Consider the following 56,466-nt stretch of genomic DNA (forward strand, 5'->3'; position numbering starts at 1 on the left):
TGTCCCCGCGCCCGATGAAGACGGCTCGCGCGTCGTCTCGTCGCGAAACGGATTCGGAATGTCACCGGTCACGCCGCGTGACTGAAACGACGTGCCCGACGATACCCCCACGTCGTCGGCAGCCATCGACGTGGGAAGCGGAGGCAATAACGGTAACGGCGGCGTCGACGCGTGCGCCGCCGCGGCCGCGCTCAGCGCCACACTCAGGCACACGCTCAAGCACACGCTCAAGCACACGCTCATGCACACGCTCATGCACACGCGAGGCAAGACGTGACGACGCGGCGCGGCTGGGCTCGACAGGACGCTTCGGGTCGCGCGTATATCGACTTCTGCAGCACGAACCGCGGCAATGGCGTGGCGCGCCGGGAACAGCGAATTTTGCCGCGCACGCTTGCGCATCGCGCCGCGCGCTTCGTCGTTCTTTGCATGCGCCGTGTTCAACGAAAGCCTGTCGCTCATCGATTCGCTCACGAAGCCTCCGCGAATGCCAGCGTGCGAGTCGCGCCGCCTCGGCCCGCGAGCGTCATGCCGAGCGCGTCCAGCCGCGTTACGTGCTCGGCGCCGATCTGCTGCCCGGCCACCGCCGTAGTCGCACCCTCGGGCGTGTCCAGCAGCGCCAACGCACGCGCCGAGTCCCGCAGCATGCCCATCAGGCGCAGTTGCAACGCGTCCGACACGGCGTCCGACGCCAGCATCTGCGGCAGCGCAAACGGATCGAAAAACACCACGTCTTCGTCATCGTCCAGATCGAGGTTATCGTTCGCAGACAATACCGCGGACGTCGTCGCGGTTGCCGGTCGCAACGCGCTGTACACGTTCAAGGTCGCGCTGACCGAAAGCGCGCCGCCATCACGTCTGACGGTGATGTCCACTGGCGCGACGAGCACTGCCAGGTCCGACAAGCCATGCATAAACGCCATCAGATGAATGAAGTCCGTGTGCGCCGTGATTTGCAGCGGCCGCATCCTCTCGATGCCCGTACCGCTCGACGCACCCGGCTCGACAGCGAGCAAGGTGAAGCCGTTTTCCGCCGCCAGTTGGGACACGACACGCACGTCGTCCGCTGAAGCCCACGAAGCAGGGGCGTGCGCGGGCGAAGCAGTAGCCTCTACGCGCAACGCAGGCAGTTGCGCCAACGCGCGTTTTGCGTCGGCGAATCGCCGGGCAGTCGCGCTCAATGCCGCGCGACTCGCCTCGACGCCACTCAGATCCGCTCTCGTCGAGGCATACGCGCCAAGTGCGAATATCAGCGCGGCGATCAGCAGCGCCACCACGCAGCGACGACGCCGACTCCACGCATCAAGTGGAACACGCAGCCGACGCGCCCATTGCGACATGGATTGACGCATGTCGAATACGCCGCCTGACGCGGCAAAAGTCGTACTCATCAGTGATCTCCTGATAGTCTGTTTTTGACGGCGCGCGACTCGGCAGCAGCCGGCGGTTTCTGCGCGGGGTCGCGCCAGCGCAGGTGGGCACCAAATTCAATTGAGCCTGCTGGCGCTGGGCTTGTCCTCGCAGCCGCGCTTGTGGTCGTGCTTGCCACCGTGCTTGCAGCCGCGCTTTTAGCCGCGCCCGAAAAAGTATTTGGAGCACCGGCGCCGCGTGCCGTCACCGGATGCAGTTCATTCATTTCGACATCCTTCACGCCGCGAACCGCACTCAGGCGTTTGAGCCATTCAGCGGAAGCCGCATGTCCGGGCGAAGTCGCCAGCAGCTCGGTCGCATCATTGCGCTGTCGCAACCGTTGCAGCACCACGCCCTCGCCCGGTTCGAAACTCAATGCTTCGAGCAGATCACGCAGATGAGTCAGCGGTTCCGAAAGCCCCTTGGCGAGAGCTTCGGCTCTGCGCTCCTCGTCGGCTGCTTTCAGCAACGCTGCGTGCTCCGCAACCGGCGCGCGCAACTGCGACAGCGAGCGCTCGATGACGGCGCGCTGCGCATCGAGCCGAGCGCTACTCCACGTCTGCCATCCGGCGAAAACGAGCACGGCGGAACACCCTGCGAGCACCGCGCCGAGCCATTCGAGCAAGCGCTGCCGACGCGCACGTCGCGCGTTACGCTGCCGGTAAGGCAGCAGGTTGAAGCCGCCAAGCCAGGTCCGTGCAGAACGCGTACTGTGCGAGGCGGCCCGAGGATTCGCCAGGCCGGCAGACTGCAAACGAATAAACCCCGCGCCGCTCATTCGAGCACCCCGCGCAACGCAAGCCCGAACGCAACGGCGCCGGACGGTTCATGCAGCAACGGATCATGCAACTCACGCGCCAGACTGCCGAGCGCGGCGCATTCGAAGGGCAGTACCGTGCAGCCCAGCACGTCGGCGATGTCCGCCATCGTGAAGCCGACGCCGTCGAGCAAATCGATCTCACCGCTCACCAGCGCGCAGTCGAGCGCGGGACCCTGCACGAGATCGCGCAGCGCGTCGGCAAGATCGGCGTGCTCGGGCGCGGGATAGTGCATCTCGCCGACTACGGCGTCATCGACCATTCGCCATGCGTACACGCCGTCCGTGCCAATCCACAAAGCCGCATACGCCTCCTGCGGATCGAGTTCGTGACTCGCCGCGTAGCGCATCGCGCGCAGCGCAGCATGCGGCTCGCCGTCGACGGTACTCAGCGAAATGCCCGCAGCCGCCGCCGATTCGATCCGCGCTTCCAGATGCTGGCGCGCAGTCGCCGCAATCGTCACCGAGCGAACGGGGGCGGGCTTGTCGTCAACGAACCAGTCGACCGCGAGTGCGTGCCGCTCGAGGCCCGCAATGCGCTCGACTTCGCTCATCACCGCGGGCTCGAGTGCGGCAGATGCATGACCGCCGTCGTCGACACAGCCGCCGTGCAGGGTGAGTTGCGTAAGGGGGACGGTAGTGGTCAGCGTCGCCGACGCGGGCAACGCCATCGAGCAGCGCAATGCATGCGTCGCACACGCGCGCGGCAGACCGGCGAACGCATCGCGCAACGCGCGCGCCACTGCATGACGATCCGCGATGTCGGTGCCGGCCATCGCGCCGGGCGCCAGCGCGACGGTGCTCGCATATTCGATACTTACTGCGGCGCGTGCGCGCGTTCGTCGACTCAACACGACGAGACGTACAGCCTGCGACCCCACGTCGATTCCCGCAGCGAAACGCTGCCCCCCTGCCTGCATGGCTTGCAGCCACGAACTTCTGAACGCCATAACGCCCTCCCTCTGACTCACGCGACGAATGATTCGAACGCGGATAACGAGGAAGAATTGTCCGTAGACGCACGCCTTAGGGACATTCGGCCAAACGGCCAACGTTGCCTGGCGCACGCCCGCCGCGACACTAAAACGACTACAGTGAAGTCATTCCTGCGTGGCGCGCAGAACCATTCAACCTGTCAGTAAGCATGCCGAAAGCTGAGAAGCGAGGCGGCTATAATCGCGGGACTGTTTTTTGGTGCCCCTATGCAATCAACGTCTCCTCCGTCCCCGCCGCCCGCGCCGCAAAAGCGCAAACGCCCGCTATGGCAGAAGCTCATCGTCGGCTTTCTGGGCTTGATCGTCGCGGGCATTCTGTGTGTGGCGCTCGTGCTTGGCTATGCACTGGTCGTCGCCACACCGAATCTGCCCTCGCTCGATGCGCTGACTGATTACCGGCCGAAAGTGCCGTTACGCATCTACACCGCTGACCACGTGCTGATCGGCGAATTTGGTGAAGAGCGCCGCGACATCGTCCATATTCAGGACGTACCCGACAGCCTGAAAAAGGCGATTCTGGCCATTGAAGATGCGCGCTTCTACGATCACGGCGGCGTCGATCTCACCGGTATCGCGCGCGCGGGCATGGTCGCGCTGACCAACGGTCACGCCACGCAAGGCGCAAGCACGATCACCATGCAGGTAGCGCGCAACTTCTTCCTTTCAAGCGAAAAGACCTACACGCGCAAGATTTATGAGATGTTGCTCGCGTACAAGATCGAATCGAAACTGACGAAGGATCAGATTCTCGAGGTGTACATGAATCAGATCTATCTGGGTCAGCGTGCCTATGGTTTCGCGAGCGCGGCACGGGTGTACTTCGGCAAAGATCTGAAAGATCTCACGCTTGCCGAGTCGGCAATGCTGGCAGGTCTGCCGAAAGCGCCGTCCGCCTATAACCCGGTGGTGAATCCGAAGCGCGCCAAAGTGCGGCAGGAGTACATTCTTCAGCGCATGTACGAGCTTCACTACATCACGCAGGAACAGTACGACGAGGCCGCGAGGCAGCCGCTCGTGGTCAAGGGCGCCGGCAAGGAATTCAGCGTGCACGCCGAGTACGTCGCGGAAATGGTGCGGCAGATGATGTATGCGCAGTACCGCGAAGAAGCCTACACGCGCGGCCTGAACGTGTTGACCACGATCGACTCGGCTGATCAGGACGTCGCTTATCGCGCGCTGCGCAAAGGTCTGATGGACTACGAACGGCGTCATGGTTATCGTGGCCCGGAAGCATTCATCAATCTGCCGGGCGATGCAGAAGACCGCGAGCAGGCCATCGACGACGCACTGCTCGAGCATCCGGACAACGGCGAATTCATCGCGGCCGTCGTGACCGCGGCGAGTCCCAGGCAGGTCCAGGCTACGTTCATCGACGGCAATGTGGCGACGATTCAGGGCGACGGTTTGCGCTACGCCCAGGCGGCGCTCGGCACGCACGCACAGCCGAACCAGCGCGTGCGGCCGGGCGCGATCATCCGTCTCGTGAAGAACGAGGACGGCAACTGGTCGATCACGCAATTGCCGCAAGTGGAAGGCGCGTTCGTCTCGGTCGTGCCGCAGGACGGCGCCATCCGCGCGCTGGTAGGCGGCTTCGACTTCAACAAGAACAAGTTCAATCACGTCACCCAGGCATGGCGCCAGCCAGGTTCGAGCTTCAAGCCGTTCATCTATTCGGCTTCGCTCGAAAAGGGGCTGGGACCGGCCACGGTAATCAATGACGCACCGCTCTTTTTCACCGCAGCGGAAACCGGCGGCCAGGCGTGGGAGCCGAAAAACTATGGCGGCGGTTTTGACGGCCCGATGACCATGCGTACCGCGCTGCAACGGTCGAAGAATCTTGTGTCGATCCGCATCCTCAACCAGATCGGCACGAAGTACGCGCAGCAGTACATCACGCGCTTCGGCTTCGATGCGGACCGTCATCCGGCTTATCTGCCCATGGCGCTTGGGGCCGGTCTCGTTACGCCGTTGCAGATGGCGGGCGCCTACTCGGTGTTTGCGAACGGCGGCTATCGGATCAATCCGTATCTGATCGCCGAAGTCACCGATCAGCGCGGCCTCGTCGTCGCGCATGCACAACCGCTCGTCGCCGCGCAGAGCGCACCGCATGCGATCGAGCCGCGCAACGCGTATGTGATGAACAGCCTGTTGCAAAGCGTCGCGCAACGCGGCACGGGTTCGAAGACCAACATACTCAAGCGCACTGACCTCGGCGGCAAGACGGGCACGACCAACGACTCGCGCGACGCATGGTTCGCCGGCTATCAGCACACGCTCACGGCGATTGCGTGGATCGGCTACGACAATCCGCGCAGTCTCGGTGACAAGGAAACAGGCGGCGGTCTCGCGCTGCCGGTATGGGTCGACTACATGGGACAGGCGCTCAAAGGCGTGCCCGACTACAAGATGCCGCGGCCTGACGGCATTGTCGAACTTGGCTCGGAACTGTATTTCGACGACTACACGCCCGGCAACGGTTTCGTTGCGACGGTGGGTGTGAGCCAGGCAACACTGGATGCCGAGGCAAGCGCCGCCGCTGCGGCTGCGCCCGAACAGGTCGGCGAACAGGAGAAACAGGACATCATGAATCTGTTCCGCGGACACTGAGTCGTCTCTGCTGCGCCTAAAAAAATCGCCGCGCTCGATGCGCGGCGATTTTCATTTGGGCGACTCACTCGCTTTTATTCAACGGTGTTTGTCACCGCAATGAAGCTCAAGCTTTGAAGTGAACCGGCTCGCCTGCCTGTTGTGTCGCGTAATCGGAAAGCGCCGCGAAAAATTCGGTCCCGCTGCGCGTGTCGCGCCATTCGCCATCGACAAAACGGAAATGGAAACCGCCCGCTTTAGCGGCGATCCAGATCTCGCTCATGGGCGGCTGGAGGTTGACGATGATCTTCGAGCGGTTCTCGAATTCGAGCGTCAAAACATTGCCGCTGCGCTCGAGTTCGATGTCGGCATCGGTGTCGTCGAGCGCGCGTTCGATGGCGGCTAGAGCGGCTTCCGCACGGGTCAGGTAATCAGTATCGGACATGCTAAACTCCATCGATTATTTATACAGGGACAGTCATGCGAGTCGTCACTCGGATGCGCGCGGCAGCGCCCGGCCGCGCGATTGTAGCGGTTTTAGCCATTCTCGCAGGTTGCGCGCTCGCTGGCTGCGGGCAACGCGGTGCGCTCTATCTGCCCACTGTGCCGCCGCTACCCGCCAAGCCGGTCGACCGCACACAGCCGCCTTCGCCTGACGACGCGAAACCCGTTCCGGATAATGCAGCCGAGACCGGCACGGTGCCCGATACGTCCGGCACACCGCTCTCGCTCGCGCCTGAAAATGATCTGGCCACGCCGCCTGGCTCGGCTGCTTCGGCGGCTTCTGGCACGTCGGCGCCGCTGCCTGCTTCCGCCGTTACTCCCGTTCAATAAGACTCTCGCATGACTCGATCCGCTTTTGAATACGTCGACGGCGTGTTGCACGCCGAACGCGTGTCCGCCGCCTCTCTCGCCGACCAGTTCGGCACGCCGCTGTACGTCTACTCGCGCGCCGCACTGACTGAAGCATGGAACGCATATGCGGGCGCATGCGTCGGCCGTCGCGCGAGCATCCACGTGGCCGTGAAGGCGAACAGCAATCTCGCCGTGCTGAACGTGTTCGCTCGTCTCGGCGCCGGTTTCGACATCGTGTCGGGCGGCGAACTGGCCCGCGTGCTGGCCGCCGGCGGCAAAGCGGAAAACACGGTGTTTTCCGGCGTGGGCAAGAGCGCCGGCGAAATGCGCGAGGCGCTGGCAGCTGGCGTGAAGTGCTTCAATGTCGAGTCGATTCCCGAGCTTGATCGCCTGAACGCGGTCGCCGCCGAGATGGGAAAACAGGCGCCAGTGTCGCTGCGCGTGAATCCGGACGTCGACGCGAAGACGCATCCGTATATCTCGACCGGGCTCAAGTCGAACAAATTCGGGGTCGCTTTCGAAGACGCGCGCGCAACCTATCGCGCGGCTGCTGCCATGACGAACCTGGATGTGGTCGGCATCGACTGCCACATCGGCTCACAGATCACCGAAGTCGCGCCTTATCTCGACGCCGTGGACAAGCTGCTCGAACTCGTCGACCAGATCGAGCAGGACGGCGTCACGATTCGTCACATCGACGTGGGCGGCGGTCTCGGCATTACCTATGACAACGAAACGCCGCCGGAAATCGGCGCGTTCGTGCGCACTGTGCTCGACCGTATCGAAGCGCGCGGTCACGGTCATCGCGAAGTGTATTTCGAGCCGGGCCGTTCGCTGGTCGGCAATGCGGGCATGCTGCTCACGCGCGTCGAATTCCTGAAGCCGGGCGCGGAAAAGAACTTTGCGATCGTCGACGCGGCAATGAACGATCTCGCGCGTCCCGCCATGTACGAGGCGTATCACGCGATTGAACCGGTCGTTCAGCGCGAAACGACCGCGCATATCTACGACGTAGTGGGTCCGGTTTGCGAAAGCGGCGACTGGCTCGGCCGCGAGCGTCTGCTCTCCATTGAACCAGGCGATCTCCTCGCCATCCGTTCGGCGGGTGCTTATGGTTTCGCGATGAGTTCCAACTACAACACTCGTCCGCGCGCCGCCGAGGTAATGGTGGATGGTACACAGGTACATGTGGTTCGCGCGCGCGAAGAGGTTCAGCAACTGTTTGCCGGCGAATCGATCCTGCCTGAGTAACTATCACCGACAGCGCTTTGCTGCGCAAAAAATCAAAAGGCGATGCCGGATAAGGCACCGCCTTTTGCTTTTTCAGGGCCTACGCTTCTCGCGCGTACCACGCCTCATACGCCACATGTCTGGCGCCATCAGCCCCATGCCCCTTAACGCGTTCGCGATCGCGCCGCCCTGATATGCCGATCGCGCAGCCATGCCAGCAAGCGCCATCCCAACAACGCAACCATGATTGCGCCGTAAATCTTCGGCAAAATCAGATCATGCTTGCCGGCCTTCATCCACCAGAAATGCAGAATGGCGAGCGCACCCGCTGCGTAAATCGCGCGATGCAGGGTCTGCCAGCGTCGCCCGAGCTTGCGCACCATCGCGCGTGGCGACGTTGCAGCGAGCGCGACCAGCAGCACGAACGCAGCAAAACCGACCGTGATGAACGGCCGCTTGCCGATGTCTTTCAGGATCGCTGCGACGTCGAACCACTTGTCGAACCAGATGTAAGTGGCGAAATGCAGCGTCGCGTAAAAGAATGCGTACAGCCCGAGCATGCGGCGAAAACGCACGAACGCCGCGACGCCGGTGAGACGGCGCAGCGGCGTCACCGCTAGCGTGATGCACAGAAAGACGAGCGTCCAGAGCCCGGTTGAGCGCGTGATGAATTCGATCGGATTCGCACCGAGCCGGTCGGTCATGCCGAACAGTACGATGCGAGCGAGCGGATACCACGCCGCGATAAACACCGCGATCTTCGCCGGTACGACCCAGCGCGCGCCGGAAGCCGGCCGCTTGGCCGCTGCGGACGCGGGCCCGGACGGCGAACGCGCCGCCATTTTTTCGCGCGTGGCGCCAGAAGAAGGTTGCGTGTCGATAGCCATAGTCGCGCCGTTCGCTCAGAAATTCTTCTTCAGATCCATACCCTGATACAGCGATGCGACCTGGTCGCCGTAACCGTTGAACATCAGCGTCTTGCGCTTGGGCGTAAAGAAACCGTCCTCTCCGATGCGCCGTTCGGTTGCCTGACTCCAGCGCGGGTGATCGACGTTCGGATTCACGTTTGAGTAAAAGCCGTACTCGTTCGACGCATACGTATTCCAGCTGGTCGGCGGCTGCCTGTCGATAAAGCGGATTTTCACGAGCGACTTCGCGCTCTTGAAGCCGTATTTCCACGGCACCACGATGCGCACCGGTGCACCGTTCTGGTTGGGCAAAACCTGACCGTACAAACCCACCGTCAACAGTGTGAGCGGATTCATCGCTTCATCCATGCGCAGCCCTTCGGAGTAGGGCCAGTCGAGCACGGGCGTCGAGAGTCCAGGCATCTGCGACGGGTCCGCCAGCGTAATGAACTGCACGTATTTCGCATTGCCGTTCGGCTGCACGCGCTTGATCAGCTCGGCAAACGGCACGCCGATCCACGGGATCACCATCGACCAGCCTTCGACGCAGCGCATCCGGTACACGCGCTCCTCGAGCGGCGCGAGTTTCAGCAGTTCGTCGATGTCATACACCTTCGGATTTTTGATCTCGCCTTCGACGCTCACCTTCCACGGATGCGGCCGCAACGTGCCGGCGTTGTGCGCGGGATCGGCCTTGTCGGTGCCGAACTCGTAGAAGTTGTTATACGTGGTGATGTCTTTGAACGGCGTGATCTTGTCGAGCGCGACGAATTTCGCGTTGGTTTTCGCGCTCAGCTTCTGCGCCTTCGGGTCCGGCGACGTGTAGGCTGCCAGTGCTTCGCCGTTCACGCCGACCAGGCTGCCCAACGCCACCGCGCCCGCCGCCTGCAAGACTCGCCGCCGGTTCTCGAAGACATGGCGAGGCGTGATTTCGCTGCGCGCAATGTCATCGCCTGTCAGTTGAATGTTTTCGCTACGCTTGATCCACATGGTGCTGCTCCTTGGTGGCCCGGTACTGTGTCCCTTGGGGACCGGATTGTGCGATCACCTATCCGGGTGTTTCGTTCAGCCATTCATAGGTACTGTCACGGCGAACACTCTGGATGCATCGAATATTCCGTCAGCCGTAAAAAAACCGCCGGTGCGCGACGCACACGGCGGTTCTTGGTCCGGCACAGGCGGCAGACTTACAGTTTGCCGTAGCTGTGCAAGCCCGACAGGAACATGTTGACGCCGAGGAACGCAAAGGTCGTCACGAGCAGACCGGTAAGCGCCCACCATGCGGCAACCGCGCCGCGCAGTCCTTTCATCAGGCGCATATGCAGCCATGCCGCGTAATTCAACCAGACGATCAGCGCCCACGTTTCCTTCGGGTCCCAGCTCCAGTAACCGCCCCATGCCTCGGCTGCCCACAGCGCGCCGAGAATCGTCGCAATGGTGAAGAACGCAAAGCCGACGGCGATCGACTTGTACATGACGTCGTCGAGCACTTCTAGTTGCGGCAGACGGTCGGCCAGCACGCCGCGCTCTTTCATCAGATAGGCAACGCCCACCATGGCCGACAACGCGAAGCTGCCGTAGCCGATGAAGTTCGCCGGTACGTGAATCTTCATCCACCAGCTTTGCAGTGCCGGCACGAGCGGCTGGATCTGCTGTGCGTCGCGTGCGACCGAATACCACATGAGAAAGCCGACTGCGGCGCTGATCACGAGCAGGACGAACGCGCCGAGCGCGCGCGTGTTGTAGTGCTGCTCGTAGTACAGATAGAACAAAGCGGTAATCAGGCTGAACAGCACGAACACTTCATACAGATTCGAGATGGGGATATGGCCGACGTCCGCGCCGATCAGGTACGACTCGTACCAGCGCACCATCAAGCCGACAAAACCCATCAACACGGCCGCCCACGTCATCTTGGAACCGATCGCGGCGCCGGTGGGCGACCGCGACAACAGGCCGATCCAGTAGAACACGGTCGCAAAGACGAAGAGCGCGCTCATCCACAGAATGGCGGACTGGCTCGACAGAAAATATTTGAGGAAAAACGCGTTGTCTGCGCGGCTCAGGTCGCCGTGATAGATCTGGATGGCCAGCAGCGAGAGCGCTGCAATGCCGACCATGAGCGGACGCACCGGTTTCCAGCGCCAGCCGAGCACCACGAAAACCGGCACGGCGCAGCAGAGCACCAGCTTGTCGTAGTAATTCATGAACGGGTGATAGCGCGTCAGCGCAAAGCCCGCGCCCGCCACCATGGCCACGGCGAACAGCCAGTCGACGACGCCGAGGCGTTTCAGGAACGGCCGTTCATCGTACTGCGCAACATTGAGCGTCTCGCCGACCAGACCCTTTTGGGGCCGCGACGGTGCGGGGGAGGAGGAAACCTGAGTCAAGTCCATGATCTTACCGGGTCGAATCTTGTGAGCTGGCAGACGGCGCGCCGGAATGACCGGGTGCGTTTGCGTCGGCTGCTTCGGTGAGCCTCGCGCCCAGTGCGGCGCCTACCGCGTCGCGTGTCTGGACGAACTCTTTTTCGAAGTCGAGCGTTTTACGTGCGCTCGACATTGCCATCACGACATTCGTGCCGTGATCAGTATCTTTGAGCCAGAACCAAAGGCGCCGTTCACGGACGTAGAACATCGAAAAGATGCCTAACACGAGGAGCAGGCTGCCAAGATACACGACTTTTTTGCCGGGCGCGCGCGTCAACTGAAATACCGAAGCTTGCACCTGCCTGAATGAGTCAAGCTGTAAATAGACCGGAGATCCATACAGAAAGCTGTCGGATATTGCGTTGATCGAACTCTGGATGAAACGGCTCGCGTCGGCGTTGGCGACGGCGTCCGGCTCGCCGAGTTGCTCGCGGGACAACTGCCACAAGTCCCACGTTGCGCCTTCCAGCATGCGCAGCAGCAGGCCGGCGGCCTTTTCCTGCTCGCCCTTCGGCACCGAACGGTCAATAAAACCGGCGATTGCCTGAAATCCGCCCACGGTCTGGCCGTTCGGCGTCTTGACGCTGTCGTCCGCACCGGCAAACAGGGTCAGCACGCGCAACGCGCTTTCTTCGAGATGTTGCTGAAGCTCCGGATTCGAGCCCGGCACCGAGCGCAGCGCGAAACGGTGGGCCGCGCTGGCCCGCATCGCGGGATTTTCGAGTGTGGCGCGCAGGTTCATCCACTCCTTGACCGTGCCACCGGTGTCGGCGGGAATGCGCAAGTAGCGGAACGGATCATCCGGATTCACACGCATGCCGGCGAGGAACATTTTTTCCCCGTTCACGTCGACCGGCAGCATGTAGTTGTTGTACTCGCGCGCCTGCCCGTCCTTGTCACGCACCTTGTACTGAACCGACGGACCGACGTTGTGCAGGTCAAGCGGCTTCGACGTTTTTGCGCCGGAGCCAAGACGCTCGTCGAACGCCTCTTTCAGCGAGCGATGCGCGGCCACGCCGCGCGCGTCGTTCTGGCCGCTGCCGTTCGAAATGTTTTCGACGTTGATCGCACGGAAGTCCGTAAATTCGACGGTCTGCCCGTCCGCCAGCGGCGTGGCCGTGCTCAACGGCGCGTTACCGCCGATCGTGCCGCCGAACGGCGCGCTCTTCGCGGTTGGGCCGGTCATCGGGAAAGCGGTCATCTGCATTTGCGAGCCGCCGTCCTGGAAGCTCGACTGGTAGATGGAAACGCCGTCGTACGTGAATGGCTTGTTCACTTCGACGCGAGCCGGGACCCGCGCGCCGGTCTTATGATCGACCACGACGATGTCGCTCGCGAACAGCTTCGGCATGCCGGTCGAGTAGTAGTCGACGATGAATTTGTTCAGTTCGATCGAGAACGGCAGGTCCTGGATCAGCGAGCCGTCTGGCTGGTTCAGAATCGCGGTGGACACATGCTGCCCCTCCGGCACCCATGCGTACCCGCGGAACGTGGGATTGGATTGCGACAGACGATGGTCCGGCGTGATGTCGTTGATTACCGTGTTCGCGCGGATCGGCGATTTGTCGAACAGCCACATTTGCAGCTTGATGGGGAGATTGCTGTCGAGCAGGCCGCCAAGGCAGATCACCACGATCGCAAGGTGCGCGGAAATGTAGCCGAATTTCGTAAGTGCGCCGCGCTTGGCGGCAATCAGCGTGGCGCCCTCGGATTCACGCGTGACGAACTTGTAGCCCAGCCTGCCGGACAGTCGGGCGAGCACCGCGGACGTCTGTGCGCGCGTGCCCTCTACCGCGAATTCGCCCTTGTGATGGAACGCGCGCAGACTGGCTTCGCGGACCTTGTCTTTCCAGCTCTTCGCGTCGGCGACCATCTTGGGCGCATTGCGGATCACGCATAGCGATACCGACACCATCAGAAAGCCGAGAATCAGCATGAACCACCACGAGCTGTACACCGTGTACAGACTCAGCGAGCGGAAGATGTCTGCCCAGAAGGGGCCGAACTGATTGACGTAATTCGGATAGGGATCGTCCTGCGTGAGGACAGTACCAATGATGCTGGCGATCGACAGGATCACGAGCAGCGCAATGGCGAAACGCATCGAGCTCATGACTTCGACGACGCTGCGCATGACGCGATTGCCCGACTTCGACTGCAAACCCGACGTGGTGACGCTCATTCATACTCCGACTGAACAGCAAAAAAGGGTGAAGGGCTGCCGTGCACACGACGCCCTCACCCTTTTCTTGTTGTGTACCGGCCTCGTCGGGCCGGTTACCTGCGTGCGGACCTTTAATGCAGGCCCGCGATGTAATCCGCTACCGCCTTGATCTCGCTATCCGACAGCCGTGCGGCAATGGCGTGCATGGCCTCATTGTTGTTACGTGCGCCGGGGCCCTGGGTGAAGGCCGTCAACTGGGCGACCGTGTACTCCGCCCACTGGCCCGACAGACGCGGATACTGCGAAGGAATGCCCTGACCGGTCGGCCCGTGGCAGCTTGCGCAGGCCGGCACGCCTTTGTCCGCAATGCCGCCGCGATAGATCTTCTGACCGAGCGGCACTGTGTCCTTGTTATGCGCGTAGCCGGGCTTCGGCGTTTGCGTCGCGAAATAGGCGGCCACGTTGACCATGTCCTGATCGGACAACGCTGCGGCCATGCCCATCATGATCGCATTGTTGCGCGCGGGCTGCTTGGCGCCCGGCTGGATCTTGAAGTCCTTGAGTTCTTTGACGAGATACTCGGGATGCTGGCCGGCCAGCTTCGGATACGCACCGCCGGCGCTGTTGCCGTCTGCTCCATGACAAGACGCGCACACCTGCACCGCGATTGCCTGCCCCCGATTGACGTCCGGCTTTGCCGGATCTGCTGCTCGTGCCTGAATTGCCAAACCTGAAAGACCTGCCGCTACATGAAGCACCATCAGAGTCTTGCTCAGTCGATTCATTCGCACACCCTGTCTCGTCTTGTGGGATTCTTAGAGAGGCCCCAAACCCGGCGCCTCGCGCCAGCCCCTCCTGTCGCCATCCCCAAGGGGACTTCTCTCAGAGCGGAAAACTTGGGACGGCCCGGCGTTTTCTTAAAGGTTTTGCAAATTACGACGGCAACCGAGCGACCGCTGGAAGCCGCCAAGGCACGCGGGCTGGCCCCCATCAGGTTTTCAGTAAACCATCGTATTGTACAATAACTCGCTAATCGCTAAGACGCCAGTCGGGCTTGACCCGTCCCCGCTCCGGGTTCCCCGGCGTCTCGAAATACCGGCCTCGCTCATGTCCTTCCTGCTCCACCAATCCCGCTTTTTTACGACGGTCAATCACTTGCGTGATTTGCCGGCAACGTCGCAGCCCGAGATCGCTTTCGCGGGGCGCTCGAACGCAGGCAAGTCGACAGCCATTAATATCCTGTGTAACCAGAAGCGCCTCGCGTTCGCCAGTAAGACGCCCGGGCGCACGCAGCACATCAATTACTTTTCGGTGGGCAAGCAAGACGAACCCACGGCCAATCTGGTCGATCTGCCTGGCTATGGCTACGCGGAAGTGCCGGGCGCGGCGAAAGCGCATTGGGAGGCGCTGCTCTCCAGCTATCTGCAAACGCGCTCACAACTGCGCGGCATGATTCTGATGATGGATTCGCGCCGGCCGCTCACCGAGCTGGACCGCCGCATGATCGAATGGTTTGCGCCGACCGGCAAACCGATCCACACGCTGCTCACCAAATGCGACAAATTGACGCGACAGGAAGGCATTAACGCGTTGCGCGCGACGCAGAAAGGTCTGGCCGAATATCGCGCGAACGGCTATCAGGGCGAGTTGACCGCCCAGCTATTTTCGGCGCTGAAGCGAGTGGGGATCGACGAAGCGCACGAGCTGATCGAAAGCTGGCTGATCCCTTCCGAAAAAGGCGAAGCGGACGCCGCACACTGAAACAGCTGACTTCGGGCACACTGCCGGCTGACTATTCGCAAACCCGATAAAACGTCTTCCGCAGCCCCATAAAAAAACCCGCCGCTTGAACGGCGGGTCAAACAGCCTAATCGAAAAAAACGACAGGCACCCGCTCAGGGAGGAGAAGCGGGGAGGTCAGCGCAAGGCGCCTCGCTCGATCGGTATGATATACCATTGTCTCGAAAAGTTTCCGGGAGCGGAGGCAGGCGTTACTTGTCCACTCCACACATCCACGATCTTCGATTCGATATGAGCTTCTATCCGCATCATCGTCCGCGCCGCATGCGCCGTGACGACTTCTCGCGCCGCCTGATGCGAGAAAACATCCTCACCACCAACGATCTGATCTACCCCGTGTTTATCGTCGAAGGCACCAACGTGCGGCAAGCCGTACCGTCGATGCCGGGCGTCGAACGCGTGTCGGTCGATCTGCTGATGGGCGTGGCCGAACAATGCGTCGAGCTCGGCGTGCCCGTGCTTTCGCTGTTCCCGGCTATCGAGCCGTCGCTGAAAACGCCGGACGGCCGGGAAGCGACCAACGCGGCGGGCCTCGTGCCACGCGCCGTCCGCGAGTTGAAGAAGCACTTTCCCGACCTTGGTGTCCTGACCGACGTGGCCCTCGATCCTTATACGAGTCACGGCCAGGACGGTGTGCTCGATGAAGCCGGCTATGTGATCAACGACGACACCGTCGAAATCCTGATCGAGCAGGCGCGCGCGCAGGCTGAGGCCGGCGTCGACATTCTTGCGCCGTCGGACATGATGGACGGCCGCATTGGCGCCATCCGCGAAATGCTGGAAAGCGAGGATCACATCCACACGCGGATCATGGCTTATGCGGCCAAGTTCGCATCCGCGTTCTATGGCCCATTCCGCGATGCGGTGGGTTCGGCAACGAACCTGGGCAAGAGCAACAAGATGACATACCAGATGGACCCGGCCAATTCGAACGAAGCGCTGCGCGAAGTGCGCGCTGATATCGATGAAGGCGCCGATATGGTCATGGTCAAGCCGGGCATGCCGTATCTGGACATCGTGCGTCGCGTGAAGGACGAATTCAACTTCCCGACCTATGTCTACCAGGTCAGCGGTGAATACGCGATGTTGAAGGCCGCCGCGCAGAACGGCTGGCTCGATCACGACAAAGTGATGATGGAATCGCTGCTCGCGTTCAAGCGTGCAGGCGCCGACGGCGTGCTGACCTACTTCGCGCTGGACGCAGCGCGGATTTTGCGCTCGCAGAAGTAGCGCAAAGCGGACGGGCTGCCGGCTGCCCGCGACGCTCTTTTCGCTTATGAGAAACGGAGGCGGACTCGTGGTCCAGCCTCCATTTTTTTGCGTGTTGCGGTGAGGAATTGCCCGCCGCGGCGACGCTAGGCACCGGGCGTAGCCACGCGATCCAGGCTGTGAAGGAATGTATCAGCCGACTCATAGCCCACGACCCGCAGCACCTCCTTGCCGCTCGGATCGAAAAAAATGATGCCCGGGGGCCCGAACAGACTGAAGCGCTTGAGGAGCGTCTGATCGTCCGGATTATTGGCGGTGACGTCGGCGCGCAGCAGGTTCATCTGCTTCAGCCTGGCCTGAACGCGCGGATCACTGAACGTGAATTTCTCCATCTCCTTGCAGCTCACACACCAATCCGCATAAAAATCCAGCATAGCGGGCTGTGCAGCCGTTTTGACGGCCTCGTCGAGGTCACTCGATGAGCGAACTGCCCCGAAGGTCAGATCGCGCTGAGCGGCTGAATTGGGCTTACCGGATCCGTTGCGGCTGGCGCTGGCCGTTACATCCCCCGCTTCCCCACTCGCCCCGCGCGCCGCCAGCACCGCCAGCGGGCGCAGCGGATCGCTCGATCCCGCGGCGAGGCCGACAAGCAACACCGCCGCCCATACAGCGAACCCCACGCCGATCCCACGGCTCAGTCGGCGCCACACGGACACGCCCGCCACGGGCGCCGAGAATACGCCCAGCGACGCCGCCGCGACCAGCAGCCAAAGCGCGCTCAGAAGCATGGTCGCGGTGGCGCCGAGCACGGGCCACACGATCCATAGCGCAGCAGCAAGCAACACGACGCCGAAAAACACCTTTACGCCGTCCATCCAGGCGCCAGCCCGCGGCAGCAATGTGCCGGCGCCGAGCCCGATGATCAGCAGCGGCACGCCGAGCCCGAGCCCCATCGAGAAAAGCGCGGCGCCGCCGAGGACGGCGTCACCGGTGTGCGCGATGAACGCCAGCACGGCGAAAAGCGGTGCCGTCATGCATGCGCCGACGACCAGCGCGGACAACGCGCCCATCGCGGCCACGGCGGCAAATTTGCCGCCCGAGCGCCCGGTCGACGCCCGCGACACACCCTGCTGCCAGCGCTGCGGCAGCGCGATGTCGACGCCAGCGATCAGTGTGATCGCGAAAGCCGTCAGCAAAACGCCGAACGCGCCGAGCACCCAGGGATTCTGCAGCCAGGCGCCGAGGCTCTGCCCGACCAGCGCGGCTGCGATGCCGAGCGCCGTGTACACGAGCGCCATTCCAACCACGTAGGCGAGCGACAGCGAGAACCCGCGCATTCGAGTCACGCGCGCGCCTTCGCCGATGATGATCGCCGACAGGATCGGAATCATTGGATACGAGCAAGGCAGCAGGCTCAGCACCATGCCAGCCACGAAATAGAGCCCGATGATCGCAAGAAAGCCACCACCCTGGAGCAGCGACTGCGCGTAGTCGGCATTCGTGGCGCGCTCGTACCACGGCGCGGCGTTAGGCTGCGGTGCCGATTGCGCCGCGCCGGTCGCCGCGCCCGAGTTGCCGGCCGGCTGCAACGCTGCGCCACTCACGCGGTAGACGCGCTCCATGGGCGGATAGCAGATACCCGCGTCGGCGCAGCCCTGCGATGTCACAGCCAGATCGAACGGGCCGGACGCCTGCTTGATCGGTATGCGGATCGTCAGCTCGTTGCGATATGTTTCGACATTCTTATTGAAGGTCTCGTCGAACTTGACGTGACCAGCGGGCAACTGCGCTTCACCAAGCGTCGCCGCGCCATTGCGGGTCGCGAACGCGAAGCGCTCGCGATACATGTAATAGCCGTCCGCAATCTTGTAGGTGACGTCGACTTCGCCCGGCTTTTCCGCGGCGCTGAATTTGAAAGCGACGCTGGGATCGAGGAAATCGTCCGCCGCTCGGGCAAGCGTGGTGAACTGCGCGAGCACCAGACAGCTGATCAGGAGGAAAGCGGCGCGCAACGCGTAGCGCGCGCGTCGGTCAAGGCCGTTAAACATGGAGGGAACGATGAGTTTCAGCGGTGATCCACTGGCCATACGCAGTCGATGCGCTAGCCTGCCACGACAGGATTTCGGGCGTGTCATACGGATGATGGGCTTGAATAAATTGCTCGAGTTCGGGCGCCCGCGCCTCGCTTGTCTTGAATAGCAGTTGAATCTCCTGCGCTTCCTCAATCGCACCTTGCCAGTGATAAGTGGACTCGACCACACCGAGACGGGAGACGCATGCGCACAAGCGCGCGGCCAAAGCGTCTTGCGCAAGCTTCTGAGCGACGGCGGCATCGGGCACCGTGGTCAAGATCAAGGTCACATTCACGCTCACAAACGCTCCGGCAAAAGGCACGATTCGGGTGCCAATATCGTAACACCTGGGTGGCGGCTTCCGCCGTCGACGGGTGATACCGGGCTTTGATGTGGTCGCGCTGGGTGCTTGCTTTATGCGTCGCCACAAACAAAAAAGCCAGGCGTTCTGCCTGGCTTTTTTTGAAGCTAAAAAGCTTACTCAGCTTCTTGCACTTCAGTTTCTTCGACTTCCGGACGGTCCAGCAATTCGACCAGCGCCATCGGAGCGTTGTCGCCGACGCGGAAACCGAACTTCAGCACGCGCAGGTAGCCGCCCGGACGGGTAGCGTAACGCGGGCCGAGCACTTCGAACAGCTTCGTGACCGAGTCACGATCGCGCAAGCGGTTGAACGCCAGACGGCGATTTGCCAGCGACGGCTTCTTGCCGAGCGTGATCAGCGGCTCGACGACTTTACGGAGTTCTTTTGCCTTCGGCAGCGTGGTTTTGATGACTTCGTGCGCGATCAGCGAGTTAGACATATTACGGAGCATTGCCAGACGGTGGCTGCTCGTGCGGTTCAGTTTCCGCAAACCATGACGGTGACGCATGTTAATTCCTTCATTTCAAAGTTTTGGTCCAGCTCTTCTATCGCGCTCGATTCACCCGAAGGTGTGAGTGCACGGGCCGGTAGTGAAAAAAGACAAGACGCGGATTTTAAAGGAAAATCCGCGTCTTTGCCAATGCAGCGGCGCTCTCGCCCCGGTAGACTGCTCGACTTACTTGTCCAAACCTGCCGGCGGCCAGTTTTCGAGCTTCATGCCGAGCGTCAAACCGCGCGACGCCAGTACTTCCTTGATTTCGTTCAACGACTTGCGACCCAGATTCGGGGTCTTGAGCAGTTCGTTTTCCGTGCGCTGGATCAGATCACCGATGTAGTAAATGTTCTCGGCCTTTAGGCAGTTCGCGGAACGGACCGTCAGTTCGAGATCATCGACCGGACGCAGCAGGATCGGATCGATCTGCGGCGCGCGCGACGGCGCTTCAGCCGTTGCTTCGGTGCCTTCCAGAGCCGCGAACACCGACAGTTGATCAACCAGAATACGCGCCGATTGACGGATCGCTTCTTCCGGAGAAATCACACCGTTGGTTTCGATGTTCATCACAAGCTTGTCGAGGTCGGTACGCTGTTCGACACGCGCGCTTTCCACGGCGTAGCTCACACGGCGAACCGGCGAGAACGACGCGTCCAGCACGATACGGCCGATGATCTTGGCCGATTCTTCGCCGTAGCGACGCACGTTGCCCGGCACGTAGCCGCGGCCTTTTTCAACCTTGATCTGAACGTCGAGCTTACCGCCCTTCGACAGGTGAGCAATCACGTGATCCGGATTGATCACTTCGCAATCGTGCGCGAGTTCGATGTCACCAGCGGTAACGACGCCTTCGCCTTCCTTGCGCAGCGTAACCGTCACTTCATCACGGTTATGCAGCTTGAACACCACGCCCTTCAGGTTCAACAACAGGTTGACCACATCCTCTTGCACACCGTCGAGCGTCGAATACTCATGCACGACGCCTGCGATCGTCACTTCGGTCGGCGCGTAGCCGATCATCGACGACAGCAGTACGCGCCGAAGCGCGTTACCCAAGGTGTGGCCGTAACCGCGTTCAAACGGTTCCATGACCACTTTCGCATGGCTCTCGCCAAGCGATTCAACTGCGATGATCTTGGGCTTCAACAAACTGGTTTGCATAGGTTTTCCTTTTCAATACCCTCGGCTCGTTACACCGATAAGGCTGACCGGTAACAACCTGAAAATAAACAGCCGAGGTACCCCCTTGCACAACGCAATCAGGGCGCCCCGGCCGTTAATCCGATTACCGCGAATACAATTCGACGATCAGGCTTTCATTGATATCGCCAGCGATATCGCTGCGTTCCGGCTTCGACTTGAACGTACCTTCGAACTTCTTCGAATCGACGGCAACCCAGCTCGGCATACCGCCTTGCTCAGCCAGCGACAGCGCTTCGAGAATCCGCGCCTGCTTCTTCGACTGTTCGCGAACTGCGACGACGTCGCCTGCCTTAATTTGCATCGACGGGATGTTCGACACAACGCCGTTCACCATGATCGCCTTGTGGCTGACCAGCTGACGAGCTTCAGCGCGCGTCGAGCCGAAGCCCATGCGATACACGACGTTGTCCAGACGCGACTCGAGCAATTGCAGCAGGTTCTCACCCGTGTTGCCCTTGAGACGGTCGGCCTCAGCGAAGTAACGGCGGAATTGACGTTCGAGGACGCCGTAGATACGCTTGACTTTCTGCTTTTCGCGCAGCTGCGTGCCGTAGTCGGACGTACGCGCACCCGACGTGCGGCCGTGTTGGCCCGGCTTGCTGTCAAGCTTGCACTTGTCAGCGAGCGAACGGCGGGCGCTCTTCAGGAAGAGGTCAGTGCCTTCACGGCGGGACAGCTTGGCCTTAGGGCCGATATAACGTGCCACGTTAATTCCTTCGTTGATTGATCACGCGAGTGTATGCACCCGCGCTAGTCCGAACCCTTTGGGTCGAACGGTGGGCTTAGTCAATTCAATAACGCAAGCGGCCTGTTGTCGCCGATACACCATCCGGCGGCAAACAGGCGCTGGCGAAAACAGCGTCTTAGATACGACGACGCTTCGGCGGACGGCAGCCGTTATGCGGGACCGGGGTCACGTCAGAGATCGCGGTGATCTTGATACCAAGACCATGCAACGCGCGCACCGCCGACTCACGGCCAGGACCGGGGCCCTTGATCCGCACTTCGAGGTTCTTCACGCCGTATTCCATCGCCACGCGGCCAGCCGATTCGGCCGCCACCTGAGCTGCAAACGGAGTCGATTTACGCGAGCCCTTGAAGCCCTGACCACCCGACGTTGCCCAAGCAAGTGCATTGCCTTGACGATCGGTGATCGTGATGATGGTGTTGTTGAACGACGCGTGAACGTGAACCACGCCCTCGGCGACGTTCTTCTTGACCTTCTTGCGAACGCGTTGCGCCGCGGAGTTGTTCGAAGCCTTAGCCATTACGTTTTCCTGTAACTGTCAGTTCCGCTTACTTCTTCAGCGATTGCGCTGCACGACGCGGACCCTTGCGCGTACGGGCATTCGTACGCGTACGCTGGCCGCGCAGGGGCAAGCCCTTACGATGCCGAACGCCACGGTAGCAGCCGAGATCCATCAGGCGCTTGATGTTCATCGTCGTTTCACGGCGCAGATCGCCTTCAACGATGAACTTGCCGACTTCTTCACGCAGCTTTTCGAGGTCTGCGTCGTTCAGGTCTTTGACCTTCTTCGAAAATGCCACACCAGCAGCGACGCAAATGTCGCGCGAGCGCGTGCGGCCGATACCGTAAATAGCCGTCAGGCCGATTTCAGTATGCTGGTGATTCGGGATGTTAACCCCTGCGATACGAGCCATTGTTTTTCCTCAAACAAAAAGCGCAAGCAAAAGCGCGGCGTTCAGCCTTGACGCTGTTTGTGGCGCGGATCAGAGCTGCAAATCACGCGCACAACGCCTTTGCGCTTGATGATCTTGCAATTGCGGCAAATGCGCTTAACCGATGCCATCACTTTCATGATAATACCCTTTTTTCAAATCACTTCGCCCGGAACACGATCCGCGCACGCGACAGATCGTAAGGCGTCAATTCAACCGTCACCTTGTCGCCCGGCAGGATTCGGATGTAATGCATCCGCATCTTGCCGGATATGTGTCCCAATACGACATGGCCGTTTTCCAGCTTCACCCTGAAGGTAGCGTTAGGCAGGTTTTCGATGACTTCACCCTGCATCTGGATAACATCGTCTTTGGCCATAAGTCCTTTCAACGCATCGGGACGCCGCCGCCTTTGAAATTAGCTTTCTTCAGCAGCGATTCATACTGTTGCGACATAACGTACGACTGCACCTGCGCCATGAAGTCCATTGTGACGACGACAATGATCAGCAGCGACGTTCCACCAAAATAAAACGGCACGTTCCAGCGCAGCACCAGAAATTCGGGCAGCAGACAAACAAACACGATGTAGATCGCACCGGCCAGCGTCAGACGCGTGAGGATGCGGTCGATATATCGCGCCGTCTGATCGCCAGGGCGGATACCCGGGACGAAAGCGCCACTCTTTTTCAGGTTGTCGGCCGTTTCCCTGCTGTTGAACACCAGTGCGGTGTAGAAGAAGCAGAAGAAAACGATCGCCAACGCGTACAGCAACACGTACACAGGCTGACCGGGCTTGAGGGCTTCGGCCACGTTGTGCAATGTGTCTGCGAACCAGCTGGTACGCGATCCAGAACTAAACCAGTTCAGGATAGTTGCCGGGAAGAGAATGATCGACGACGCGAAGATCGGCGGAATCACACCCGACATGTTCAACTTCAGCGGCAGATGTGATGACTGGCCGCCGTAAATCTTGTTACCCACTTGCCGCTTGGCGTAGTTCACAAGAATCTTGCGCTGGCCGCGTTCAATGAACACCACCAGATACGTCACAGCAGCAATCAGCGCGACGACGATAATCGCCGAGATGATGCTCATCGATCCGGTTCGCACCAGTTCAAAAAGACCACCGATTGCGTTCGGGAAACCCGCCGCAATACCGCCAAAAATGATGATCGAGATACCGTTGCCAAGCCCGCGCTCCGTGATCTGCTCACCCAGCCACATCAGGAACATCGTGCCGGTCACCAGCGTCACGACCGTCGTTAAACGGAACACCATTCCCGGGTCGATCACGAGAGCCGGCTGATTTTCCAGAGCCACGGCGATGCCGAAAGCCTGGAACGTTGCCAGCAGGACCGTGAAGACACGCGTGTACTGCGTAATCTTACGTTGACCCGCCTGCCCCTCTTTCTTCAGCGCTTCCAGCTGCGGCGAAACAATCGCCAGCAACTGCATGATGATCGACGCCGAAATGTACGGCATGATCCCAAGCGCGAAAATCGTGAACCGGGAAAGTGCGCCACCCGAGAACATGTTGAACATGCCAAGGATGCCGCCCGACTGGCTTTGAAACAATTTCGCCAGCTGGTCCGGGTCGATACCCGGCACCGGAATGTGCGCGCCGATACGGTAGACGATCAACGCCAGCAGCAGGAACACTGCTCGCCGACGCAGATCGCCGAACTTCGCCGCGCTGCGACCGGGTTTTGCGAGACTCGGGCTGTTAGCCAAGTACCTTCTCCGATGCAAATGCTAGTGACGGCAATGAACTTGCGCGTTACTCGGCAAAGGAGCCGCCGGCTGCTTCAATAGCAGCGCGCGCACCCTTCGTCGCACCCAGACCCTTCACAACGATCTTGCGCTTGAGCTCGCCCGTCGCGATGATCTTGGCGCTCTTGATCAACTCGCCGACCAGGCCGGCTTGCTTCAGAGCCAGCAGATCGATTTCGTCGACCGGCAGCTTTTCCAGATCCGAGAGACGCACTTCACCAACGAATTCCTTCGTCAGCGACGTGAAGCCGCGTTTCGGCAGGCGACGTTGCAGCGGCATTTGACCGCCTTCGAAGCCAACCTTGTGAAAGCCGCCCGAACGCGACTTCTGACCCTTGTGACCACGGCCAGCGGTCTTGCCGAGGCCAGAGCCAATGCCGCGACCAACGCGACGCTTAGCGTGCTTCGCGCCTTCAGCCGGCTTCAGGTTATTCAATTCCATTATCAACTCCTTGAGTCCTGGTCAGCCGCTTAGCTGATGACCTTAACGAGGTACGAAACCTTGTTGATCATGCCGCGCACAGCCGGCGTGTCCTGCAACTCGCTAACCGAGTTGAGTCGGCGCAGGCCCAAGCCACGCACCGTAGCACGGTGCGTTTCACGGGTGCCGATCAGGCTCTTGACGAGCTGGACCTTGACAGTTTTATCAGACATGGTGTCCACCTTAGCCCAGAATATCTTCGACGGACTTGCCGCGCTTCGCCGCGATATCGCCCGGCGTGGACTGCTTGCGCAGACCGTCGAGCGTTGCACGAACGAGGTTGTACGGGTTCGTCGAACCGTGGCTCTTGGCCACAACGTTCTGCACGCCCATCACGTCGAACACTGCGCGCATCGGGCCGCCAGCGATCACGCCGGTACCGTCCTTGGCCGGAGCCAGGAGGACCATCGACGCGCCGTGCTTACCGTGCACTTCGTGTTGCAGAGTACCGTTCTTAAGCGGCACCTTGAACATGTTGCGGCGGGCTTGTTCCATCGCCTTCTGAACAGCGACCGGCACTTCCTTCGCCTTGCCCTTGCCCATACCGACGCGGCCATCGCCGTCGCCGACCACGGTCAGTGCGGCAAAACCGAGAATCCGGCCGCCCTTCACAACCTTGGTCACGCGGTTGACCGAAATCATCTTTTCGCGCAGGCCGTCGTCGCGTTCGTCAGCCTGAACTTTCGCTTGCATCTTTGCCATGACGAATTCTTCCCTTAGAACTTGAGTCCGGCTTCGCGCGCCGCATCAGCCAGCGCTTTCACGCGGCCGTGGTAACGGAAACCCGAACGGTCGAAGGCGACGGATTCGATGCCGGCAGCCTTAGCCTTTTCTGCAATGCGCTTACCGATCAGGGTCGCAGCAGCGACGTTGCCGCCCTTGCCGGTCTGATCAGCCAGTTGCGCACGCACTTCGGCCTCGAGCGTCGACGCGCTGGCGAGCACCTTGGTGCCGCACGGCGAGAACACTTGCGCATAGATGTGCGTGTTCGTGCGATGCACGGCGAGACGCGCGACCTGCAGCTCAGCGATCTTGATACGCGTCTGACGAGCGCGGCGCAGGCGAGATTGAGTCTTATCCATGATTGCGCACCCTTACTTCTTCTTCGTTTCTTTGAGGATCACGACCTCGTTGGCGTAGCGCACACCTTTGCCCTTGTAGGGCTCCGGCGGGCGATAGCCGCGCACTTCTGCAGCGACCTGGCCAACTTTCTGCTTGTCGATCCCCTTGATCACGATTTCGGTTTGCGACGGGGTTTCTGCCTTGACGCCTTCCGGCATCTGGTGCACCACGGGGTGCGAGAAACCCAGCGACAGATTCAGCTTGTCGCCTTGCGCCTGTGCGCGGTAACCGACGCCAACCAGCGTCAGCTTGCGCTCGAAACCCTTCGTCACGCCGTTCACCATGTTCGCAACCAGTGCGCGCATCGTGCCCGACATCGCATTCGCTTCGCGGCTTTCGTCAACCGGCTCGAAATTCAGCGTGCCGTTGTCGTTCACCACTTTCACGAGGCGGTTAGCCGCCTGCGTAATCGTACCCAGCGGGCCCTTGACGGTAATGCGATCGTCGCTCAGGGCCACTTCTGCGCCTTGCAGCGCGACCGGGCTTTTACCTACTCGAGACATGTTTCTCTCCTTTCGGCCTTAAGCGACGTAGCAGATGACTTCGCCGCCAACGCCCGTTGCGCGCGCCTTGCGGTCCGTCATCACGCCCTTGGGCGTCGACACGATTGCCACGCCGAGGCCATTCATGACCACGGGGATGTCGTTACGGCCGCGGTACACACGCAGACCAGGCTTCGACACGCGCTCAATGCGTTCGATGACCGGACGGCCGGCGTAGTACTTCAACACGATGTTCAATTCAGACTTCGCACCTTCGGACTTCACTGCGAAATCATCGATATAGCCTTCGTCCTTCAGGACCTGCGCAATCGCAACCTTGACTTTCGACGAGGGCATTGTCACCGAAACCTTCTCAACCATCTGCGCGTTGCGGATGCGAGTCAGCATATCGGCGATAGGATCACTCATGCTCATTTATGTTTCTCCTATTACCAGCTCGCCTTGGTCAGGCCAGGGATCTCGCCGCGGAACGCGATTTCGCGAATCTTGTTACGCGCCAGCCCGAATTTACGGAACGTGCCGCGCGGGCGACCGGTAATTGCGCAACGGTTGCGCTTACGGGTCGGATTAGAGTTGCGCGGCAGTTGTTGCAATTCCAGACGTGCTGCGTAGTGCTCTTCGTCCGACTTGCTCATATCGCTAATGATCGCCTTCAGTTCAGCACGCTTGGGAGCGTACTTGGCGGCCAGGCGAGCACGCTTCTTTTCACGTTCGATCAGTGCCAGTTTAGCCACGGTAACCTCAGTTTCTGAACGGGAACTTGAAGCTGGCGAGCAGAGCCTTTGCTTCGTCGTCGGTCTTCGCAGTCGTCGTGATGCTGATGTTTAGCCCACGCAATGCGTCGATCTTGTCGTAATCGATTTCGGGGAAAATGATCTGCTCTTTCACACCGATGTTGTAGTTGCCGCGACCGTCAAACGCACGACCCGACACGCCACGGAAGTCGCGCACACGGGGGAGCGCAACCGTCACGAAACGGTCCAGAAATTCGTACATTGCCTGACCACGCAACGTGACCATTGCACCGATCGGATAGCCCTGACGGATCTTGAAGCCAGCGATTGCCTTGCGCGCCTTCGTGATCACCGGCTTCTGGCCAGCAATTTTCGTCAGGTCGCCAACGGCGTTTTCGATGATCTTCTTGTCAGCAACCGCTTCGCCAAGGCCCATGTTCAGGGTGATCTTGGTGATACGCGGCACTTCCATCACAGACTTGTAACCGAACTTCTCGATGAGGCCGGGTACAACCTTCTCTTTGTAAAACTCTTGCAAACGAGCCATTTTTTTACTCCGCAGCGTCAGGCGCTCAGCACGGCACCGGTCGTCTTAAGGAAACGGACTTTCTTGTCTCCCTCGACCTTGATGCCTACACGCGACGCCTTGCCATTCGCGTCGACCAGTGCGACGTTCGAAATTTGCAGCGGCATCGTCTTGGCTTCCACACCGCCCGTCGTACCCTTCATTGGGTTCGGCTTGACGTGCTTCTTGACGAGGTTGATGCCCTCGACAGTCACTTTGCCTTCGCCAACGGACAGCACGACACCGCGCTTGCCTTTATCTTTGCCGGTGATGACGATAACTTCGTCACCTTTGCGAATCTTGTTCATCGCGACTCCTTACAGCACTTCAGGCGCCAACGAAACGATCTTCATGAATCGTTCGCTGCGCAGTTCGCGCGTGACGGGCCCGAAAATACGGGTGCCAATAGGTTCGAGCTTGGCATTCAACAACACTGCGGCGTTGCCGTCGAACTTGATCAGCGAACCGTCCTGACGACGCACGCCCTTGGCGGTGCGAACCACCACGGCGTTGTAAATTTCGCCTTTCTTCACGCGCCCGCGCGGCGTTGCTTCTTTGACGGTCACCTTGATGATGTCGCCAATGCTGGCATAACGACGCTTCGAGCCGCCGAGCACCTTGATGCACATGACTTCACGCGCACCCGTGTTGTCGGCCACTTCAAGCCGAGTTTCGGTCTGGATCATGGTTTATCTTTCCCAACTTAATCCGGTCACACCACCATGGCGTACCCGGTCAGTCTTGGTCCCGTCAGCCAATCGGCTGCTTGGGTATGAACAGCAGCGACGGCAAACGAAACCCGCCATCGCAATCCGGTGAATCCTTCGGAACAGGCTGGCGCCCGATCCGCTTCCCCCACCAACTTCGCCCGCGACGGGGCTCCCATAAAAGAGGGAAGACCGAGATTATAACTGATAATCTCGGTCTTGCAAGCGAAATCTACTGCGATTTCAACAACTTCTACTACTTTGCGGCGTCAGATGACGCGAGCAGCCTCGACCAGCCGAGCCACAACCCAAGCCTTCGTCTTCGAAATCGGACGAGTTTCCTGGATTTCAACGAGATCACCCTCGTTGTACGTGTTCGCGTCGTCGTGCGCGTGGTACTTCTTCGAGCGCACAACGTACTTGCCGTAAATCGGGTGCTTCACGCGGTGCTCAACCAGCACGGTGACCGTCTTGTCCATCTTGTTGCTGACGACCTTGCCGACCAGCGTCCGCTTGAGCGAGGTTTTTACGCTATCGTTCATTTCTGGTTCGCCTTCTCAGTCAGGACGGTCCGCACACGTGCGATGTCGCGACGAACCTTCTTCAGCTGGCTCGTATTCGTGAGCTGCTGGGTCGCGAGTTGCATGCGCAGGCCGAATTGCGCCTTCAGCAGGTCCGACAGCTCCTTGTTGAGCGCGGCCTGATCTTTCTGGTGAAGTTCGGAAGCCTTCATCATTTGCTCCTTAGGCGCCGAGCTGACGCACGATAAACGTCGTCTTCAGCGGCAGCTTAGCTGCAGCCAGACGGAACGCTTCGCGTGCCAGCTCTTCGGTTACGCCGTCCATTTCGTACAGCATCTTGCCCGGTTGAATCTCTGCGACGTAGTACTCAGGGTTACCTTTACCGTTACCCATCCGTACTTCAGCCGGCTTATGCGAAATCGGCTTGTCCGGGAAAATGCGGATCCAGATGCGGCCACCACGCTTGATGTGACGCGTCATTGCACGACGCGCCGCTTCAATCTGGCGCGCGGTCAAACGACCACGACCGATAGCCTTCAGGCCGAATTCACCGAACGACACTGCGTTGCCGCGGGTAGCGATACCGGTGTTACGACCCTTCTGCTCTTTGCGATACTTTCTGCGTTTCGGTTGCAGCATCGTTATTCTCCAGTCTTGCCGTCACCGCCGGCGCCACCAGCACCACCCGTGCGACGGGGAGCGCCACGGCGTGCACCTGCCGGGCCACCACCTTCACCATCGCGACGCGGACGGCGATCGCCACCCGGACGTGCGTTACGGCGCGGACGCTTTTCTTCGGCGACTTCTTCCACCACCGGTGCGTCGTTGCGGCCGAGCGTATCGCCCTTGTAGACCCACACCTTCACGCCGATGATGCCGTACGTCGTCTTCGCTTCCGAAGTTGCGTAGTCGATGTCAGCACGCAGCGTATGAAGCGGCACGCGACCTTCGCGATACCATTCCGTACGAGCGATTTCGATACCGTTCAGGCGGCCAGCGCTCATGATCTTGATGCCCTGAGCACCCAGACGCATTGCATTTTGCATCGCACGCTTCATCGCGCGGCGGAACATAATCCGGCGCTCGAGCTGCTGCGTGATCGAATCGGCGATCAGTTGCGCGTCGGTTTCCGGCTTGCGGATTTCTTCGATGTTGACGTGAACTGGAACGCCCATGCGCTTTTGCAGCTCGGACTTCAGCAGTTCAATGTCTTCACCCTTCTTACCGATCACCACACCTGGACGCGAGCTATAAATCGTGATGCGCGCGTTTTTCGCCGGACGCTCGATAACGACGCGGCCAACCGAAGCGTTCTTCAGCTTCTTCTTCAGGTATTCACGAACACCGATGTCTTCCTGCAACATCGCCGCGAAATTGTTGTTGTTCGCGTACCAACGCGACGCCCAATTGCGGCTGACGGCCAAACGGAAGCCAGTCGGATGAATTTTCTGTCCCATCGTATGACCCCTTAATTCCCGACCGTCACAGTGATGTGACAGGATTGCTTCTCGATGCGGTTACCGCGGCCTTTAGCGCGCGCGGTGAAACGCTTGAGCGACGCAGCCTTGTCGATGTAGATGCTCGTGATCTTGAGCTCATCGATATCGGCGCCTTCGTTGTGCTCCGCATTCGCGATCGCCGACAGCACGACCTTTTTCACGATTCCCGCAGCCTTCTTCGGCGAGAACGTCAGAACGTTCAGCGCCTTGTCGACCGGCAAACCGCGGATCTGGTCAGCCACAAGGCGCGTTTTCTGCGCCGAGATGCGGGCACCGCGATGAATTGCTTTCACTTCCATCATGAGCCCCTTATTTCTTAGCCTTCTTGTCGGCTGCGTGACCCTTGAACGTACGGGTCAATGCAAACTCGCCAAGCTTGTGGCCGACCATGTTTTCCGAGATATACACCGGAACGTGTTGACGGCCGTTGTGAACGGCGATCGTCAGACCGATGAAATCCGGGAGGATCGTCGAGCGACGCGACCAGGTTTTGATCGGCTTCTTATCCCGCGAAGCTGCTGCCGCCTCAACTTTCTTCAGCAAATGGGCGTCGCAGAACGGACCTTTTTTTACAGAACGTGCCATTGCCTACTCCTTAACGCTTGTGACGGCGCTGGACGATCATGCTCGTCGTGCGCTTGTTGCTGCGGGTGCGATAACCCTTAGCAGGCGTGCCCCACGGGCTCACCGGATCGCGACCTGCAGCCGTCTTGCCTTCACCACCACCGTGCGGGTGATCGACCGGGTTCATTGCAACGCCGCGCACCGTCGGGCGGATACCGCGCCAGCGGTTTGCGCCAGCCTTACCGATTTGACGGAGGCTATGCTCTTCGTTGCCAACTTCACCGATCGTCGCGCGGCACTCAACGTGAACGCGGCGGATTTCACCGGAGCGCAGGCGGACCTGTGCGTAGATGCCTTCACGAGCCAGCAACATCGCCGACGTACCGGCCGAACGCGCCATTTGCGCGCCCTTGCCCGGCAGCATTTCGATGCAGTGGATCGTCGTACCGACCGGAATATTGCGGATCGGCAGCGTGTTACCTGCGCGGATCGGCGCTTCCGAACCCGACATCAGTTGCTGGCCGACGGTAATACCTTTCGGAGCAATGATGTAGCGGCGCTCGCCGTCTGCGTACAGAACCAGCGCGATGTTCGCGCTACGGTTAGGATCGTACTCGAGACGTTCGACCTTGGCCGGAATGCCATCCTTCGTGCGACGGAAATCGACGACACGATAGTGATGCTTGTGACCACCGCCCTTATGACGGGTAGTGATGTGACCGTTGTTATTACGGCCGGCGGTCGAGGATTGCGAGTCGAGCAGCGCTGCGAACGGCTTGCCCTTATGCAGATCCTTGTTGACCACCTTGACCATCGCACGGCGGCCCGGCGAAGTCGGCTTAACTTTAACGATTGCCATGATTACTTGGCCTCCGCTTCAAAGTTGATTTCTTGGCCGGGCTTCAGGCAGACGTACGCCTTCTTCACGTCCTTGCGCTTGCCCATGAAGCGACCAAAGCGCTTGGCTTTGCCCTTCGAGACCAGCACGTTGACGGAATTGACTTCCACCTTGAACAGCAGCTCGACTGCAGCTTTCACTTCCTGCTTCGTGGCATCGGGCGCGACTTCGAACACAACCTGTTCGTGTTTGTCGGCCACCAGCGTCGCCTTTTCGGAGATCACCGGCGCGAGCAGGACCTGCATCAAACGATGATCGTTCTTGCGAATCTCGCTCATGACAGCAACTCCTCGATCTGGGCGACCGCAGCCTTCGTGATCAGGATCTTCTTGAAGTAGATCAGCGACAGCGGGTCGGCGTAACGCGGCTCGACAACTGCCACATGGGCGAGGTTGCGCGACGCGAGGTACAGGTTTTCGTCAACCGTGTCGGTAATCACCAGCACGGACTCGAGACCCATCGCCTTGAATTTTTCGGCCAGCAGCTTCGTCTTCGGCGCTTCGAGCGTCAGCTCGTCGACCACCGAAATGCGGCCTTCGCGGGCCAGCTGCGAGAAGATCGAGCAGAGACCTGCGCGATGCATCTTCTTGTTGACCTTGTGCGAAAAGTTTTCTTCCGGCGAATTCGGGAAGATCCGGCCACCGCCGCGCCACAACGGGCTCGACGACATACCGGCACGGGCGCGGCCCGTACCCTTCTGGCGCCACGGCTTCTTGGTCGTGTGCTTGACTTGCTCACGGTCCTTCTGCGCGCGGTTGCCGCTGCGGGCATTCGCTTGATACGCGACCACCACCTGGTGAATCAGGGCTTCGTTGTAATCGCGGCCGAACACGACGTCCGACGCGCTAACGCCTGCACCTTCCTGACCATTGGCATTCAGGAGCTTAAGTTCCATTATTTCGCTCCTTTCACGGCACGCGTTTTCACGGCCGGCGTAACGAATACCTTGCCACCCTTCGCACCCGGAACGGCGCCCTTGACCAGCAACAGCTTGCGGTCAGCGTCGATACGAGCGATTTCGAGGTTTTGCACCGTTACCGTTTCGTCACCCATGTGACCGGTCATGCGCTTACCCGGGAAAACACGACCCGGATCCTGCGCCATACCGATCGAGCCCGGCACATTGTGCGAGCGCGAGTTACCGTGCGATGCACGGCCAGATGCGAAGTTATAACGCTTGATGGTACCGGCGTAGCCCTTACCAATCGACACGCCTTGCACGTCGACCTTTTGGCCTACTTCGAACAGATCGGGACCGACCACAGCGCCGTTCGACAACTCGGCGGCTTTGGCAGCATCGATCTGGAATTCTTTGAGGATTTCACCGGCCTGAACGCCGGCTTTGGCGAGATGACCGGCCAAAGGCTTCGTCACGCGCGATGCACGGCGCGTACCGAATGCAACCTGCACGGCCGTGTAGCCGTCGGTTTCAACAGTCTTGATCTGCGTCACGCGGTTGTCGGACACGTCCAGCACGGTAACGGGAATCGAATCCCCTTCTGCCGTGAAGATACGGGTCATGCCAACCTTGCGACCTACGAGTCCAAGGCTCATCGTTTTCTCCATTCCCGACTGCGATTGGTCGGGGCTAATTTACAAAATGCCGGTGCCGTTTCGGGCGTGCGCTTTAGAAAAAGTGACACTCCAGCGCACCGACTTTTTTGCGCAAATGCGCGAAAAGCCCACTATTATAGCGAGGCCTTCCGTTTTCCGCAAGCAATCAATGACTTAGCGCTGCCGGGCAAGCCAGGCAGCCTTGAGAGCCTTATTGCAGCTTGATTTCCACGTCCACACCAGCCGGCAAATCCAGCTTCATCAGCGCGTCGACGGTCTTGTCCGTCGGATCGACGATGTCCATCAGGCGTTGGTGCGTACGGATTTCGAGCTGGTCGCGCGACGTCTTGTTCACGTGCGGCGAACGCAGGATGTCGAAACGTTGAATGCGGGTCGGCAGGGGCACCGGACCACGAACGATTGCGCCAGTCCGCTTTGCCGTGTCGACGATTTCAGCCGCCGATTGGTCGATCAAGCGATAGTCGAAAGCCTTCAGGCGAATGCGGATTTTCTGGTTCTGCATGACAATTCCTTGGAAAGAGCGAGGCAGCATTGCGCCGCCAGACAGTAAAAGAGCGTAGAGCCGGGAACCCACTGAGGGCGGGCGCCCGGCTCCGGGCACCACTTACAACAAAAGCGTCAATCCGCGATTTTACTCGAGGATCTTTGCAACCACACCAGCGCCGACCGTACGGCCACCTTCACGGATGGCGAAGCGCAGGCCTTCTTCCATCGCGATCGGGTTGATCAGCTTCACCGTGATCGACACGTTGTCGCCTGGCATGACCATTTCCTTGTCCTTCGGCAGCTCGATCGAGCCCGTCACGTCCGTCGTACGGAAGTAGAACTGCGGACGGTAGTTGTTGAAGAACGGCGTGTGACGGCCGCCTTCGTCCTTGCTCAGCACGTACACCTCAGCGGTGAAGTGCGTGTGCGGGTTGATCGTACCCGGCTTGGCCAGCACCTGGCCACGCTCCACGTCTTCACGCTTCGTGCCGCGCAGCAGGATACCTACGTTATCGCCCGCCTGACCCTGGTCGAGCAGCTTGCGGAACATTTCCACGCCCGTGCAGGTCGTCTTCACCGTCGGCTTGATACCGACAATTTCGATTTCCTCGCCGACCTTGACCACGCCGCGCTCAACGCGACCCGTCACCACCGTGCCGCGACCCGAGATCGAGAACACGTCTTCCACCGGCATCAGGAATGCGCCGTCCACTGCGCGCTCCGGCGTCGGAATGTACGTGTCCAGTGCGTCGGCCAGGTTCATGATCGCCACTTCGCCCAGCTCGCCCTTGTCGCCTTCCAGCGCCAGCTTCGCCGAACCCTTGATGATTGGCGTGTCGTCGCCCGGGAAGTCGTACTTCGACAGAAGCTCGCGCACTTCCATCTCGACCAGCTCCAGCAGCTCAGCGTCGTCCACCATGTCGCACTTGTTCAGGAACACGATGATGTACGGCACACCGACCTGACGCGCCAGCAGGATGTGCTCACGCGTTTGCGGCATCGGGCCGTCTGCGGCCGAGCACACCAGAATCGCGCCGTCCATCTGCGCTGCGCCCGTGATCATGTTCTTCACATAGTCAGCGTGGCCCGGGCAGTCGACGTGTGCGTAGTGGCGGTTAGCCGTTTCGTACTCGACGTGTGCCGTGTTGATCGTGATACCACGTGCCTTTTCTTCCGGCGCCGCGTCGATCTGGTCGTATGCCTTCGCTTCGCCGCCAAACTTCTGCGTCAGAACCGTCGTGATCGCTGCCGTCAGCGTGGTCTTGCCGTGGTCAACGTGACCGATCGTGCCGACGTTCACGTGCGGCTTGGTCCGTTCGAATTTACCTTTAGCCATGTTTCTCTTCTTTCAAAAAGTTAATCGTTGAATGACTTGCCGCGCGATTACTTCGACTTCGCGTTGATGATCGCTTCGGACACGTTACGCGGTGCTTCGGCGTAATGCTTGAATTCCATCGTGTACGTTGCACGACCCTGGGTCAGCGAACGCAGCGACGTCGAGTAGCCGAACATTTCCGACAGCGGTACTTCTGCGCGAACGATCTTGCCGCCGCCCACCATGTCGTCCATGCCCTGCACGATGCCACGACGACCCGACAGATCGCCCATCACGTTGCCCATGTAATCTTCAGGCGTTTCGACTTCCACGGCCATCATCGGTTCGAGGATGACCGGTTGAGCCTTGCGCATTGCTTCCTTGAACGCCATCGAACCGGCCATGCGGAACGCATTTTCGTTCGAGTCGACGTCGTGGTACGAACCGAACGTCAGGTGAACCTTCACGTCAACGACCGGGAAGCCTGCCAGCACGCCGGCCTTCAGCGTTTCCTGGATACCCTTGTCGACTGCCGGGATGTATTCACGCGGAATCACACCGCCCTTGATCTCGTCCAAGAACTCGTAGCCCTTGCCTTGTTCGTTCGGCTCGAGCGTGATGACCGCGTGACCGTACTGGCCGCGACCACCCGACTGCTTGACGAACTTGCCGTCGACGTCTTCCGCCTTGCCGCGAATCGTCTCGCGGTATGCGACCTGCGGCTTGCCGACAGTTGCTTCCACGCCGAATTCGCGCTTCATACGGTCAACCAGAATTTCGAGGTGCAGCTCGCCCATGCCCGAAATGATGGTTTGGCCCGATTCCTCGTCCGTTTGGACGCGGAACGACGGATCTTCCTGAGCCAGACGGTTCAGAGCCAGACCCATCTTTTCCTGGTCGGGCTTCGTCTTCGGCTCAACAGCCTGCGAAATCACCGGTTCCGGGAAAATCATGCGCTCGAGGACGATCGGGCTTTGCGGATCGCACAGCGTGTCGCCGGTCGTTGCGTCTTTCAGGCCAACCGCTGCAGCGATGTCGCCTGCACGGACTTCCTTGATTTCTTCGCGCTGGTTTGCGTGCATCTGCAGAATACGACCCAGACGTTCCTTCTTGTCTTTGGTCGCGTTCAGCACGGTGTCGCCCGAATTCACAACGCCCGAATATACGCGGAAGAAGATCAGCTGGCCGACGAACGGGTCGGTCATGATCTTGAACGCCAGCGCCGAGAACTTCTCGTCGTCAGCGGCGCGGCGCTCACCTTGCTCACCGTTTTCCAGTTCGCCGGTAACCGGCGGAATGTCGATCGGCGACGGCAGGAAGTCCAGAACCGCGTCGAGCATGCGCTGCACGCCCTTGTTCTTGAACGCAGTGCCGCACAGCATCGGCTGGATTTCGCAAGCGATCGTACGGTCGCGCAGGCCCTTGATGATTTCCGCTTCAGAGAGCTCGCCCTCTTCCAGGTACTTGTTCATCAGCTCTTCGCTCGACTCAGCGGCCGCTTCGATCATCTTCTCGCGCCATTCGTTGCACGAGTCGACCAGCTCCGCCGGGATCTCCTCGTACGAGAACTTGGTGCCTTGGGACGCGTCGTCCCAAATGATCGCCTTCATCTTCATCAGGTCGACGACACCGGTGAAGTTTTCCTCGGCGCCGATAGGCACCACGACCGGAACCGGATTAGCCTTCAGACGCAGCTTCAGCTGGTCGTAAACCTTGAAGAAGTTCGCGCCGGTGCGGTCCATCTTGTTGATGAACGCGAGACGGGGAACCTTGTACTTATTAGCCTGGCGCCACACGGTTTCCGACTGGGGCTGAACACCGCCCACTGCGCAGTAAACCATGCATGCACCGTCGAGCACGCGCATCGAGCGCTCAACTTCAATCGTGAAGTCGACGTGGCCCGGGGTGTCGATGATGTTGATGCGGTGCTCAGCGCGGTCGCCGGCCATGCCCTTCCAGAACGCCGTCGTAGCAGCCGACGTGATCGTGATGCCGCGCTCCTGCTCCTGCTCCATCCAGTCCATGGTGGCAGCGCCGTCGTGAACTTCGCCAATCTTGTGGTTCACGCCCGTGTAAAACAGAATGCGCTCGGTCGTCGTCGTTTTGCCGGCGTCGATGTGAGCGCTAATACCGATGTTACGGTAGCGCTCGATAGGTGTCTTGCGAGCCACTTTGATCCTCAATTGGGATGACGCGATGCGAGAAAATACCCATCGCGCTGTAACACAAACGGGCGAGGCGCTTTGCAAGCGCACCCGCCCGGAATCTCTTTCCGTTTTCCTGCTAAACCCGGAACGGGAAGCTTAGAAACGGAAGTGCGAGAACGCCTTGTTGGCTTCTGCCATCCGGTGAACTTCGTCGCGCTTCTTCATTGCGCCGCCACGGCCTTCGGCCGCTTCGGAGAGTTCACCTGCCAGACGCAGAGCCATCGACTTCTCGCTGCGCTTCTTCGCGGCTTCACGCAGCCAACGCATCGCCAATGCCATACGACGCGACGGGCGCACTTCGACCGGAACCTGATAGTTCGCACCACCAACGCGGCGGCTCTTCACTTCGACCACCGGCTTGACGTTGTTGAGCGCTACCGTGAACACTTCCAGCGGGTCCTTGCCACCCTTGGTCTGGATCTGTTCGAAAGCGCCGTACACAATGCGCTCAGCAACCGACTTCTTGCCGGAGAGCATCAGCACGTTCATGAACTTAGCTACATCAACGTTACCGAACTTCGGATCCGGCAACACTTCCCGCTTGGGGACTTCGCGACGACGCGGCATGTTTCTTCCTTTAACTTTTCAGTTGGAGCCCATTCCTGGCCCCGCGGCCACCAACTAACCCGATTCATCTCTAACGACTTACCAGCCTGGTCGGGTGACCACTTACTCGACAGCACCGGCGAATCCGGCACCACCGCCAATACCGCCTTTGCAGGCGACCTGAAACGACTGACCGGCTAATTACTTGCCAGCTTTTGCACGCTTCGCGCCGTACTTCGAGCGAGCCTGCTTACGATCCTTGACGCCCTGGGTGTCCAGCGAGCCGCGAACCATGTGGTAACGCACACCCGGCAAGTCCTTCACACGGCCGCCGCGAATCAGCACGACCGAGTGTTCCTGCAGGTTGTGGCCTTCACCACCGATGTACGAAATGACTTCGAAGCCGTTCGTCAGACGAACCTTGGCCACCTTACGGAGTGCCGAGTTAGGCTTCTTAGGCGTCGTGGTGTACACACGGGTGCACACGCCGCGACGCTGGGGGCAGTCCTGCAAAGCCGGGCTCTTGCTTTTCGTCGTTTCCGACGCGCGGCCTTTGCGAACCAGTTGATTGATGGTTGGCATTGTTTATTCCTGAAATTGAACAAAATCGACGCATCTGCTTTCGGGCAAAGCGAAAACATTGCGAATCGAGCTCCGGCTCAGACAGCCAACACCGTCATGTTCACGAGTGTAGGCATTCCAAGAACCGGAACCTAGCATAATATTCCGAAATTACTAAGCGAGTCAACAGCTTGCGATGTTTCGGAGCCCCGTGCGACCGTCGCGGCCTAGTCTGCAGCGACGACCTCCAGCAATTCGTCACCGAAACGGTCGAGCTTACGCGCGCCCATTCCCGGAATGCCGCGCAACTCTTCAATTGAATCCGGACCGTTGCGGGCAATTTCGGCAAGCGTCGCGTCGTGGAATATCACATAGGCCGGCACGCCGTCGCTCTTCGCCGTCTCCGTGCGCCAGCTGCGCAGGCGCTCCCAGCGCGCCCGTTCGCGCGGCCCCATGCCGATGGTCGGATCGGCGCGCTCGCTGGTGCGCGTGGACGACTGGCGCGTCCGGGTCGGCTTCACGTAGCGGCGCATCGTGACTGGTTGCTCGCCCTTAAGCACTGGCTTACTGGCCTCTGTGAGGACCAGCGAGCCGAAGCCTTCGTGATCGACCGTCAGATAACCGAACGCCACCAGTTGGCGAAATATTGCCCGCCATTCCGGCTCACCCAGCGCTGCGCCAATACCGAACGTGGTCAACTTTTCATGACCGCGCTGCAGGATTTTCTCGCTGCTGTTACCGCGCAAAATATCGATCAGATGGCCGGCGCCAAAATGAAAGCCGCTCGCGCGCTGCGCACGGAACACGCACGAAAGCGCCATTTGCGCCTCGCGCGTCGCGTCCCACGTAGCAGGCGGTTCGAGACAGTTGTCGCAATTGCCGCACGGCTTGCTCGACTCGCCGAAATACGCGAGCAAGCGCACCCGGCGGCAGGTCGCCGCTTCGCACAGTCCGAGCAGCGCATCGAGCTTGCTCGTCTGAACGCGTTTGTGCGCGTCGTCGGCGTCGGACTCGTCGATCATTTTGCGCTGCTGAACGACGTCGCCAAGGCCATAGGCCATCCATGCATTCGCCGGCATGCCGTCGCGGCCGGCGCGTCCCGTTTCCTGGTAGTAGCCTTCGACGCTCTTCGGCAAGTCCAGATGAGCGACAAAGCGCACGTCCGGCTTGTCGATCCCCATGCCGAACGCGATCGTCGCGCACATCACAATGCCTTCCTCGCGCTGAAACATTTCCTGATGTTTCTGGCGGGTTTCGAACTCCATGCCAGCGTGATACGGCAGCGCTCGCATCCCTTTTTCTTTTAGCCACTCCGCCGTTTCTTCCACCTTGCGGCGCGACAGACAATAGATCACGCCGGCGTCGGTCGTGCCGTCCGGCCGCGAATGCTCGGCGCGGATAAAGTCCAGCAGCTGGGTACGCGCGTTGTCCTTTTCGACGATGCGGTAGCGGATGTTGGGCCGGTCGAAGCTGGACACGAAAACACGCGCGTCGTCCAGCGCAAGACGGTGAATGATTTCGTCCCGCGTAATCGCGTCCGCGGTCGCCGTGAGCGCAATACGCGGCACATTGGGGAATCGCTCGTGCAGAACCGACAGCTGGATGTACTCCGGCCGGAAATCATGCCCCCACTGCGACACGCAATGCGCTTCATCAATAGCGAACAGACCGATGCGCGTGCGCTCCAGCAGTTCCTGAAAACGCGGCGTCATCAAGCGCTCCGGCGCCACGTACAACAGATCGATCTCGCCGTCGCGCAGTGCCCGTTCTGTCGCCATTGCCTCGGCGCTCGACAATGTCGAGTTCAGATACGCAGCGCGCACGCCGACCTCGGTGAGCGCGGCGACTTGGTCCTGCATGAGCGCGATCAGCGGCGACACGACGATGCCGGTGCCAAAACCGCCCTCGCGCCTGACGAGCGATGGAATCTGGTAGCACAACGATTTGCCGCCACCCGTCGGCATCAGCACGAGGCAATCGCCGCCGCCCGACACGTGCTCGACAATTTCGCCCTGCTGCCCTCTGAACGCGGGATAGCCGAAGACTTCGTTAAGAATTTCGAGGGGACGAGACATGGATTTTTGAGGAGCAGCGGGGTGCCGGTGACCGCAATTTTACCAACCCCCACGCGCTCTGCCCGAAACGATTGCGCTGGTTAGCCGTTTGGACAAGAGCGTCTGAATGGCGTCGCAGCGCGAAAGGAGCAAGCGGTCGATTGAGAACCTGCTTTGACTAATCAGGCGCACAGATGAAGCGCGTCGAACAGGATCGCCACGAGCCACTTCAGCGACGGGAGCAGGCGCTCGCCGACGACGGACGAAAAAAAACCGCCCGGTCGAAACCAGGCGGTTCTATGAGCATGTCAGTTTTGCGGCTTTCGCCGCAGAACTTACTCGGCTGAGTGCTGCTGTTCGGCTGCCGGTGTTTCCGGCGTACCGAATTCGAACGACTCTTCCGCTGCGATCTGGTCGAAACGCTCGCGGTCGGACAGTTCCTTGCTCTTGCGTGCCTTGTGGAACGCGAGACCCGTGCCGGCCGGAATCAGACGGCCGACGATCACGTTTTCCTTCAGACCGCGCAGGTCGTCGCGCTTGCCCATGATCGCCGCTTCGGTCAGCACGCGGGTCGTTTCCTGGAACGACGCCGCCGAGATGAACGAATCGGTCGACAACGAGGCCTTCGTGATACCGAGCAGCACGTTTTCGTACGTTGCCGGACGCTTGTCTTCCGCGATCATACGGTCGTTCTCGTCGAGCATGTCCGACCGCTCGACCTGTTCGCCCGGGATGAAACGCGTATCGCCGTTGTCCGTGATCTGCACACGACGCAACATCTGACGAACAATCACTTCAATGTGCTTGTCGTTGATCTTCACGCCTTGCAGACGGTACACGTCCTGCACTTCGTCCACGATGTAGCGCGACAGCGCCTCGACGCCCTGCAGACGCAGGATGTCGTGCGGATCCGCCGGTCCGTCCACGATCATTTCGCCCTTATTGACGACCTGACCATCGTGAACCAGAACCTGCTTTTCCTTCGCGATCAGGAACTCGTGCTGGTTGCCCTCGAGGTCCGTGATAACGAGACGCTGCTTGCCCTTCGTGTCCTTACCGAACGACGTCGTACCCGTGACTTCCGCCAGGATACCTGCGTCCTTCGGCGAACGTGCTTCGAACAGTTCCGCCACACGCGGCAGACCGCCGGTAATGTCACGCGTCTTCTGCGATTCAGTCGGGATACGTGCGAGCACTTCACCGACCTGCACTTGCTGACCGTCCTTCACCGTGATCAGCGCGCCGACCTGGAAGCCGATCTGCACCGAGTGCTCGGTGTTCGGGATCTTCACTTCCTCGCCGTTCGCGTCGAGCAGCTTGACCTGCGGACGCACCGTCTTCGAAGCCTGCGAACCACGACGCTTCACGTCGATCACGACCAGGGTCGACAGACCGGTCACATCGTCGATCTGCTTCGCGACCGTCACGCCTTCTTCGACGTTTTCGAACTTCACCGTACCGCCGTACTCGGTGATGATCGGACGCGTCATCGGGTCCCACGTTGCCAGTTGCGTGCCGGCCTTGATCTGCGCGCCGTCCAGCTGCAACAGCGTCGCGCCGTACGGCACCTTGTGGCGTTCGCGCTCGCGACCGTGGTCGTCGGTAATCATGGCTTCGCCCGAACGCGAGATGACGATCTGCTCGCCCTTCGCGTTGGTGACGTAACGCATCGTTGCCGTGAAACGCACCGTACCGTTCGACTTCGCTTCAACGGACGAAGCGACTGCCGCACGCGACGCCGCGCCACCGATGTGGAACGTACGCATCGTAAGCTGCGTGCCCGGTTCACCGATCGACTGCGCAGCGATCACGCCGACTGCCTCGCCCACGTTGACCGACGAGCCACGACCCAGGTCGCGGCCATAGCAGGCTGCGCACAGACCGTAACGCGTTTCGCAAGTCAGCGGCGTACGCACGCGCACTTCGTCGATGCCGAGGCGTTCGATTTCTTCGACCGCATCTTCGTCGAGCAGGCTGCCCGCTTCGTACAGCGTTTCCTGCGATTCCGGATTGACCACGTCAGCCACCGCGACGCGACCGAGAATACGGTCACGCAGCGCTTCGACGACTTCACCGCCTTCGACCAACGCCTTCATGGCAACGCCGTTGGACGTACCGCAATCGTCCTCGACCACCACCAGATCCTGCGTCACGTCGACGAGACGTCGCGTCAGGTAACCCGAGTTTGCCGTCTTCAGTGCCGTATCAGCCAGACCCTTACGTGCGCCGTGGGTCGAGATGAAGTACTGCAACACGTTCAGGCCTTCACGGAAGTTCGCCGTAATCGGCGTCTCGATGATCGAGCCGTCCGGCTTCGCCATCAGGCCGCGCATACCGGCCAGCTGACGAATCTGAACCGCGGAACCACGAGCACCCGAGTCCGCCATCATGTAAATCGAGTTGAACGATTCCTGCCGCGTTTCGTTGCCGTCACGGTCCGTGACCGGTTCCGTGGACAGCTGTTCCATCATCGCCTTGCCGACCGCTTCCGACGTTGCCGACCAGATGTCGACCACGTTGTTGTAGCGCTCTTGCGACGTGACGAGACCCGACATGTACTGACGGTCGTATTCCTTCACCTTCTTCGCCGCGTCGCCGACGATGGTTTCCTTCTGCGGCGGCACGAGCATGTCGTCGACACAGATCGAGATACCAGCGCGCGTGGCCAGACGGAAACCCGACTGCATCAACTGGTCGGCGAAAATGACCGTTTCACGCAGACCGCACTTGCGGAATGCGGTGTTGATCAGGCGCGAAATTTCCTTCTTCTTCAGCGGCTTGTTCAGCACCGAGAACGGCAGACCCGGCGGCAGAATTTCCGACAGGATTGCGCGACCCACGGTGGTGGCGTACAGGGTGATCTTCGGCACGAATGCCGGCGCGCCTTCCGACTTGTCTTCGTTGTGGACCATTTCCGTGATCCGCACGTTGACGCGCGAGGCCAGCTCGACTTCCTTGTTCTCGTATGCACGCAGCGCTTCCGAGACGCCGGTGAACGTCAGGCCTTCGCCCTTCGCATTCACCGCTTCGCGGGTCGCATAGTACAGACCGAGCACGATATCCTGCGACGGCACGATCGACGGATCGCCGTTGGCCGGGAACAGGACGTTGTTCGACGCCAGCATCAGCGTGCGCGCTTCCATCTGCGCTTCCAGCGACAGCGGCACGTGAACAGCCATCTGGTCACCGTCGAAGTCGGCGTTGAACGCCGCGCAAACGAGCGGGTGCAGCTGGATTGCCTTACCTTCGATCAGCACCGGCTCGAAAGCCTGAATGCCAAGACGGTGCAGCGTCGGCGCACGGTTCAGCATGACCGGATGTTCGCGAATGACTTCTTCGAGAATGTCCCACACCACCGGCGTCTGGTTCTCGACTTCCTTCTTCGCAGCCTTGATGGTGGTAGCGACACCCATCACTTCGAGCTTGTTGAAGATGAATGGCTTGAACAGTTCAAGCGCCATCAGCTTCGGCAGACCGCACTGATGCAGCTTGAGCGTCGGGCCGACCACGATCACCGAACGGCCCGAATAGTCGACGCGCTTACCGAGCAAGTTCTGACGGAAACGACCGCCCTTACCCTTGATCATGTCAGCGAGCGACTTCAGCGGACGCTTGTTCGCGCCAGTCATGGCCTTACCGCGACGACCGTTGTCGAGCAGCGAGTCGACGGCTTCCTGCAGCATCCGCTTTTCGTTGCGGACGATGATTTCAGGCGCCTTCAGCTCGAGCAGACGCTTCAACCGGTTGTTACGGTTGATCACGCGGCGATACAGGTCGTTCAGGTCCGACGTCGCGAAACGGCCGCCGTCGAGCGGCACCAGCGGACGCAGTTCCGGCGGCAGCACCGGCAGCACTTCGAGCACCATCCAGTCAGGCTTGATGCCCGAACGCTGGAAAGCCTCGAGCACCTTCAGGCGCTTCGCGTACTTCTTGATCTTCGCTTCCGAACCCGTGTTCTTGAGTTCGGTACGCAGCATCTCGACCTGTTCGTCGATGTTGATCGCGCGCAGCAGCTCGCGAACGCCTTCCGCGCCCATCTCGGCACGGAATTCGTCACCGTATTCTTCGACCTTGTTGTAGTAATCCTCTTCGGTCATGATCTGCCGCGCTTTCAGCGGCGTCATGCCCGGATCGATCACGACATATGCTTCGAAGTACAGCACGCGTTCGATGTCGCGCAGCGTCATGTCGAGCACCATGCCCAGACGCGACGGCAGCGACTTCAGGAACCAGATGTGCGCAACCGGCGAGGCCAGTTCAATGTGGCCCATCCGTTCGCGACGCACCTTGGCGAGCGTCACTTCGACGCCGCACTTTTCGCAGATCACGCCACGATGCTTCAGGCGCTTGTACTTGCCGCAAAGGCATTCGTAGTCCTTGATCGGCCCGAAAATCTTCGCGCAGAACAAACCATCGCGTTCCGGCTTGAACGTCCGGTAGTTGATGGTTTCCGGCTTCTTCACTTCACCGAACGACCACGAACGGATCTTGTCTGGCGACGCCAGACCGATCTTGATCGCGTCAAAAACTTCAGGTTGTTGGACTTGCTTGAATAGATCGAGCAGAGCTTTCATTGCTTTCTCTCCGTAGTCCGATTAGTTGCGGTCGAGGTCGATATCGATACCGAGCGAGCGGATTTCCTTCACCAGCACGTTGAAGGATTCCGGCATGCCGGCGTCGATCACGTGATCGCCCTTGACCAGGTTCTCATAGACCTTGGTCCGGCCAGTCACGTCGTCCGACTTCACCGTCAGCATTTCCTGCAGCACGTACGATGCGCCGTACGCTTCGAGCGCCCACACTTCCATCTCACCGAAACGCTGGCCACCGAACTGCGCCTTACCGCCCAACGGCTGCTGCGTCACGAGCGAGTACGGGCCCGTGGAACGCGCGTGCATCTTGTCGTCGACCAGGTGGTGCAGCTTCAGGTAGTGCATGTAGCCCACCGTCACCGTGCGCTCGAACATCTCGCCCGTGCGGCCGTCGTACAGACGAACCTGATTCTTCGACGGCGTCATGCCGAGATTCTTCGCGATGTCGTCCGGGAACGCCAGATCCAGCGCGCGCGACATTTCTTCTTCCGTCGCACCGTCGAACACCGGCGTTGCGAACGGCACGCCTTCACGCAGGTTCTTCGCCAGTTCGACGATTTCGTCGTCCGTGAAGCTGTCCAGCTCTTCGGCGCGGCCCGACTCGTTGTAGATCTTCGTCAGGAATTCGCGCAGTTCTTCGATCTTCGCCTGACGCTGCAGCATTTCGCCGATACGCCAGCCGAGACCCTTCGCGGCCCAACCCAGATGCACTTCGAGAACCTGACCCACGTTCATCCGCGACGGCACGCCGAGCGGGTTCAGAACGACGTCAGCCGGACGGCCGTCGGCCATGTACGGCATGTCTTCGATCGGAACGATCTTCGACACGACACCCTTGTTACCGTGACGGCCTGCCATCTTGTCGCCAGGCTGCAGGCGACGCTTCACAGCCAGATACACCTTGACCATCTTTAACACGCCCGGCGGCAGTTCGTCGCCTTGCGTGAGCTTCTTGCGCTTCTCTTCGAACGCGAGGTCGAACTGGTGACGCTTCTGTTCGATCGAATCCTTGATGGCTTCGAGCTGCGCCGCTGCTTCTTCGTCCGCGAGGCGGATGTCGAACCAGTGGTAATGATCCAGATCTTGCAGGTAAGCCTGCTCGATCTTCGTGCCCTTCGCGAGCTTCTTCGGACCGCCGTTCGCAACCTTGCCGTCGAGCATACGTGCGAGACGCTGGAACGCGTCGCCTTCCACGATACGCAACTGGTCGTTCAGGTCGAGGCGATAACGCTTCAGTTCATCGTCGATGATCTGTTGCGCACGCTTGTCGCGCTGAATGCCTTCGCGCGTGAACACCTGCACGTCGATGACCGTGCCGCTCATGCCTGACGGCACACGCAGCGACGTGTCTTTCACGTCCGACGCCTTCTCGCCGAAAATTGCACGCAGCAGCTTTTCTTCCGGCGTCAGCTGGGTTTCGCCCTTCGGCGTGACCTTACCGACCAGTACGTCGCCCGCTTCGACTTCCGCGCCAATGTAGACGATACCCGACTCGTCGAGACGGCCGAGTTGCACTTCAGCCAGGTTCGAGATGTCGCGCGTGATTTCTTCCGGTCCGAGCTTCGTGTCGCGAGCAACGACGTTCAGTTCTTCGATGTGGATCGACGTGTAACGGTCGTCCGCGACCACCTTCTCCGAGATCAGGATCGAGTCTTCGAAGTTGTAGCCGTTCCACGGCATGAACGCGACCAGCATGTTCTGGCCGAGAGCCAGTTCGCCGAGGTCGGTCGATGCGCCGTCAGCCAGCACGTCGCCGCGCGAGACGATGTCGCCGACCTTCACGATCGGGCGCTGGTTGATGTTCGTGTTCTGGTTCGAACGCGTGTACTTGATCAGGTTGTAGATGTCCACGCCGACGTCGCCAGCAACGGCTTCATCGTCGTTCACGCGGATCACCATACGGCCGGCGTCGACGTAATCGACCACACCGCCGCGGAATGCCTGAACCGTCGTACCCGAGTCGACCGCCACCGTGCGTTCGATGCCCGTACCGACCACGGCCTTTTCAGGACGCAGACACGGCACAGCCTGACGCTGCATGTTCGAACCCATCAATGCGCGGTTCGCGTCGTCGTGCTCGAGAAACGGAATCAGCGATGCCGCCACCGACACGATCTGCGACGGCGCCACGTCCATGTACTGGATGCGGTCCGGCGTGACCATCAGCGTTTCGCCAGCTTCACGCGACGACACCAGTTCGTCGGTCAGCGAGCCGTCTTCCGCAACCGCCGCGTTCGCCTGAGCGATCACGTAACGGCCTTCTTCAATCGCCGACAGGTAATCGATCTGATCGGTCACCTTGCTGTCCACGACCTTGCGATACGGCGTTTCGAGAAAGCCGTATTCGTTCAGGTGCGCGTACAGAGCCAGCGAGTTGATCAGGCCGATGTTCGGACCTTCCGGCGTTTCAATCGGGCACACGCGACCGTAGTGAGTCGGGTGCACGTCGCGGACTTCAAAGCCTGCGCGTTCACGCGTCAAGCCACCCGGGCCAAGTGCCGAAACACGGCGCTTGTGGGTAATTTCCGACAGCGGATTGGTCTGGTCCATGAACTGCGACAGCTGCGACGAACCGAAGAACTCGCGAATCGCCGACGAAATCGGCTTCGAGTTGATCAGGTCGTGCGGCATCAGGTTTTCGCTTTCGGCCTGGCCGAGGCGTTCCTTCACAGCACGTTCGACACGCACCAGACCTGCACGGAACTGGTTTTCCGCCAGTTCGCCGACGCAACGCACACGACGATTGCCCAAGTGGTCGATGTCGTCCACTTCGCCCTTGCCGTTACGCAGCTCGACCAGGATCTTGATCGTGGCGAGGATATCGTCGTCTTGCAGCGTCATCGGGCCAATGATCTCGTCACGGCCGACGCGGCGATTGAACTTCATACGACCCACCTTTGAGAGGTCGTAAGCGTCTTCGCTGTAGAACAGACGGTTGAACAGCGCCTCGACCGCTTCTTCGGTCGGCGGTTCGCCCGGACGCATCATCCGGTAGATGGCGATACGAGCGGCCATCTTGTCCGCGGTTTCGTCGATGCGCAGCGTCGACGAGATATACGGGCCCTGGTCCAGATCGTTCGTGTAAAGCGTCTGGATGTCTTTGATCTTTGCTTCGCGGAGCTTTTCGAGGACGGTTTCGGTGATTTCGTCGTTCGCGTTCGCGATGACTTCGCCGGTATCGCCGTCGACGACGTTCTTCGCCAGCACGCGGCCGAGCAGATAGTCTTCCGGAACCGAAATGAACTTGGTCTTCGCGTTGTCCAGGTCGCGGATGTGCTTTGCGTTGATCCGCTTGTCCTTCTGGACGATCACGTTGCCTTCACGATCCGTGATGTCGAAACGCGCGACTTCACCACGCAGACGCTCCGGCACGAACTCCATCTGCGCGCCTTCCGGCATCAGCGTGAAGTTATCGAACACGAAGAAGTTTGCGAGGATCTGTTCCGGCGTCAGCCCAATTGCCTTCAGCAGAATCGTGACCGGCATCTTGCGGCGACGGTCGACGCGGAAGTACAGCACGTCCTTCGGGTCGAACTCGAAATCGAGCCACGAACCGCGGTAAGGAATAATACGTGCCGAGAACAGGAGCTTGCCCGAGCTGTGCGTCTTGCCTTTGTCGTGTTCGAAGAACACGCCCGGCGAACGGTGCAGCTGCGAAACGATCACACGTTCCGTGCCGTTGATCACGAACGAACCGGTCGGCGTCATGAGCGGAATTTCGCCCATGTACACTTCCTGCTCCTTCACTTCCTTGACGACCGGCTTGCTCGGCGATTCCTTGTCGAGCAGCACCAGGCGCACTTTCGCGCGCAGGGCCGAGCAGTACGTCAAACCGCGCTGCTGACATTCCTTGATGTTGAATGCCGGCGGCGACAGCATGTAGCTGACGAACTCTAGACGAGCGAACCCGTTATGCGAAACAATCGGGAAAACCGAGGTAAACGCAGCCTGCAGGCCTTCCGGCTTGCGTTGCGTGGACGACGTGTCTGCTTGCAGAAACGTGCTGAATGATTCAAGCTGGGTAGCCAGCAGGAAAGGTACTTGGTGAACGATGGGGCGCTTCGCAAAGCTCTTGCGAATACGCTTCTTCTCGGTGAAGGAATATTGCATACGATCTCCGAATCACGGCGGGCATTGTTGTCGAGGCAGGATACCTGGATGAGACAACCCGAGTGTTCACCGACTGAGACCCGATGGCCGTCCGATGGCTTGAACGAGCCTAGAAGCTTGGTGGTTGGCCGCTACCAACCGCTGGCTGACGGCAGCGGATGCCTATGTTGCCCGCTACCCGACCAAACTTGCCTTCTGCAGTCGCTTCAGAAGACAAAGAAAAGCGCCGGTCAATGTTGCCGATAGGCGTTTTTCTTTGAGTTCTTGGAGCTACGTTTATGCCGAAACGGTCAGCAAAAACGTGTCCCCCACAAAGCACAAAAAGGCCGGCGGTGGAAAACCGCCAGCCTTCGCACAACGCGCTGAAACTTACTTGATTTCAGCCTTCGCGCCGGCTTCTTCCAGCTTCTTCTTGGCTTCTTCTGCAGCAGCCTTCGGTACCGCTTCCTTCACAGGCTTCGGTGCACCGTCGACCAGGTCCTTCGCTTCCTTCAGGCCAAGACCCGTCAGTTCACGAACGGCCTTAATGACCGAAACCTTGTTCGCGCCGACTTCCGTCAGATTGACCGTGAATTCGGTTTGTTCTTCAGCAGCAGCAGCGGCGCCGCCGCCTGCCGGGCCTGCGACTGCAACAGCAGCTGCCGACACGCCAAACTTTTCTTCGAACGCCTTGACCAGTTCGTTCAGTTCCAGAACCGACATCGAGCTTACTGCTTCGAGGATGTCTTCTTTTGCGATTGCCATTTGAAATACTCCTAAATTGAATTCGGATACAGCCAGCGATCAATCACGCTCGACTGAAGCACATTACGCAGCGGTTTCTTCGCCTTGTTTCTTTTCTGCCAGCGCGGCCAAAGCGCGCGCGAAGCCGGAAACAGGTGCTTGCATAACATACAGCAGCTTGGAGAGCAGCTCTTCGCGGCTCGGGATGTTTGCCAGCGCTTGCACGCCAGCCTTGTCCATCACCTTGCCTTCGTAGGAACCAGCCTTGATGACCAACTTGTCATTGCCCTTGCTGAAGTCGTTGACGACCTTCGCAGCAGCAATGGCATCTTCCGAGATGCCGTAGATCAGGGGACCAGTCATCTGCTCTGCCAGCGGAGCAAACGGGGTACCTTCGACGGCGCGGCGCGCCAACGTGTTTTTCAACACACGAAGATAAACCTGCTGCTCACGCGCTTTCGCGCGCAGCTTGGTCAGATCGCCAACCGCGATTCCACGATACTCAGCCAGAACCACGGTCTGGGCTTTCGCGACTTGCGCGGCAACCTCAGCGACGACGGCCTGCTTGCTTTCTTTGTTGAGTGGCACGGTTAACCTCCAGATTCGATACACGCAGCGTGCGCCTTGTGTACCGCGTTCAATAACGGCGTCCGACCAGTCAGGAGTATTTCGACCGCCCGACATCAGCATGGCTGCGGATATCGAACGGCTTCATCACTACAAAACCTTTTCGGGTTCGCCATCTGCGTTGGCTTTACATTAAGGGTTCGCCTACCTGCTGCGTGCCCGCCAACGGTCTTTGACAACCGGTTGTTCCGCGAGACTGCTACGTCACAACCGCCCAAAGCCCATAAAACCGCCCCGACTTTCGCCGAGGCGATGAATTTCCTTACTGTGCTGCCAGCGATGCCTGGTCGACGCGAACGCCAACGCCCATCGTGCTCGACAGCGCAACCTTACGCAGGTACACGCCCTTGCTCGTTGCAGGCTTCGCCTTTTGCAGCGCGTCGACGAGAGCAGCGAGGTTGCTGCGCAGCGCCGCCGGCTCGAACGAAGCACGGCCGATCGTGGCGTGAATGATCCCGGCCTTGTCGACACGGAACTGAACTTGACCCGCCTTGGCATTCTTGACGGCAGTTGCGACGTCCGGCGTAACCGTACCCACCTTCGGGTTCGGCATCAGGCCGCGCGGGCCGAGGATCTGGCCGAGCGTACCGACAACGCGCATCGTGTCCGGCGAAGCGATCACGATGTCAAAGTCGAGATTGCCGGCTTTCACCTGTTCAGCCAGGTCTTCCATGCCGACCACTTCAGCACCTGCCGCGCGAGCTTGCTCAGCCTTTTCACCTTGCGCGAACACGGCGACACGAACCGACTTACCCGTGCCTGCCGGCAGCACGACCGAGCCGCGAACCACTTGGTCCGACTTCTTCGCGTCGATGCCAAGCTGCACGGAAACGTCGATCGATTCGTCGAACTTGGCGCTCGCGCATTCCTTCACGAGCGACAGAGCGTCGTCGATCGGATACAGCTTCTGACGATCAACCTTGCCTGCAAATGCCTGCAGACGCTTCGAAAGCTTAGCCATTTACACGCCCTCCACAGTGATGCCCATCGAGCGGGCGCTACCAGCGATCGTACGAACCGCTGCGTCCAGATCAGCTGCCGTCAGATCGGGCATCTTGGTCTTGGCGATGTCTTCAGCTTGAGCACGGGTGATCTTGCCGACCTTGTCGGTATGCGGCTTGCTCGAACCCTTGTCGATCTTCGCTGCTTTCTTGATCAGAACCGTAGCCGGCGGCGTCTTCAGGACGAACGTGAAGCTCTTGTCCGCGAATGCCGTGATGACGACCGGAATCGGCAAACCCGGTTCCAAAGCTTGAGTCTGCGCGTTGAACGCCTTGCAGAACTCCATGATGTTCAGGCCGCGCTGGCCCAATGCCGGACCGACCGGCGGCGACGGGTTGGCTTTGCCTGCAGGAATCTGCAGCTTGATAAAGCCAATGATTTTCTTTGCCATGTTGAAAACCTCGTTGGAGCGACGCTTAAACGCGTCGCTCAGTGAGTAATAGCGCGCTTTTGCCCCGAAAACGGGCTACTGACGCTCCTCAACGACCATTGTGCGGATCGTAAGCGCGAAACACGGAACGCCCCGATCGGTGCGTTCCGTGAAAATTCTGGATCACAACTTTTCGACTTGACCGAATTCCAACTCGACCGGCGTTGCGCGGCCAAAGATTGTAACAGAAACACGGACGCGCGACTTTTCGTAATTGACTTCTTCTACGCTGCCGTTGAAATCTGTGAACGGACCGTCCTTGACACGAACCATCTCGCCGACTTCAAACAGGGTCTTCGGACGCGGCTTTTCCACGCCCTCCTGCATCTGCGACATGATCTTCTCAACTTCTCGCGGAGAAATCGGGCTCGGGCGATTCCGCGCGCCACCAACAAAACCCGTTACCTTAGCCGTATTCTTGACCAGATGCCACGTCTCATCGGTCATTTCCATTTCGACCAGAACATAGCCTGGAAAGAAACGTCGCTCGGTTACGGACTTGTGTCCGCCCTTTACTTCAACCACTTCTTCTGTAGGGACAAGAATCTGCCCAAACTGGTCTTGCATGCCAGCACGTTCGATGCGCTCCTGAAGCGCTCGCTGCACGCTCTTTTCCATGCCGGAGTAGGCGTGTACCACGTACCAGCGTTTGCCGCTCGGGGATGCCGGAGTATCGCTCATATCATTTCCAACCCAGAATCACCGAGAAAATCGCCCATTCAATGGATTTATCACTCACCCAAAGAAAGATTGCCATGACGAACACGAAGCCGAACACTACAAGCGTTGTCTGCGTCGCCTCTTTGCGAGTCGGCCAGACAACCTTACGAACTTCTTTGTACGAGTCTTTGGCGAAAGCGATGAAACCCTTGCCAGGCGCGGAGAGAAGACCGACTGCAACACCCGCGATGACGCCAACAGCCAAGGCGGCTCCGCGGACGTACCATTCCTGGCCATTGAGCCAGAAGAACCCCACGAACCCGGCCAAGACCAACAATACGCCCGCGACGAGCATCAGCTTGTCGCCGGATGTATTTACAGTTTCGACGGAAGGATTCGCCATAACACCTTAACGAAGCGCCATATACAGCGCGAGAGTTGGCAGGGGCAGAGGGAATCGAACCCCCAACCTTCGGTTTTGGAGACCGACGCTCTGCCAGTTGAGCTATACCCCTAAACCATTTGGGGTTGACGACACCGCCAACCCCGAAACCACCGATCAACGAGAACTATCTGGCGTTACTCGAGGATCTTTGCAACCACACCAGCGCCGACCGTACGGCCACCTTCACGGATGGCGAAGCGCAGGCCTTCTTCCATCGCGATCGGGTTGATCAGCTTCACCGTGATCGACACGTTGTCGCCCGGCATGACCATTTCCTTGTCCTTCGGCAGCTCGATCGAGCCCGTCACGTCCGTCGTACGGAAGTAGAACTGCGGACGGTAGTTGTTGAAGAACGGCGTGTGACGGCCGCCTTCGTCCTTGCTCAGCACGTACACCTCAGCGGTGAAATGCGTGTGCGGGTTGATCGTGCCCGGCTTGGCCAGCACCTGGCCGCGCTCTACGTCTTCACGCTTCGTGCCGCGCAGCAGGATACCCACGTTATCGCCCGCCTGACCCTGGTCGAGCAGCTTGCGGAACATTTCCACGCCCGTGCAGGTCGTCTTCACCGTCGGCTTGATACCGACAATTTCGATTTCCTCGCCGACCTTGACCACGCCGCGCTCAACGCGACCCGTCACCACCGTGCCGCGACCCGAGATCGAGAACACGTCTTCCACCGGCATCAGGAATGCGCCGTCCACTGCGCGCTCCGGCGTCGGGATGTACGTGTCCAGTGCGTCGGCCAGGTTCATGATCGCCACTTCGCCCAGCTCGCCCTTGTCGCCTTCCAGCGCCAGCTTCGCCGACCCCTTGATGATTGGCGTGTCGTCGCCCGGGAAGTCGTACTTCGACAGAAGCTCGCGCACTTCCATCTCGACCAGCTCCAGCAGCTCAGCGTCGTCCACCATGTCGCACTTGTTCAGGAACACGATGATGTACGGCACACCGACCTGACGCGCCAGCAGGATGTGCTCACGCGTTTGCGGCATCGGGCCGTCTGCGGCCGAGCACACCAGAATCGCGCCGTCCATCTGCGCTGCGCCCGTGATCATGTTCTTCACATAGTCAGCGTGGCCCGGGCAGTCGACGTGTGCGTAGTGGCGGTTAGCCGTTTCGTACTCGACGTGTGCCGTGTTGATCGTGATACCACGTGCCTTTTCTTCCGGCGCCGCGTCGATCTGGTCGTATGCCTTCGCTTCGCCGCCAAACTTCTGCGTCAGAACCGTCGTGATCGCTGCCGTCAGCGTGGTCTTGCCGTGGTCAACGTGACCGATCGTGCCGACGTTCACGTGCGGCTTGGTCCGCTCAAACTTACCCTTGGCCATTTTCGACTCCTAAGAGGATTTTTCCGTACGTTGCGCCGGGCGCAAACAATCACCGAGTACTTCTGGTGCCCATGGGCAGGATCGAACTGCCGACCTCTCCCTTACCAAGGGAGTGCTCTACCACTGAGCCACATGGGCGCTACTTCTGCATTGCTGGAGCGGGTGAAGGGAATCGAACCCTCGTCGTAAGCTTGGAAGGCTTCTGCTCTACCATTGAGCTACACCCGCAAGAATTCATGGATTCCCAACAACTGCTACAACTGGATTCTGGTGGAGGAGGTTGGATTCGAACCAACGTAGGCGTAAGCCAACAGATTTACAGTCTGCCCCCTTTAGCCACTCGGGCACCCCTCCGCAGAGAACTGACGATTATGAGGGAACAACCGCTAGTTGTCAAGACTTGCTCGGCCGCTCCAAACTCAAAGCTCTCACTTATATCGCGCCGTTTCCGCACGACGTAAACGCAGAAACCCCACCTTTTTGGGGTGGGGTTTCTGACACTGCTGGGGAGCCTGACGATGACCTACTTTCACACGGGTAATCCGCACTATCATCGGCGTGGCGTCGTTTCACGGTCCTGTTCGGGATGGGAAGGGGTGGGACCGACGCACTATGGTCATCAGGCATGACTTGTTGCTGCGCTGTCCTGTGGGGGACAGCCCAACCAATCGGGGAAGAAGTAGTGTCTGGTGAGGCTCACCAGAGAAGTTTTGGGTTGTGCTGTTTCTGGCACAACACTGATCTCAACCGTGTGTGGTCTGCACAAGACCCTGCGCGTGGCGCAGGGTGGGCCTGCCATGAGTGCTTGCGCACTGACGGCTGGCCGTCACACACCTGTTATAGGATCAAGCCTTACGGGCAATTAGTATCAGTTAGCTTAACGCATTACTGCGCTTCCACACCTGACCTATCAACGTCCTGGTCTTGAACGACCCTTCAAGGGGCTCGAAGCCCCGGGGATATCTCATCTTAAGGCGAGTTTCCCGCTTAGATGCTTTCAGCGGTTATCTCTTCCGAACATAGCTACCCGGCGATGCCACTGGCGTGACAACCGGTACACCAGAGGTTCGTCCACTCCGGTCCTCTCGTACTAGGAGCAGCCCCCTTCAAATATCCAGCGCCCACGGCAGATAGGGACCAAACTGTCTCACGACGTTTTAAACCCAGCTCACGTACCTCTTTAAATGGCGAACAGCCATACCCTTGGGACCGGCTACAGCCCCAGGATGAGATGAGCCGACATCGAGGTGCCAAACACCGCCGTCGATATGAACTCTTGGGCGGTATCAGCCTGTTATCCCCAGAGTACCTTTTATCCGTTGAGCGATGGCCCTTCCATACAGAACCACCGGATCACTATGACCTGCTTTCGCACCTGTTCGACTTGTCAGTCTCACAGTCAAGCACGCTTATGCCATTGCACTATCAGCACGATTTCCGACCGTACCTAGCGTACCTTCGTACTCCTCCGTTACACTTTGGGAGGAGACCGCCCCAGTCAAACTGCCTACCATGCACTGTCCCCGGTCCGGATAACGGACCCAGGTTAGAACCTCAAACAGATCAGGGTGGTATTTCAAGGTTGGCTCCACGCAAACTGGCGTTCACGCTTCAAAGCCTCCCACCTATCCTACACAGACCGGTTCAAAGTCCAATGCAAAGCTACAGTAAAGGTTCATGGGGTCTTTCCGTCTAGCCGCGGGGAGATTGCATCATCACAAACACTTCAACTTCGCTGAGTCTCGGGAGGAGACAGTGTGGCCATCGTTACGCCATTCGTGCAGGTCGGAACTTACCCGACAAGGAATTTCGCTACCTTAGGACCGTTATAGTTACGGCCGCCGTTTACCGGGACTTCAATCAGGAGCTTGCACCCCATCATTTAATCTTCCGGCACCGGGCAGGCGTCACACCCTATACGTCCACTTTCGTGTTTGCAGAGTGCTGTGTTTTTATTAAACAGTCGCAGCCACCAGTTTATTGCAACCCCTTCACCCTCTGCCCGCAGGGGCATCAAGCTACAGGGGCGTACCTTATCCCGAAGTTACGGTACCAATTTGCCGAGTTCCTTCTCCCGAGTTCTCTCAAGCGCCTTAGAATACTCATCTCGCCCACCTGTGTCGGTTTGCGGTACGGTCACTGTCAAACTGAAGCTTAGAGGCTTTTCCTGGAACCACTTCCGATTGCTTCTTCACCGAAGTGAATGGCCTCGCACCCTTGAATTCCGC

Annotated in this window: 60 protein-coding genes, 4 tRNA genes and 2 rRNA genes (2 of these 66 cut by a window edge); 5 read left to right on the forward strand and 61 right to left on the reverse strand. The window is 59.8% G+C overall.

What is annotated here, in order from left to right; all coding sequences use genetic code 11:
• The 4 genes from pilQ to pilM form a co-directional block, all read right to left on the reverse strand.
• Positions 1 to 255 carry the 5' end (the start) of a type IV pilus secretin PilQ gene (pilQ, locus tag AAGS40_RS13660; protein WP_345814409.1) on the reverse strand. The gene continues 1,374 nt to the left of window position 1, outside the view, so 255 of the gene's 1,629 nt are visible here — the first part of the coding sequence; its start codon is at positions 253 to 255; its stop codon lies off the left edge, out of view.
• Between the two features lie 215 nt (positions 256 to 470).
• Complete coding sequence (locus AAGS40_RS13665; RefSeq protein ID WP_345812004.1) at positions 471 to 1,391, reverse strand: hypothetical protein; 921 nt, start codon at positions 1,389 to 1,391, stop codon at positions 471 to 473.
• Positions 1,391 to 2,164: a fimbrial assembly protein gene (locus AAGS40_RS13670; RefSeq protein ID WP_345812006.1), complete on the reverse strand. Its 774-nt coding sequence runs from the start codon at positions 2,162 to 2,164 to the stop codon at positions 1,391 to 1,393. Before AAGS40_RS13670 ends, AAGS40_RS13665 begins: the two co-directional genes overlap by 1 nt.
• 20 nt (positions 2,165 to 2,184) lie before the next feature.
• On the reverse strand, positions 2,185 to 3,177 hold the full coding sequence (pilM, locus tag AAGS40_RS13675; protein ID WP_345812007.1) for a pilus assembly protein PilM: 993 nt from the start codon (positions 3,175 to 3,177) through the stop codon (positions 2,185 to 2,187).
• Positions 3,178 to 3,429: 252 nt separating this feature from the next.
• On the opposite strand from pilM, the gene AAGS40_RS13680 reads away from it, so the two are divergent.
• On the forward strand, positions 3,430 to 5,829 hold the full coding sequence (locus AAGS40_RS13680) for a penicillin-binding protein 1A (protein ID WP_345812008.1): 2,400 nt from the start codon (positions 3,430 to 3,432) through the stop codon (positions 5,827 to 5,829).
• A 106-nt stretch (positions 5,830 to 5,935) separates the two neighbouring features.
• Here the strand turns inward: AAGS40_RS13680 and cyaY are convergent, their stop codons facing one another.
• Positions 5,936 to 6,253 (reverse strand): iron donor protein CyaY, encoded by a 318-nt coding sequence (gene cyaY, locus AAGS40_RS13685; RefSeq protein WP_345812009.1) that lies wholly within the window; start codon positions 6,251 to 6,253, stop codon positions 5,936 to 5,938.
• A 35-nt stretch (positions 6,254 to 6,288) separates the two neighbouring features.
• Here cyaY and AAGS40_RS13690 point away from each other — a divergent pair, with 35 nt between their 5' ends.
• Positions 6,289 to 6,642, forward strand: coding sequence for a lipoprotein (locus AAGS40_RS13690; RefSeq protein WP_345812010.1), 354 nt, complete (start codon positions 6,289 to 6,291; stop codon positions 6,640 to 6,642).
• A gap of 9 nt (positions 6,643 to 6,651) precedes the next feature.
• A complete protein-coding gene (gene lysA / locus AAGS40_RS13695) occupies positions 6,652 to 7,914 on the forward strand; it encodes a diaminopimelate decarboxylase (protein ID WP_345812011.1) in 1,263 nt (420 codons plus the stop codon).
• Between the two features lie 143 nt (positions 7,915 to 8,057).
• Here lysA and msrQ read toward each other — a convergent pair whose 3' ends face one another.
• From msrQ to AAGS40_RS13720, 5 genes are all read right to left on the reverse strand, one after another.
• Positions 8,058 to 8,780: a protein-methionine-sulfoxide reductase heme-binding subunit MsrQ gene (gene msrQ / locus AAGS40_RS13700; RefSeq protein WP_345812012.1), complete on the reverse strand. Its 723-nt coding sequence runs from the start codon at positions 8,778 to 8,780 to the stop codon at positions 8,058 to 8,060.
• A 15-nt stretch (positions 8,781 to 8,795) separates the two neighbouring features.
• Entirely contained in the window at positions 8,796 to 9,791 is a 996-nt protein-coding gene (gene msrP / locus AAGS40_RS13705) for a protein-methionine-sulfoxide reductase catalytic subunit MsrP (RefSeq protein WP_345812013.1), read from the reverse strand.
• A gap of 197 nt (positions 9,792 to 9,988) precedes the next feature.
• Positions 9,989 to 11,197 carry a c-type cytochrome biogenesis protein CcsB gene (gene ccsB, locus AAGS40_RS13710; protein ID WP_345812015.1) on the reverse strand — a complete coding sequence of 403 codons (1,209 nt, stop codon included), beginning with the start codon at positions 11,195 to 11,197 and terminating at the stop codon, positions 9,989 to 9,991.
• A 4-nt stretch (positions 11,198 to 11,201) separates the two neighbouring features.
• Complete coding sequence (locus tag AAGS40_RS13715) at positions 11,202 to 13,412, reverse strand: cytochrome c biogenesis protein ResB (RefSeq protein WP_345812016.1); 2,211 nt, start codon at positions 13,410 to 13,412, stop codon at positions 11,202 to 11,204.
• Between the two features lie 113 nt (positions 13,413 to 13,525).
• On the reverse strand, positions 13,526 to 14,179 hold the full coding sequence (locus AAGS40_RS13720; RefSeq protein WP_345812017.1) for a c-type cytochrome: 654 nt from the start codon (positions 14,177 to 14,179) through the stop codon (positions 13,526 to 13,528).
• A gap of 322 nt (positions 14,180 to 14,501) precedes the next feature.
• Here AAGS40_RS13720 and yihA point away from each other — a divergent pair, with 322 nt between their 5' ends.
• Both yihA and hemB read left to right on the forward strand, forming a co-directional pair.
• Entirely contained in the window at positions 14,502 to 15,155 is a 654-nt protein-coding gene (gene yihA, locus AAGS40_RS13725) for a ribosome biogenesis GTP-binding protein YihA/YsxC (protein WP_345812018.1), read from the forward strand.
• A 270-nt stretch (positions 15,156 to 15,425) separates the two neighbouring features.
• Positions 15,426 to 16,424, forward strand: coding sequence for a porphobilinogen synthase (gene hemB / locus AAGS40_RS13730; protein WP_345814410.1), 999 nt, complete (start codon positions 15,426 to 15,428; stop codon positions 16,422 to 16,424).
• A 125-nt stretch (positions 16,425 to 16,549) separates the two neighbouring features.
• On the opposite strand, the gene dsbD is transcribed toward hemB, so the two are convergent.
• The 51 genes from dsbD to AAGS40_RS13985 form a co-directional block, all read right to left on the reverse strand.
• Entirely contained in the window at positions 16,550 to 18,451 is a 1,902-nt protein-coding gene (gene dsbD / locus AAGS40_RS13735; protein ID WP_345812019.1) for a protein-disulfide reductase DsbD, read from the reverse strand.
• Positions 18,444 to 18,770 carry a divalent-cation tolerance protein CutA gene (gene cutA, locus AAGS40_RS13740; RefSeq protein ID WP_345812021.1) on the reverse strand — a complete coding sequence of 109 codons (327 nt, stop codon included), beginning with the start codon at positions 18,768 to 18,770 and terminating at the stop codon, positions 18,444 to 18,446. The genes dsbD and cutA overlap by 8 nt, the downstream gene beginning before the upstream one ends.
• Positions 18,771 to 18,952: 182 nt before the next feature.
• Positions 18,953 to 19,345: a 50S ribosomal protein L17 gene (gene rplQ / locus AAGS40_RS13745; protein ID WP_144110081.1), complete on the reverse strand. Its 393-nt coding sequence runs from the start codon at positions 19,343 to 19,345 to the stop codon at positions 18,953 to 18,955.
• Positions 19,346 to 19,513: 168 nt separating this feature from the next.
• Positions 19,514 to 20,491 (reverse strand): DNA-directed RNA polymerase subunit alpha, encoded by a 978-nt coding sequence (gene rpoA / locus AAGS40_RS13750; RefSeq protein WP_006052226.1) that lies wholly within the window; start codon positions 20,489 to 20,491, stop codon positions 19,514 to 19,516.
• A gap of 124 nt (positions 20,492 to 20,615) precedes the next feature.
• Positions 20,616 to 21,239, reverse strand: a complete 624-nt coding sequence (rpsD, locus tag AAGS40_RS13755; protein ID WP_345812022.1) for a 30S ribosomal protein S4 — start codon at positions 21,237 to 21,239, stop codon at positions 20,616 to 20,618.
• Positions 21,240 to 21,396: 157 nt separating this feature from the next.
• Positions 21,397 to 21,801, reverse strand: a complete 405-nt coding sequence (gene rpsK, locus AAGS40_RS13760) for a 30S ribosomal protein S11 (RefSeq protein WP_006052224.1) — start codon at positions 21,799 to 21,801, stop codon at positions 21,397 to 21,399.
• A gap of 28 nt (positions 21,802 to 21,829) precedes the next feature.
• Entirely contained in the window at positions 21,830 to 22,195 is a 366-nt protein-coding gene (rpsM, locus tag AAGS40_RS13765) for a 30S ribosomal protein S13 (RefSeq protein WP_006052223.1), read from the reverse strand.
• Positions 22,196 to 22,236: 41 nt separating this feature from the next.
• Complete coding sequence (gene rpmJ / locus AAGS40_RS13770; RefSeq protein WP_004199844.1) at positions 22,237 to 22,353, reverse strand: 50S ribosomal protein L36; 117 nt, start codon at positions 22,351 to 22,353, stop codon at positions 22,237 to 22,239.
• Positions 22,354 to 22,373: 20 nt separating this feature from the next.
• On the reverse strand, positions 22,374 to 22,592 hold the full coding sequence (infA, locus tag AAGS40_RS13775) for a translation initiation factor IF-1 (RefSeq protein WP_004521905.1): 219 nt from the start codon (positions 22,590 to 22,592) through the stop codon (positions 22,374 to 22,376).
• A gap of 8 nt (positions 22,593 to 22,600) precedes the next feature.
• A complete protein-coding gene (gene secY, locus AAGS40_RS13780; RefSeq protein WP_345812023.1) occupies positions 22,601 to 23,947 on the reverse strand; it encodes a preprotein translocase subunit SecY in 1,347 nt (448 codons plus the stop codon).
• 46 nt (positions 23,948 to 23,993) lie between these two features.
• Positions 23,994 to 24,428 carry a 50S ribosomal protein L15 gene (gene rplO / locus AAGS40_RS13785; protein WP_020070585.1) on the reverse strand — a complete coding sequence of 145 codons (435 nt, stop codon included), beginning with the start codon at positions 24,426 to 24,428 and terminating at the stop codon, positions 23,994 to 23,996.
• A gap of 29 nt (positions 24,429 to 24,457) precedes the next feature.
• Positions 24,458 to 24,640 (reverse strand): 50S ribosomal protein L30, encoded by a 183-nt coding sequence (rpmD, locus tag AAGS40_RS13790; RefSeq protein WP_007180126.1) that lies wholly within the window; start codon positions 24,638 to 24,640, stop codon positions 24,458 to 24,460.
• Between the two features lie 10 nt (positions 24,641 to 24,650).
• Positions 24,651 to 25,169 carry a 30S ribosomal protein S5 gene (gene rpsE, locus AAGS40_RS13795; protein ID WP_006052219.1) on the reverse strand — a complete coding sequence of 173 codons (519 nt, stop codon included), beginning with the start codon at positions 25,167 to 25,169 and terminating at the stop codon, positions 24,651 to 24,653.
• Positions 25,170 to 25,183: 14 nt separating this feature from the next.
• Entirely contained in the window at positions 25,184 to 25,549 is a 366-nt protein-coding gene (rplR, locus tag AAGS40_RS13800) for a 50S ribosomal protein L18 (protein ID WP_006052218.1), read from the reverse strand.
• Between the two features lie 12 nt (positions 25,550 to 25,561).
• Positions 25,562 to 26,092, reverse strand: a complete 531-nt coding sequence (gene rplF, locus AAGS40_RS13805) for a 50S ribosomal protein L6 (protein ID WP_345812024.1) — start codon at positions 26,090 to 26,092, stop codon at positions 25,562 to 25,564.
• Positions 26,093 to 26,110: 18 nt separating this feature from the next.
• Entirely contained in the window at positions 26,111 to 26,506 is a 396-nt protein-coding gene (gene rpsH / locus AAGS40_RS13810) for a 30S ribosomal protein S8 (protein ID WP_006052216.1), read from the reverse strand.
• 14 nt (positions 26,507 to 26,520) lie between these two features.
• Positions 26,521 to 26,826 carry a 30S ribosomal protein S14 gene (gene rpsN / locus AAGS40_RS13815; RefSeq protein WP_013340737.1) on the reverse strand — a complete coding sequence of 102 codons (306 nt, stop codon included), beginning with the start codon at positions 26,824 to 26,826 and terminating at the stop codon, positions 26,521 to 26,523.
• Between the two features lie 7 nt (positions 26,827 to 26,833).
• Positions 26,834 to 27,373 (reverse strand): 50S ribosomal protein L5, encoded by a 540-nt coding sequence (rplE, locus tag AAGS40_RS13820; RefSeq protein ID WP_006052214.1) that lies wholly within the window; start codon positions 27,371 to 27,373, stop codon positions 26,834 to 26,836.
• Positions 27,374 to 27,390: 17 nt separating this feature from the next.
• Positions 27,391 to 27,699, reverse strand: coding sequence for a 50S ribosomal protein L24 (gene rplX / locus AAGS40_RS13825; RefSeq protein ID WP_025601772.1), 309 nt, complete (start codon positions 27,697 to 27,699; stop codon positions 27,391 to 27,393).
• A 9-nt stretch (positions 27,700 to 27,708) separates the two neighbouring features.
• The gene (gene rplN, locus AAGS40_RS13830) at positions 27,709 to 28,077 is read right to left on the reverse strand and encodes a 50S ribosomal protein L14 (protein WP_006052212.1); all 369 of its coding nucleotides are present in this window, start codon (positions 28,075 to 28,077) and stop codon (positions 27,709 to 27,711) included.
• 290 nt (positions 28,078 to 28,367) lie between these two features.
• Positions 28,368 to 28,640: a 30S ribosomal protein S17 gene (gene rpsQ, locus AAGS40_RS13835; RefSeq protein ID WP_007180129.1), complete on the reverse strand. Its 273-nt coding sequence runs from the start codon at positions 28,638 to 28,640 to the stop codon at positions 28,368 to 28,370.
• Positions 28,637 to 28,831 carry a 50S ribosomal protein L29 gene (gene rpmC, locus AAGS40_RS13840; protein ID WP_007180130.1) on the reverse strand — a complete coding sequence of 65 codons (195 nt, stop codon included), beginning with the start codon at positions 28,829 to 28,831 and terminating at the stop codon, positions 28,637 to 28,639. The genes rpsQ and rpmC overlap by 4 nt, the downstream gene beginning before the upstream one ends.
• 10 nt (positions 28,832 to 28,841) lie before the next feature.
• Positions 28,842 to 29,258, reverse strand: coding sequence for a 50S ribosomal protein L16 (gene rplP / locus AAGS40_RS13845; protein ID WP_007180131.1), 417 nt, complete (start codon positions 29,256 to 29,258; stop codon positions 28,842 to 28,844).
• Between the two features lie 2 nt (positions 29,259 to 29,260).
• Positions 29,261 to 30,076 (reverse strand): 30S ribosomal protein S3, encoded by an 816-nt coding sequence (gene rpsC, locus AAGS40_RS13850; RefSeq protein WP_345812025.1) that lies wholly within the window; start codon positions 30,074 to 30,076, stop codon positions 29,261 to 29,263.
• A gap of 11 nt (positions 30,077 to 30,087) precedes the next feature.
• Entirely contained in the window at positions 30,088 to 30,420 is a 333-nt protein-coding gene (rplV, locus tag AAGS40_RS13855; protein WP_007180133.1) for a 50S ribosomal protein L22, read from the reverse strand.
• A 7-nt stretch (positions 30,421 to 30,427) separates the two neighbouring features.
• A complete protein-coding gene (rpsS, locus tag AAGS40_RS13860; RefSeq protein ID WP_004199273.1) occupies positions 30,428 to 30,703 on the reverse strand; it encodes a 30S ribosomal protein S19 in 276 nt (91 codons plus the stop codon).
• Positions 30,704 to 30,713: 10 nt separating this feature from the next.
• Complete coding sequence (gene rplB / locus AAGS40_RS13865; RefSeq protein ID WP_149672973.1) at positions 30,714 to 31,541, reverse strand: 50S ribosomal protein L2; 828 nt, start codon at positions 31,539 to 31,541, stop codon at positions 30,714 to 30,716.
• Between the two features lie 2 nt (positions 31,542 to 31,543).
• The gene (gene rplW, locus AAGS40_RS13870) at positions 31,544 to 31,858 is read right to left on the reverse strand and encodes a 50S ribosomal protein L23 (RefSeq protein WP_345812026.1); all 315 of its coding nucleotides are present in this window, start codon (positions 31,856 to 31,858) and stop codon (positions 31,544 to 31,546) included.
• Positions 31,855 to 32,475: a 50S ribosomal protein L4 gene (rplD, locus tag AAGS40_RS13875; protein WP_106284140.1), complete on the reverse strand. Its 621-nt coding sequence runs from the start codon at positions 32,473 to 32,475 to the stop codon at positions 31,855 to 31,857. Before rplD ends, rplW begins: the two co-directional genes overlap by 4 nt.
• Positions 32,475 to 33,134, reverse strand: coding sequence for a 50S ribosomal protein L3 (gene rplC / locus AAGS40_RS13880; protein WP_013340741.1), 660 nt, complete (start codon positions 33,132 to 33,134; stop codon positions 32,475 to 32,477). Before rplC ends, rplD begins: the two co-directional genes overlap by 1 nt.
• A gap of 211 nt (positions 33,135 to 33,345) precedes the next feature.
• Complete coding sequence (gene rpsJ / locus AAGS40_RS13885) at positions 33,346 to 33,657, reverse strand: 30S ribosomal protein S10 (protein WP_006998489.1); 312 nt, start codon at positions 33,655 to 33,657, stop codon at positions 33,346 to 33,348.
• Between the two features lie 129 nt (positions 33,658 to 33,786).
• The gene (gene tuf / locus AAGS40_RS13890) at positions 33,787 to 34,977 is read right to left on the reverse strand and encodes an elongation factor Tu (RefSeq protein WP_345812027.1); all 1,191 of its coding nucleotides are present in this window, start codon (positions 34,975 to 34,977) and stop codon (positions 33,787 to 33,789) included.
• Positions 34,978 to 35,024: 47 nt separating this feature from the next.
• The gene (gene fusA, locus AAGS40_RS13895; RefSeq protein WP_345812028.1) at positions 35,025 to 37,127 is read right to left on the reverse strand and encodes an elongation factor G; all 2,103 of its coding nucleotides are present in this window, start codon (positions 37,125 to 37,127) and stop codon (positions 35,025 to 35,027) included.
• A gap of 132 nt (positions 37,128 to 37,259) precedes the next feature.
• Entirely contained in the window at positions 37,260 to 37,730 is a 471-nt protein-coding gene (gene rpsG / locus AAGS40_RS13900) for a 30S ribosomal protein S7 (RefSeq protein WP_006053291.1), read from the reverse strand.
• A 180-nt stretch (positions 37,731 to 37,910) separates the two neighbouring features.
• On the reverse strand, positions 37,911 to 38,291 hold the full coding sequence (rpsL, locus tag AAGS40_RS13905; RefSeq protein WP_006998493.1) for a 30S ribosomal protein S12: 381 nt from the start codon (positions 38,289 to 38,291) through the stop codon (positions 37,911 to 37,913).
• A gap of 206 nt (positions 38,292 to 38,497) precedes the next feature.
• Positions 38,498 to 40,345, reverse strand: coding sequence for a DNA helicase RecQ (gene recQ / locus AAGS40_RS13910; protein ID WP_345812043.1), 1,848 nt, complete (start codon positions 40,343 to 40,345; stop codon positions 38,498 to 38,500).
• A 314-nt stretch (positions 40,346 to 40,659) separates the two neighbouring features.
• Positions 40,660 to 44,898 (reverse strand): DNA-directed RNA polymerase subunit beta', encoded by a 4,239-nt coding sequence (gene rpoC, locus AAGS40_RS13915; RefSeq protein WP_345812045.1) that lies wholly within the window; start codon positions 44,896 to 44,898, stop codon positions 40,660 to 40,662.
• Positions 44,899 to 44,919: 21 nt separating this feature from the next.
• On the reverse strand, positions 44,920 to 49,026 hold the full coding sequence (gene rpoB, locus AAGS40_RS13920; RefSeq protein WP_345812046.1) for a DNA-directed RNA polymerase subunit beta: 4,107 nt from the start codon (positions 49,024 to 49,026) through the stop codon (positions 44,920 to 44,922).
• 369 nt (positions 49,027 to 49,395) lie between these two features.
• A complete protein-coding gene (gene rplL / locus AAGS40_RS13925) occupies positions 49,396 to 49,770 on the reverse strand; it encodes a 50S ribosomal protein L7/L12 (protein ID WP_062129471.1) in 375 nt (124 codons plus the stop codon).
• 63 nt (positions 49,771 to 49,833) lie between these two features.
• Positions 49,834 to 50,337, reverse strand: a complete 504-nt coding sequence (gene rplJ, locus AAGS40_RS13930; protein ID WP_042329779.1) for a 50S ribosomal protein L10 — start codon at positions 50,335 to 50,337, stop codon at positions 49,834 to 49,836.
• Between the two features lie 301 nt (positions 50,338 to 50,638).
• Entirely contained in the window at positions 50,639 to 51,337 is a 699-nt protein-coding gene (rplA, locus tag AAGS40_RS13935; RefSeq protein WP_345812049.1) for a 50S ribosomal protein L1, read from the reverse strand.
• The gene (rplK, locus tag AAGS40_RS13940) at positions 51,338 to 51,769 is read right to left on the reverse strand and encodes a 50S ribosomal protein L11 (protein ID WP_007180146.1); all 432 of its coding nucleotides are present in this window, start codon (positions 51,767 to 51,769) and stop codon (positions 51,338 to 51,340) included.
• A gap of 162 nt (positions 51,770 to 51,931) precedes the next feature.
• On the reverse strand, positions 51,932 to 52,489 hold the full coding sequence (nusG, locus tag AAGS40_RS13945) for a transcription termination/antitermination protein NusG (RefSeq protein ID WP_007180147.1): 558 nt from the start codon (positions 52,487 to 52,489) through the stop codon (positions 51,932 to 51,934).
• A 1-nt stretch (position 52,490) separates the two neighbouring features.
• Positions 52,491 to 52,871, reverse strand: coding sequence for a preprotein translocase subunit SecE (gene secE / locus AAGS40_RS13950; protein WP_345812050.1), 381 nt, complete (start codon positions 52,869 to 52,871; stop codon positions 52,491 to 52,493).
• Positions 52,872 to 52,907: 36 nt separating this feature from the next.
• Positions 52,908 to 52,983 (reverse strand) — tRNA-Trp (locus tag AAGS40_RS13955).
• 64 nt (positions 52,984 to 53,047) lie between these two features.
• Entirely contained in the window at positions 53,048 to 54,238 is a 1,191-nt protein-coding gene (tuf, locus tag AAGS40_RS13960; RefSeq protein ID WP_345812027.1) for an elongation factor Tu, read from the reverse strand.
• A 63-nt stretch (positions 54,239 to 54,301) separates the two neighbouring features.
• Positions 54,302 to 54,376 (reverse strand) — tRNA-Thr (locus tag AAGS40_RS13965).
• Between the two features lie 16 nt (positions 54,377 to 54,392).
• Positions 54,393 to 54,466, reverse strand: a tRNA-Gly gene (locus AAGS40_RS13970).
• A gap of 40 nt (positions 54,467 to 54,506) precedes the next feature.
• Positions 54,507 to 54,592 (reverse strand) — tRNA-Tyr (locus AAGS40_RS13975).
• A gap of 156 nt (positions 54,593 to 54,748) precedes the next feature.
• Positions 54,749 to 54,862, reverse strand: a 5S ribosomal RNA gene (rrf, locus tag AAGS40_RS13980).
• A 217-nt stretch (positions 54,863 to 55,079) separates the two neighbouring features.
• Positions 55,080 to 56,466, reverse strand: a 23S ribosomal RNA gene (locus AAGS40_RS13985) (it continues 1,497 nt past the right edge of the window).

The organism is Paraburkholderia sp. PREW-6R, assembly GCF_039621805.1.
GTDB lineage: Bacteria > Pseudomonadota > Gammaproteobacteria > Burkholderiales > Burkholderiaceae > Paraburkholderia.

Coding starts and splice junctions, on each gene's coding strand:
- yihA (WP_345812018.1), top strand. CDS start 14,502: ATGTCCTTCCTGCTCCACCAATCCCGCTTTTTTACGACGGTCAATCAC.
- rpsK (WP_006052224.1), bottom strand. CDS start 21,801: ATGGCTAAGGCTTCGAACAACTCCGCGGCGCAACGCGTTCGCAAGAAG.
- rplL (WP_062129471.1), bottom strand. CDS start 49,770: ATGGCAATCGCAAAAGAAGACATCCTCGAAGCAGTAAGCTCGATGTCG.
- tuf (WP_345812027.1), bottom strand. CDS start 34,977: ATGGCTAAAGGTAAATTCGAACGGACCAAGCCGCACGTGAACGTCGGC.
- AAGS40_RS13690 (WP_345812010.1), top strand. CDS start 6,289: ATGCGAGTCGTCACTCGGATGCGCGCGGCAGCGCCCGGCCGCGCGATT.
- pilM (WP_345812007.1), bottom strand. CDS start 3,177: ATGGCGTTCAGAAGTTCGTGGCTGCAAGCCATGCAGGCAGGGGGGCAG.
- rpsS (WP_004199273.1), bottom strand. CDS start 30,703: ATGGCACGTTCTGTAAAAAAAGGTCCGTTCTGCGACGCCCATTTGCTG.
- rpsG (WP_006053291.1), bottom strand. CDS start 37,730: ATGCCGCGTCGTCGCGAAGTCCCCAAGCGGGAAGTGTTGCCGGATCCG.
- rplV (WP_007180133.1), bottom strand. CDS start 30,420: ATGATGGAAGTGAAAGCAATTCATCGCGGTGCCCGCATCTCGGCGCAG.
- secE (WP_345812050.1), bottom strand. CDS start 52,871: ATGGCGAATCCTTCCGTCGAAACTGTAAATACATCCGGCGACAAGCTG.
- rplW (WP_345812026.1), bottom strand. CDS start 31,858: ATGAGCGAGATTCGCAAGAACGATCATCGTTTGATGCAGGTCCTGCTC.
- msrP (WP_345812013.1), bottom strand. CDS start 9,791: ATGTGGATCAAGCGTAGCGAAAACATTCAACTGACAGGCGATGACATT.
- rplK (WP_007180146.1), bottom strand. CDS start 51,769: ATGGCAAAGAAAATCATTGGCTTTATCAAGCTGCAGATTCCTGCAGGC.
- rplO (WP_020070585.1), bottom strand. CDS start 24,428: ATGGAATTGAATAACCTGAAGCCGGCTGAAGGCGCGAAGCACGCTAAG.
- recQ (WP_345812043.1), bottom strand. CDS start 40,345: ATGTCTCGTCCCCTCGAAATTCTTAACGAAGTCTTCGGCTATCCCGCG.
- rplA (WP_345812049.1), bottom strand. CDS start 51,337: ATGGCTAAGCTTTCGAAGCGTCTGCAGGCATTTGCAGGCAAGGTTGAT.
- rpmJ (WP_004199844.1), bottom strand. CDS start 22,353: ATGAAAGTGATGGCATCGGTTAAGCGCATTTGCCGCAATTGCAAGATC.
- AAGS40_RS13715 (WP_345812016.1), bottom strand. CDS start 13,412: ATGAGCGTCACCACGTCGGGTTTGCAGTCGAAGTCGGGCAATCGCGTC.
- rpmD (WP_007180126.1), bottom strand. CDS start 24,640: ATGTCTGATAAAACTGTCAAGGTCCAGCTCGTCAAGAGCCTGATCGGC.
- hemB (WP_345814410.1), top strand. CDS start 15,426: ATGAGCTTCTATCCGCATCATCGTCCGCGCCGCATGCGCCGTGACGAC.
- rplD (WP_106284140.1), bottom strand. CDS start 32,475: ATGGAACTTAAGCTCCTGAATGCCAATGGTCAGGAAGGTGCAGGCGTT.
- AAGS40_RS13680 (WP_345812008.1), top strand. CDS start 3,430: ATGCAATCAACGTCTCCTCCGTCCCCGCCGCCCGCGCCGCAAAAGCGC.
- ccsB (WP_345812015.1), bottom strand. CDS start 11,197: ATGGACTTGACTCAGGTTTCCTCCTCCCCCGCACCGTCGCGGCCCCAA.
- infA (WP_004521905.1), bottom strand. CDS start 22,592: ATGGCCAAAGACGATGTTATCCAGATGCAGGGTGAAGTCATCGAAAAC.
- cyaY (WP_345812009.1), bottom strand. CDS start 6,253: ATGTCCGATACTGATTACCTGACCCGTGCGGAAGCCGCTCTAGCCGCC.
- rplX (WP_025601772.1), bottom strand. CDS start 27,699: ATGAACAAGATTCGCAAAGGTGACGAAGTTATCGTCATCACCGGCAAA.
- rpsQ (WP_007180129.1), bottom strand. CDS start 28,640: ATGAACGATAGCGTAAAAACCTCGCTCAAGCGGACGCTGGTCGGCAAG.
- rplN (WP_006052212.1), bottom strand. CDS start 28,077: ATGATCCAGACCGAAACTCGGCTTGAAGTGGCCGACAACACGGGTGCG.
- rplE (WP_006052214.1), bottom strand. CDS start 27,373: ATGGCTCGTTTGCAAGAGTTTTACAAAGAGAAGGTTGTACCCGGCCTC.
- msrQ (WP_345812012.1), bottom strand. CDS start 8,780: ATGGCTATCGACACGCAACCTTCTTCTGGCGCCACGCGCGAAAAAATG.
- AAGS40_RS13665 (WP_345812004.1), bottom strand. CDS start 1,391: ATGAGTACGACTTTTGCCGCGTCAGGCGGCGTATTCGACATGCGTCAA.
- rpsM (WP_006052223.1), bottom strand. CDS start 22,195: ATGGCTCGTATCGCAGGGGTTAACATCCCGAATCACCAGCATACTGAA.
- rpoB (WP_345812046.1), bottom strand. CDS start 49,026: ATGCAATATTCCTTCACCGAGAAGAAGCGTATTCGCAAGAGCTTTGCG.
- rpsJ (WP_006998489.1), bottom strand. CDS start 33,657: ATGCAGAACCAGAAAATCCGCATTCGCCTGAAGGCTTTCGACTATCGC.
- rpoA (WP_006052226.1), bottom strand. CDS start 20,491: ATGCAAACCAGTTTGTTGAAGCCCAAGATCATCGCAGTTGAATCGCTT.
- tuf (WP_345812027.1), bottom strand. CDS start 54,238: ATGGCCAAGGGTAAGTTTGAGCGGACCAAGCCGCACGTGAACGTCGGC.
- rpoC (WP_345812045.1), bottom strand. CDS start 44,898: ATGAAAGCTCTGCTCGATCTATTCAAGCAAGTCCAACAACCTGAAGTT.
- rplC (WP_013340741.1), bottom strand. CDS start 33,134: ATGAGCCTTGGACTCGTAGGTCGCAAGGTTGGCATGACCCGTATCTTC.
- rpsH (WP_006052216.1), bottom strand. CDS start 26,506: ATGAGCATGAGTGATCCTATCGCCGATATGCTGACTCGCATCCGCAAC.
- rplB (WP_149672973.1), bottom strand. CDS start 31,541: ATGGCAATCGTTAAAGTTAAGCCGACTTCGCCGGGCCGCCGTGCGATG.
- rplQ (WP_144110081.1), bottom strand. CDS start 19,345: ATGCGTCACCGTCATGGTTTGCGGAAACTGAACCGCACGAGCAGCCAC.
- rpsL (WP_006998493.1), bottom strand. CDS start 38,291: ATGCCAACCATCAATCAACTGGTTCGCAAAGGCCGCGCGTCGGAAACG.
- dsbD (WP_345812019.1), bottom strand. CDS start 18,451: ATGTTTAACGGCCTTGACCGACGCGCGCGCTACGCGTTGCGCGCCGCT.
- nusG (WP_007180147.1), bottom strand. CDS start 52,489: ATGAGCGATACTCCGGCATCCCCGAGCGGCAAACGCTGGTACGTGGTA.
- AAGS40_RS13720 (WP_345812017.1), bottom strand. CDS start 14,179: ATGAATCGACTGAGCAAGACTCTGATGGTGCTTCATGTAGCGGCAGGT.
- rpsE (WP_006052219.1), bottom strand. CDS start 25,169: ATGGCAAAGATGCAAGCGAAAGTTCAGGCTGACGAACGCGACGACGGC.
- rpsC (WP_345812025.1), bottom strand. CDS start 30,076: ATGGGACAGAAAATTCATCCGACTGGCTTCCGTTTGGCCGTCAGCCGC.
- rplF (WP_345812024.1), bottom strand. CDS start 26,092: ATGTCTCGAGTAGGTAAAAGCCCGGTCGCGCTGCAAGGCGCAGAAGTG.
- rpmC (WP_007180130.1), bottom strand. CDS start 28,831: ATGAAGGCTTCCGAACTTCACCAGAAAGATCAGGCCGCGCTCAACAAG.
- rplP (WP_007180131.1), bottom strand. CDS start 29,258: ATGCTGCAACCGAAACGCAGAAAGTATCGCAAAGAGCAGAAGGGTCGT.
- lysA (WP_345812011.1), top strand. CDS start 6,652: ATGACTCGATCCGCTTTTGAATACGTCGACGGCGTGTTGCACGCCGAA.
- rplR (WP_006052218.1), bottom strand. CDS start 25,549: ATGGATAAGACTCAATCTCGCCTGCGCCGCGCTCGTCAGACGCGTATC.